A 50,425-nucleotide genomic window follows, 5' to 3' on the forward strand; every position below is an offset into this window, starting at 1 on the left:
GACCAGTTGCAATAAAAACCACTTTTGCTTTTGTCCAATACAAACAGGATTACTTCCCTGCCTAATCAGTCGTTTAGGTAGTTTGTAACGCAGCCAATTTTTGGTTACTGCCAAAATTTTTACATGTTCTGGTCGTAAACCTACTTCTTCATGGAGTTCGCGATACATTGTTTGTTCGGCAGTTTCACCTTCATCGATTCCGCCTTGCGGAAACTGCCAAGAATGTTGCCCATAGCGTCGGGCCCAAAAAACTTGACCTAACTCGTTGCAAATCACTATACCAACATTGGGGCGGAATCCTTCGGCATCAATCACTTAGACTCCCGAGAACTCTTAACTTTTAATATGCTTCATTCTTCCATAAACTACTGCTCATTCAAAGAAATAAAAAATATATCGCGCAAATCAAATACGCCAATGAAAATATTTAGCATACCTAATGCCGAACCTCAATCTATCCATGAATTAATGCTAAGAGCGGAGGCTTTAGCAGGTTTAACTTTAGGTGAACTAGCAGCCATGGCGGAGGTAAAGGTGCCCATAAATTTCAAGCGAGAAAAAGGCTGGACCGGGCAACTGATTGAACATTGTTTAGGGGCCAGTGCCGGCTCTAAGACACAACAGGACTTTGCAACGTTAGGGGTTGAATTAAAAACCATTCCCATAAACGAACTAGGTAAACCTTTAGAAACGACCTACGTATGTTATGCGCCGTTGACCAATATCGCAGGTATCGAATGGCACAGCAGCAGTGTTAAAAACAAGATCCAAAAAGTGCTGTGGGTTCCAATTGATGGCAGAAGAGAAATTTCCCCGCAAAACAGGTGTATTGCCACCCCTTTTTTGTGGACCCCTAATACACTTCAAGACATGCAATTACGCAACGATTGGGAAGAATTAATGGAATTAATCGCTCTAGGCGAGGTAGAAAATATTACTGCCAAACATGGTCAATATCTGCAGTTACGCCCTAAGGCTGCTAACGGCAGCGCACTAACCCAAGGCATTGGAAAAAATGGCCAAGTTATTCAAACTCGACCAAGAGGCTTTTATTTGAAGAAAGAGTTTACCCACATCATCCTAGAAAATGCTTTTAGTTAATCCTAACTCTAGATAAGCAGCGTACAAAAAATCCCGTTTATCTCTGATTATTCCCGTGTCAGCACTTCTAACAGTTCAATTTCAAAGGTGAGATTAGCGTTAGGTGGGATCATATTACCAATTTGACGCTCGCCATAGGCTAAATGAGCCGGCACCTGTAAACGACGCTTCCCCCCTACCCTCATATCCTTTAACCCTAAGATCCAACCTTGAATAACCCTTTTGTTACTAAGTACAGTTTGAAAAGGGGTGTCCTTTTTGTAAGACGAATCAAACTCAGTGCCATCTTCTAGCCAGCCTCTATAGTGCGCCGTTATCAAGGCGCCCCGTTCGGCTTTTTTACCTGTGCCTGCTACCAAATCTTCGATTTTTAGTTGTTGTTGCATATTTATTTATTCATGGTCAATTAGAGTGAAAGTATACCTTGTAACTCGCTCAGTAGGTAAACTGCTAGGATTAGTCACTGAAAAATTTAAGGGCTCACAAAATGGTTATGAGCACTTCAAAGCTGAATGGGTCATGACTAAGGTTAGTATTATTAGCCGTGACTTCTGTTAACCCTTAACCAATAGGTAACACACATTAAGCCAACACCTATCAATGTTGCTATTGCACTCACTTTTGATGATATAAGCGAAAATACGATAAATTTAGGCGACTCAATATCGGCAAAATCATGGGGCAACATACTTTCACTAAATGAAAAATAATCGTGCAACAGAGTTGAGATAAAACGTCCATCAAGGTGCAAGTATTCTACGATAAACGATTCCACCAGTATGATGGCCACTAAGGGTAACACTGCCCATAAAAACGGTGCTTTATAAGCAAACATAGACGCCAGCATTAACCAAGCAAATACGGGAAACATCCATAACGCATAGGGCAATAAATTTAACCAAATAGCCGCTAAATTAGTGAAAATTTCGGCATTTACCCATATCCCCCACAAGGATACATCGTATCCAACCGACAATACCGTGCATGCAATTAATCCTAAAACTAGAAATACAAACACCACAAATGTGGCGGCTAACATAAATATTGCCGGTACCACTAATGCTCCAGTCATCAGTTTAACTGTTACGGTTAACGCATCAGACACCGGCAACGAGCGCCAAAAATATACCGATAAATCACGCCTTTCGTCGAATAAACAAGTAGTAAAGTAATAAAGCTGGAAAACCAAAGCTACCATAACAAACGGGATAAACACGCCCATAAGAGCCCCAAGAAAAAAGCGTGCTACGCCCTCTATATTCTCTAAATTTTCCACATTGGCTGCGCTCTCTAACACTCGAGAAAAGGGCGAATCATCTAGCAATAACAAGTTAATAAAAGGTATCGCTATTATAAATGTAGCAATGATCACAGGCACCCAAAACAAGGTTTTTTTGAACTCCCATATTTCCTTTCTAAAGCTGGTGGTGATTTGTGCATAATTCATAGCTTGGTCTCCTGTGTCATCACCCCAACAAAAATATCTGCCAAAGTTGCTGAACTAACGTTACCTAGAGTATTGAGTTTTACTGGATCAGCACTATCAAATAACATACTAGTTATGCCCATCATGCTATTTGTCATTATGGGATTTAGCGAACTAGCCTGATCCAAATGTTCATTGTCTACAGCAAGTAATTTAAACCGATTTCGCATGTCGTCTACGCTCTGAGTCAAGACAATCTGTCCTTCGCGTATAAATGCCACATCTGTCAATATATGCTCTATTTCTTCAATTTGATGGGTGGTGACTATGATGCATTTATCGTCAGCATAAAAATCTTCCAATAAATGAGTGTAGAACTGCCGGCGTGTCAAAATGTCCAAGCCAAGTGTCGGTTCATCCAATATCAATATCTTTGCATCCACGGCCAAGATGATCGCAAGGTGGAGTTGAGTAACCATACCCTTGGATAAGGTTTTAACCTTAGCGGTTGCAGGTATATTGGTTTTAGCCAAAAACATTTCGGCCTTATGTCGATCAAAATTGGGATGTACACCTTGCATATAGGTCAATACTTGATTGACTTTTATCCATTTAGGTAAAACCGCCACATCTGCAATATAGGCCACCTCTTCAAGCATTTTTTTCCTGTTTTTTCTGGGGTTGAAACCCAAAACATCCACATCGCCTTCATACATGGTTAACCCTAACAATGCCTGTAAACAGGTGGTTTTACCTGCGCCATTTGGTCCAACCACCCCTAAAATTTGCCCCGCTTTTAGAGTCAAATTAACATCTTTAAGTACCTGCTTATTTCTATAGGACTTGTACAATCCTGAAATCGATAACATGGCAGTCATTATTGAGCCTCCTTAGTTGTGCGCGGCAGCTCATCAATTGAAAGCTGTAATCGTGAAATCTTTTGCAAAATCAAAGGCCATTCGCTGCTTAAGAAAGAAGAGCGTTGTTTTATCAATATGCTCTTTGGAGCACCAAATTTTACAAATAATCCTTTGCCTCTTTGTTTTTCAACATAATGTTCATCCTGAAGCATTTGATATGCTTTAGAAATTGTCAGTGGATTGAGTTGATACTCTGCGGCCACCTTCCTAACAGAAGGCAGCGCCTCCCCTTCTTTGATGTGACCATCCAGAATGCGTGTTATCACTTGTTGATAAAGCTGAATATAAATTGGGGAGTCCCCATTCCAATTTACGGTCATTTATTACTCCAACGAATAGCTTTCCAGTAGTGTTATACATCACCAACACACCAAAAGCGATTGTTTTTCATTCGTTATTTGTAAGTATTCATGAGATTTACCTAGTTCTAAAACCAACCTGTATAATTAGAATGTTAGGATTATACCTAAGATGTAAGTTTCCATGTTGGAAACCACCTTTTCTGGAATTGAAAAGCAATCAAGCCAGCTAGCACTAAAGCACTTCCTTGATATATGCGTCCCATCATATCTGAGTGCTCGCCATGGGATAATTGTAGTTCCCAGTCAAAGTATTGAAACAAAAAGTCTAGCGCTAACCCAGCCACAACCGCGCTACACACTATTGATAGCAAATACAAACCGAGTTCGCGTTTACCGAGTTCGTTTTTAATTACCATCAAAGTAGCAATATTAGTGGCGGGCCCAGTCAACATAAATACTAAAGCGGCACCAGGTGTGATACCAGATAACAGCAGACCTACAGCAATAGGTGTGGATGCGGTAGCACAGACGTACATAGGAATAGATATCAAAACTACCACTAACATAGCCACTATTCCCTGAGCGTACTGATTTAAAAAATCTTCTGGCACTAATGTAGTAACAACAGCAGCAAAAAAAATACCAATCAAAAACCACGACATAAAGTCTCGCAGCAATTGACCATAACCAAAGACCAAGGCGGCTTTAAATTTAGCTGGTATGGAAGTGGGTGCATTGCTGGCTTTATGACAACAGCTATTGGCTGGCTGGGTTGGTTGTTCTGGTTCGGTTACCACCTCATCTTTACCAAATAACAGAACTAACATACCTGTGACTATGGCAGAACTAATAGCAGCAATGGGTCTAGCCACCGCCATAATCGGCCCCATCAATGCGTAAGTAATCCCAATAGAATCTACGCCCGTTTCAGGCGTGGCCACCAAAAAACTCGCAGTGCTAGCTTTGCTGGCACCACTTCGTCTAATACCCATAGCCACGGGAATAACTGAACATGAACACAAAGGTAAAGGTGCGCCTATAAGCGCAGCATTTACCACTGAGTTTTTACTACCGAGTGTTTTCTCGACCCAAGTCCTTGGGATCCATTGGTTTATCATGCCCGCAATAAACATTCCTAGTAGTAAAAAGGGAGCCGACTCAGTAAAAAGCAGCACAAAATTTGAGAAAAGTTCCATATAGATTAGTCCTGCTCCAAACGAGAAATAATTGAACAAAACTCAGCACTTTGTTCACCTCCACAACAAAAACTCTCTAGTTGTTGCAAGGTTGCTTGCATCAGTTTTAGCTGTGCAATTTGCTGAGTGATATTGGCTATTTTGGTACTTGTTATAAGCTTAGCTTCTGCGCAAACATGCTGGCTCTTATCATGCTTAATAGCTAATAGAGTGGCCGTTTCAGCCAAACTAAAACCGCATTCTTTACAACGCTTAATAAACATGGCGGTTGTTAAATCATCTTGAGAATAAACCCGATAATTGCTTGCGCTACGCATAGAAGCACTGAGCAAACCAGTTTTTTCATAATAACGCAATGTATGGGCGCTGATACCAGAGCGCTTGGCTAACTCGCTTATTTTCATACTTTTTAGATCTTCATTCCATTTCATATGCTGATTATAATCCTTAGAGTCACATCTAAGGTCAAGCGGTTATTTGTTCCCATTGATTTAGGACAAGTTATGCCAACAAATTATTCGTCGCCTAGTAAAATACCAATAGTAAATTACACTTAGGAAGAATTAATAACTGGCAGAAGACTATGAAAATGAACCCTTTATTTTTGATTGTGCTTTTATTTTTTGTTGTTAGTGCATGTAAACCCAACTCATCCCCCCAAGACCCTGCATCTACAAAGGTTGCAGTTGATACCAAAGAAACACTCACCAACCAAGAGAAGCAGGCGGCTAACAACTGCCAATTTGTTCTTGGATTTGACGCCTGGGAGCCATACCAATATGTGGATGTCGGCGATCGTGTTGCTGGCCTTGATATTGAATTGGTTGCAGCAGTAATTGCCGGAATGGGATGTCAATTAACATATCAGCAAGGCACCTGGGTGGACTTGCTCGCCTCTCTCAAAAAAGGTGAAGTCGATATTTTACTCGGTGCATCCAAAACAGAGGCCAGAGAGCAATTCGCCTATTTTAGCGATGCTTATCGAATGGAAGAGTTCTCCTTGTATATTCGAAAAGATGATAACACACACAGCGATTATCAAACCTTATCGGAATTTGTCGACAATGGTAGCCGCATTGGCATAGTTGAAGATTATGTCTATGGCCCAGAAATCACAGCCCTGCTAGATGATCCTGATACATCTCAGTTTTTCGTTAGCGCTATAATGGGCGAAATCAATGTGGCGAGATTACTAGATTCAGACATAGATGGATATCTTGAAGATAGCTTTGTGGGTGCTTCAATACTAAGGCGAAAAGCACTATCAAACCTCATAGTCGCTCAAGGCATCACTATACAAACCGGTAATGCTTACGTCATGTTCAGTCAAAAGAGTGTGACGCCAAAACAACTAGCAGCCTTTAATGTACAACTGAAAAATGTAAAAAACGCCACAATCTATCAAGATATTTTGGAGAAGTATTCATACTAAATGCCGACACTGTGATTTCTACACTTAAAAGACTTATTTTATTTGACCAATAAAATAAGTGCCCGAACAACAAGAGCTCTAAGCTGTACTCTTATGTTTTTCGGGTTTCACCGTTATTTTATTAGCCCCGTGCATGACATGGGTTTATGCTCAGCTTGCACATTGAAGGCACACATAAAGCCCTTGATGACATTTAGCTTTCAATATTTAAAAAAAAGCTCCAATCCAAAAATTTAAATCAATATGTACAACCACTTTTATAGGACGCGTAATGGACAAGTTCATGCAAGCAGCAATCGAAGAAGCACAACTAGGACTAAGCGAAGGCGGGATCCCCATAGGTTCTGTTATTGTGCACAACAATAAAATAATTGGTCGTGGGCACAATCGTCGGGTGCAAAATGGTAGCCCTATTTTACACGGCGAAATGGATGCTTTTGAAAATGCAGGGCGGCAATCAGCTCAGACCTACCGAGAGTCAACTATATACACCACCTTGTCGCCCTGCGCTATGTGCTCAGGTGCCATCATCTTATATGGGATCAATCGGGTAGTAGTTGGCGAGAACCAAACATTTTTAGGCGAAGAAGCCTTGCTTGAATCTAAAAGTATTGCAGTAGAAGTGTTACAAAGCCAAGAATGCATTGACTTAATGAAGCGATTTATTAAGGCTAATCCAACACTTTGGAATGAAGATATTGGTGAGTAAAGACAAAATAACAAGACTAGAGGAGTAAAATAACAAACTCAATGTTAAAAATACTATACATTGAGTAAAATTAGGTTTACTCTTCACCTTTAATTACTAAGAAGGTGATTTATGCCTATGTCCTTTCGAGAAAAAAGTATTTGGATTTCTTTACTCAGCTCTGTGGTTATTTTTGGCAACTATTTTTTTAATATCATTACATTACCAAGTCTACCTGTAGAGGTTGCGAAGTTAACAGTGCTAGGGTTTTCTATTCGAGCAATTATATTCATCATTATTGTAGAAACATTTTTTCAGGTAACCCTTGCCATATGCAATCGCAAAGAAGCAGAACTCGATGCAGATGAAAGAGATAAACTGTTCCAATATAAAAGTAATAGCGTAAGTTATTCAATATTAATTATTGGTGTATTTATGACATTAGGATTAATTGTTTTAATGGAAATAAATCCAGCAATAGTGGACCAATTTAGTGCTCTCAAAGTACCGCTTTTAACGATGCAAGTTTTACTTTTTAGCTTCATCTTTTCTGAAGTAATTCGATTTTCAACTCAACTCTATTTTTACAGAAGTAGTGAATAAATTGGCAACACTTCCAATCAAAAATAAAATCCGAGAATTGCGCTTTTTTGCTGATGAAATGACGCAACAGGAGCTTGCAGAATTAGTCGGCGTAACTCGACAGACTATTATGGCAATTGAAAAGTGTAAGTACTCACCAACTTTAGAAGTATCCTTCCGAATTGCTGAAGTGTTTGGCCAATCTCTTGAAGAGGTGTTTCAATATCAGTCGTTGTAATTCTATCCTGAAATTTAATCAAGGATGATTTGCTTTAGCCCGTAGAAAAATGCAATTTCTATACATGTAAACACAAAGATGTAATTACTCACTTCTTGTTTGAAGCAGGAAAATATTGATAAGTTAGCGTTCGCTACTTTATATTGCAATTAGCTAGTTAGATTTAAGGTCATTAAAATGGTCAGTCAAGAACAAAGAGAAAGTGCCTTTTTATGGCTACTTGAACACCTTAAAAAAGGTCAAGTGGCGGTGCCTATTATTGCCAAAGAATTCACCGCTGAAGACTGGGCTTTTGTGCTTGAAGGGCTGCCAAAAGACTTACGATTTGAACTATGGAAAACCCTTAGTGATGACAAGATGTCACCTGTATTGGCTACCATGCGAGATGATTCTCGAGAGCAACTTCTATCCTTACTTTCTAATCAAAATATAGAAGATGTTGCCCTTGCAAGTAGTACTGAAGATCTTGTAGAAATACTCGATGTGTTACCGAACCGCGTAGCAAAAGGTCTAATCAAAAAGCTCAGTGCTCAAGAATCGGACCTAATAGAAGAAGCATTAAATTACTCAGATGAACAGCTAGGACGTTACGTTAATCACGATCTTTATACAGTTAATAAAAGTGTGTCTGTTGAGAGTCTATTAGAAGCACTCAAAGCAGATGTCTTACCCGCCTATACCGATAGTATTTTAGTTGTAGATGATACAGATCATTACTTAGGTCAAGTCGATATTAATCAGCTTTTTACCAGTGCTCCTGATACAGATCTTATACAACTTGCTGAATTTTCAGACAGAGTTTTAACGGCCGACATGGAATTGTTTCAAGCGTCAGAGGCCGTAAAAAGCAGTGGCCGTTCAATGCTACCTGTTATCACAAAAGACGGACGGCTACTCGGTCGCTTTTCGGTCAAAGATGCCATCGATGTATACCAAGAATATTACGAAACTCAGTTGTCACATATGGGCCGTGTCAGTGATGAGGATCTATTTGCACCAGTATTCACTAGCTCCAGGCGCAGAGCGGTGTGGCTAGGTATTAATCTCATCACCGCTTTTGTTGCATCCATGGTCATTGGCATATTCGATGAAGTGGTGGCCGAGGTCGTGGCGTTGGCGGTACTCATGCCGATTGTAGCGAGCATGGGCGGCATTACAGGTAGCCAGACTCTAACCTTAACGATACGCGGCTTGGCAACAGGTCAATTGGCCACATCTAACCTACGAGCATTAGGGAATAAGGAGGTGTTAGTGGCTTTTTCTAATGGCCTTGTTTGGGCCTTGGTAGTTTCAGCTATTACCTCAATGTGGTTTGACAACCCATGGTTATCCGCCATTATTGCGGTGGCTTTAATTATTAATATGCTTATTGCCGCTATTTCGGGGATATGTATCCCGGTGTTACTCGATAAAATGGGGGTCGATCCTGCCATTGCTGGCTCAGTAATATTAACTACAGTGACCGATGTAGTCGGTTTCTTTGTGTTTTTAGGATCAGCATCTTTATTGCTGGTTTAGTTAATCATGCTAGCCTAGGCAAATATTGTTCATTATAATCCGCCCGTTTAAACCCTATTGACAGACTGAAAAATACCATGCCAAAAACAAAAAAATGGACCCTTGAAGACTCGGAACATATCTACCGCGTAAAGCGCTGGGGCGCCGGTTATTTTGAGATTGGTCAAAATGGAAATTTACAGGTTACTCCCGACCCATTAAATAAAGATATGCGAATTGATTTCAAAGCCGTAGTAGAAGAAATCAAGCAAGAAGGTATTCAGTTTCCTGTGGTAGTGAGATTTCACGATATTCTTCGCTCCCAAGTAGCCTTGCTCAATCAAACATTTCAACAAACCTTAAAAGATGCCGAATATCAGGGTCACTATATGGGTGTATACCCAATAAAAGTTAATCAGATGCGCGAAGTAGTTGAAGAAATAGTTGATGCCGGTGCGCCCTTTAACTATGGATTAGAAGCAGGCTCAAAAGCCGAACTATTAACCGCTATGGCGCTGAATACCAATACGGACTCTTTAACGATCCTCAATGGTTATAAAGACCAAGAGTTTATGCAGTTAGCGTTGCTAAGTCGCAAGCTAGGTCGAAAAACCATAGTGGTTATCGAGAAATTCTCAGAGCTAACATTACTGGTAAAAATTGCCAAAGAATTGGATATAGAACCTTTAATCGGTATTCGTTCCAAAATGACAGTAAAAGGCCGTGGTAAATGGGAAAGCTCAGGTGGAGACCGCGCAAAATTTGGCTTAACCATCAGCGAAATGATCAATGCCGCCCGCTACCTTGAAGAACAAGGAATGGCAGATAGCTTAAAGCTATTACACTTTCATATTGGCAGCCAGTTAACCGATATTCGTGCCGTTAAAGAATCTATTAGTGAAGGCGCAATGATTTATTCTGAATTGTACAGAATGGGCTTCAAATTAGAATACGTAGATGTGGGTGGGGGGTTAGGCATTGATTACGATGGTAGCCAATCCACCAACGATTCATCCCGTAACTACAGCATGCAAGAATATGTCTCGGATATTGTATACGGCATGAAACAAGTCTGCGATTTAGAAGAAGTTCCTCACCCTACTTTAATCAGCGAAAGTGGCCGCGCCATCACCGCACATCATAGCTGCGTAATCACCCAAGTTGTTGGTGAGATAAAGGCCCATAGTGCCGGCATAGCCACACTACCAGCAGCAGGCGAACATGTACTCGTAAGTGATATGCGTGAGCTAACCGAGATGGTAGAGCAACAAGAAAATCTCCAAGAGATATTTAACGACGCCTCGCAATTTAAAGAACAAGCATTAAGTGCCTTTAAATTGCGGGTCATATCCCTCGAAGAACTAGCCAAAATTGAAACCCTGTACTGGAAAGTCATGGAGAGTGTGCAGCTACGCCTTAAAGATGCTGAGTTTGTTCCCGAAGAAATGCAAGAATTAGATTTTGCATTATCATCCCAGTACCTCTGCAACTTCTCAGTGTTTCAATCCGCAGCCGATACTTGGGCGATTGATCAGGTTCTCCCTGTGGTACCACTCACTCGTATGAATGAAAAACCCAGTATTAACTGCTCTTTAGTGGATATTACTTGTGATAGCGATGGCAAGTTAGATCAGTTTATCAGTGAGCATGGTATTTCAAACGTGGTGCCTATGCATAAACTTAAACAAAATGAAGATTATTATTTGGGCTTGTTTTTAACAGGGGCCTATCAAGATGTGATGGGGGATATGCACAACCTATTTGGGCGTTTGAACGAAGTCCATATATTTAGCCATGACGATGATCCCCAAGACTTTTATATTGAAGAAGTAGTGAGTGGGTCTTCGGTAGAAGATGTGTTATCTATCATGCAATATCATCCCAGCTCCATGGCCAAAAGTGTGAAGAAAATGATAGATAGCCATATTTCTAAAGGCGAAATGAAACCCAGAGAAGGGGTAAAATGGACCGACTTTTATGAAAACTGCCTTAAAGGGTACACCTACCTCAAAACTTAACTAGCTGGTTTACCCGCAAGCATGGCTCTTTGTTCTAGATGTTTAAAACAACGGGCCCAAAAGTCTGGAGTAAATTCGTTAATTAAGTTGGACTCTGCGTTCATCAACATCACATAACCCACCCCAAATTCTGGAGAAAATGCGATATCGGCGCGGTAACCTTGAACCCAACCACCGTGATAATTAAGAGTATGGCCCGCAAAATCATAGATCCGCCAGCCAAGTCCATAGTGGGCATTTAACAAAAACTTACGCCACTGGCGTCGATACACTTCTTTTTTGCTTTTGGTTAGGGCAGTAGTGACTTCTGATATTAACTCATTGGAAACGATATCTGGGGTTTCTCCAAGCAATGCGCGCATCCATATCACCATATCTCGCATACTGGCGTTTACACCTGCCGCTGGCGAATATCGATAATAGTCGTCCCGTACTTTAGTGGTGCGCCAGCGGTTCTTGGAAATAGCCACATGGGGTTTCGCCCACTTGTTTGATGCTTGCAAGCCTGCCTTACCCACGCTGGCATGGGGCATTTTTAAAGGTTCGATTATGGTTTGGGTTAAGGCCTGTGAGTAAGAAGAATGATGTTGTTTAAAATACCCATCAACCACGGCAAATAGTGTATTTTGATAGGTATAACACTGGCCAGGTTTACACAATGGTTTTAAATCAGACAACATACTTAATACACGGCTTACAGAATAATTCGCTTCGATTAGGTTATCGTAAGCATTGGGGATATACCCGCTAGATTGCCCTATAACGTGTTGCAACTCTAAGTTGCCGGTTTGTCCGGTTGCACTGGCAAATTCTGGTACCAATTGCGCCACAGGCATCTGCCAGTTTAATTGATTTTGCCCCACATATTTGGCCATTAGCATAGAAGTAAAAGTTTTAGACACAGATGCCAATCTAAAAACTGTATCAATCTCAATTGGATTGCCTGATTTACTTTCTTTTCCATACGTAAATACCGACGCCGCTTTACCTTTTTCAATGTAGGCAAAGGTATAACCAGGTAGGTTCTTTTTTCGGGCTTTTCGCTGCACGTCTTTAGAGAAGCTATCCAACCATTTATCAGCCGCATTAAGATGCTGACTAAACAAACTTAAAAACAGCAACGCCCAAATAACCGCTTTAAGCATACTGAAATTGACGCTGTATAGCTTGAATGGAAAATATTGATAAAGATATGTACAAAAAAGAAATCACGGTATTCCTATTGTTAAATAAAATCTGTTAATTTTAGCTTATTCAGTTCTGTCTATTATCCTATTTGTTAGAACTTGGAACAACACCCATTATCAATGCTATCACCTCCGTTTTCGTCGCACTAATTTTAAAAAAATCGTTAGAATAGTCTTATTCATAAAGTAAAGTACCCAATAATGAACACAGACTTTCAACAAGCGCGGTTATCCAGAGATCCAAGATTTGACGGTACGTTTTTTACTGCCGTTAAGACCACCAATATTTTCTGTCGTTCAATTTGCCCTGCCAACGCCCCTCTTGAAAAAAATGTTGAATACTTTCAGTTTGCACAACAAGCTATGTCGGCAGGTTACCGTCCGTGTTTGCGTTGTCGCCCCGACAGCGCGCCCCACTCTTTTGCATGGCAAGGTGTCAACACAACAGTGCAACGTGCCATGCAACTACTAAGGCAATATCGAGAACTCAGTATCGAAGATATAGCCGTGAAGCTAGGTGTAACCAGTCGCTATTTTAGGCAACTATTTCAGCAACATTTAGGCTTAAGCCCAAAGCAATTTCAACTTTTTGACAAGGTGTTGTTTGCCAAACAATTGCTTCATCAAAGTAGTTTAACGATAGAAGATATTGCCCATGCCAGTGGTTTTTCCAGTGCTAGACGTTTACAGCATAACTTTAAAAAAGTAACAGGGTTAACCCCGCAACAAATAAAGCAGGGTCAGGGTAAACATGGGCAAATGCTAACCCTCAAACTCGCCTATCGACCACATTATAATTGGCAACATATACAAAGGTTTATGGCGCTTAGGGCAATTGCTGGGGTCGAAACCGTTACAGAAAATAGTTACGCCCGCAGCTTCGACATAGAAAATGCCAGAGGTTGGTTTAAGTTAATTCCAGTGCCAAATAAGCATCAATTTAAGGTTGAGATAACCCTTTCAAATATCGAAAAACTGACTGCAGTAATCAATAATATTGAAACAATGTTTGACCTCAACGCAGATACCCACACCATTTATACCCAACTATTAAAAAGCGGGGTTCCAGAAAACGCATTAGTAACTGGGTTACGGTTACCCGGGGTGTGGAATACGTTTGAAGCAGGATGCAGAGCCATACTCGGCCAGCAAATATCAGTCAAAGCGGCTATCGGGTTATTATCTCAACTAACTAACGAACTAGGCCAAACCGATGGGACCTATTTGTATTTTCCAACGGCGCAAGCTGTAGCTGAAAGTGATCTTAGGTTTCTAAAAATGCCAAATAGCCGCAGACAAACCTTACGGCTGCTCGCGCAACATTGCCTTGATGAGGCTCATACCTCAGTGGATCTATGGTTGAGCATAAAAGGTATAGGCCCTTGGACGGTCGCCTATGCAAAAATGCGCGGACAGTCTAATCCCGATATTTGGTTAGACAGCGATTTAGTTATCAAAAAGCAACTCGAAAAACGCCCCATAGATGCCGAACTTGCACGTCCTTGGCGGAGTTATTTAACATTACAACTTTGGAGTATGGCGTGAGCAGTAAACATCAATTTATAGAATATTTAGGATCGCAGTTTGGCACCCTAGAAATTTGTGCGGATAACAACGGCATCACCTCAATAGCTTTTGTTAGTGATAGATCAAAATTAACTAATAGTAGCTTTAACACTCAACAAGCCGCGGCGCAGTTACGAGAATATTTTGCCGGTAATAGAACCCAATTTGAATTGCAGTTAGCGCCTCAAGGCACGCCTTTTCAACAGCTTGTGTGGCAGCAACTGACCACAATTGCATACGGGCAAACCTGTAGCTATGGTGATATTGCAAAAGCTATCAACAATCCTAAAGCCGTAAGAGCAGTTGGCGCGGCAAATGGCCGTAACCCACTGACCATAGTAGTGCCTTGCCACCGCGTTATTGGTAGTAATGGTTCCTTAACAGGTTATGCGTGGGGAACCGCTATTAAAGCGGGTCTATTAGCGCTAGAGAATACCTTAACTTTGGATCATTAACCTGAGTTAGGGTTAACTACTCCGATTCAATTAATTGCTTTCTGACCATGTTTCGACCATCACGCTTTGCTGAAAATAGCGCATCATCTGCCGCCGAGATAACTTCTGACATAGTCCGTGGCGTCGCAGTATAAGAAACACCAAAACTTGCCGTCACTTGAATCGATGTGGTGCCTGTAGTGATGGTCATCGCCGCCAATTTCTCGCACAGCGTTTTACATAACTCAACCGCTTCATGAGGACCGGTATCGGGCATTAATAAGATAAATTCTTCACCACCCCAACGGCCTAATATATCCCTGCCGCGAATATCGTGTTGCAGCATTTTTGCCACCTGGCGCAAAACAATATCGCCGGCTTTTCTGCCATGAGTCTCATTTATTGGCCTAAAGTTATCGATATCAATTAGTACTAAACTCACAGACTGCTTGTCATACATCAGTTCTTCAAACTTCAAAGTGATATTACTGCGATTCGCTAGCTCGGTTAAGATGTCAATTTGCTTAATTTTTTGTATGTCTTTTTTAAAGTAATATAACAAGTTATAAATCAACAAAAACAACCCAAAAATCACCACAAGTAAGGTTACTACGCTAATAATAAAGCCTTGGCTAATTTCGGTTTGTCGAGATTGCAGGGGGGTAATAATGTACAAAGTCCAGTCAAAAGGCGCGATCTTTAATTCTGCAATAAGCGCCTCTTGACCTTTAATTTGCAATAGCAAGTTATTCAATGACCCTTGCTGCTGTTCAGGCTCTAATGATTGAAACCACGGAAGGTCGGTAAGGTTTTTGAAGGTGACCCCCTTAATGAGCAACTCAGGATCCGAAGTAAGGGTAATATTCTTGTCCTGATCCACAAATATAAAATCATAACCATAGGTCTTTTTGTATTCGTTAAACACTTGCGTAAACGCATTAAGGCTTTTACCTACACCAAATACTCCTAGAAAGTTACCCGCATCATCATAAATCTTTAAATCAATATAAAACTGAGGATTTTGCCATTGTCCAATATCCGCCATCGCAATTTCAGGTTGCGCCTTGTATCTAAAGTACCAATCAACCTTTTCTTCAGTTAGTTCAATTTTATCCCCCTGTGAATCATATTGGATGCGACTAATTTCGCTAGCGATAAAAAAATTTAAAGAAAACTCTTGGTTTAAGCGTTTTAAAGTAGCAAATATTTGCTCTTCACTATGTACAGGATCCTGCATCAAATCCTTAAGTTCTTTTGCTTTGGCCAATGTTTGGGAAATATGCAGAGGCTGCATAAGTTGCTCAACAATCAATTGCAACGCGGGAGAATGAGACTGTTGCTGTGCCCTACTTTGCTGTGCAACGATATTAGAAACGTTGATATGCACTAAAGTGACAATAGATACCACCACTACAGCAAACAAAAACAAAATACTGCTGTGTAACGTCCGAAAAATATTCACTGAAAACCCTGTCGTTATTATTATTTGGCCTGCTTTATGACTTTTAACGCCATAACGTTTACATCCTTATGATAACTGACAAATTGCCACAGAGTAATTAGTCTTATGGTTTATATATACATATTAACTTTAGAGTTTAAGCAACTTATGATGTTAAAATTACTTTTTTGAACGCTAATGGCTGTTGCTGATATATAACAACAGTGGTTACATTAGTGCATGATATAGAAACGTAAAAATGGTCAATGTATTGCAGTCATACGCGGTAGATAACTCTCATTAAAGGAAATCACATGAATTTTTCAGTAGTAATTTTGGCGGCGGGTAAAGGGACAAGGATGAAATCCTCTTTGCCTAAGGTATTGCACCCAATTGGTGGCAAGCCTATGGTGCAGCATATTATTGATACCGTAAATAAACTAGGAGCCAGCAATATTCATTTAGTATACGGACATGGACGAGACCAGTTACAAACCACTCTTAATCACAACGCCTTGTCTTGGTGCTTGCAAGATCAACAACTGGGCACAGGTCATGCAGTACAACAAGCGGCGCCGCATATTCAAGACGACGAAGATGTACTGATATTAGTTGGCGATGCGCCACTGATTAAAGAATCTACCCTGCAGCAATTAATTGCAGTGAAGAAAAATGCCGATCTTGCGTTGTTAACAGTAGAACTGAATGATCCCACTGGTATGGGCCGTATCATCCGCCAAGGTGAACAAGTCACTGCCATAGTTGAACACAAAGACGCCACCACAGAGCAACATCAAATAAAAGAAACCAACACCGGCATGATGATCATGGGCGGTAAAGACCTAAAACGCTGGTTAGCGGCTCTTAACAACCATAATGCCCAAGGTGAATTTTATTTAACCGATGTGATTGAAATGGCCGCCAACGAGGGGAAATCCATTCATGCTTCACAGCCCTCATCTGCCATCGAAGTAGAAGGGATCAACAACAGAATTCAGTTAGCATCAATCGAACGCGCATATCAAACGCAACAAGCCAATGATTTAATGCTTAAAGGAGTGTCATTACTTGATCCCTCACGTTTCGATTTAAGAGGTGAACTAGAAGTAGGGCAAGATATCACCATAGACACGAACGTGATCATTCAAGGTAAAGTTAAAATTGGCTCAAATACCTCAATTGGCGCGAATTGTACCCTAATTGATTGTGAGATTGCCGACCACGCCGTTATCCACCCTAACTCCATCATTGAACAAGCCTGCGTGGGTGAAAACTGCAGCGTAGGGCCATTTGCCCGCTTACGCCCAGGCGCGATAATGAAACAAAAATCTCGCGTCGGTAACTTTGTAGAAATGAAAAAAACCACTTTAGGTGAAGGCTCCAAAGCCAATCATCTAACTTATTTAGGTGATACAGAAGTAGGCGCAGGTGCCAACATAGGCGCGGGTACCATTACCTGCAATTACGATGGGGTCAATAAATTTAAAACTCAAATTAAAGATGGCGCTTTTATTGGATCAAATAGCGCCATAGTGGCTCCTGCAGTTATTGGGGTAAATGCCACAGTGGGCGCAGGATCAGTGATAACCAAAGAAGTCAGCGACAATGGGTTAGCCATTGCTCGCTCTAAACAAAGAAACATGGACAACTGGCAGCGCCCTGAAAAAAAATAGGTTGCTTTACTGTGTAATTCAACAAAAAATGAAACAAATTTTCGCAAATGATTTCTGCGATTGAACAACAAAGATTGGAGCTTGTATGTGTGGGATAGTAGGGGCAATTGCCGAACGTAATGTAGTTGAAATTCTGTTAGAAGGATTACGACGATTAGAGTATCGCGGATACGACTCGGCTGGTGTTGCCTTAATGGATAGCCAAGGCACTTTCATTCGCACCAGACGCATTGGTAAAGTAAAGGAACTGGCCGATGCCATACAACAACAACCCATCAAAGGTACAACGGGTATTGCCCACACGCGCTGGGCAACTCATGGTGGCGTAACTGAAGCCAACGCCCATCCACACTTTTCATCCGAGCGAATTGCCGTGGTGCACAACGGTATCATAGAAAATTATCAAGCATTACGCGAAGAGCTCAAACAAAGCGGTTACGCCTTTAATTCAGACACTGATACCGAAACCATTGCCCATCAAGTTCACGCTGAATTAGACAAATGCGGGGATTTACTTAAAGCTGTGCAAATTTCCGTGACAAAATTTCACGGCGCTTATGGCACAGTAATAATGGACAAACAAGATCCAGAGCGCATCATTGTGGCCCGTTCTGGCAGCCCATTGGTAATTGGTTTAGGTATAGGTGAAAACTTTATCGCCTCAGATCAAATGGCATTATTACCCGTTACCCGCCGCTTTATGTTTCTAGAAGAAGGCGACGTAGCCGAGATTTCCCGCACTAGCATTAATATTTTCGATCACAGCGGCGCACCGGTAAAACGCGAAGTGATTGAGTCCAGTGTTGATCACGATGCCGGTGACAAAGGTGGTTATCGCCATTACATGTTGAAAGAAATTCACGAACAACCACAAGTTATTCGCAACACCTTACAAGGTCGACTAAGTGATACTGGTATAAGCGACAACATATTTGGCCCAGGCGCCGATAAAATACTCGCCGATATCAAGCACGTACAAATTATCGCATGTGGTACCAGCTACCATTCTGGCATGACGGCACGATACTGGTTAGAACAATACGCCAATGTATCTTGTAATGTCGAAATAGCCTCTGAGTTTCGCTACCGCAAATCTTTTGTGCACCCCAACAGCCTAATTGTCACCATTTCTCAATCCGGTGAAACTGCCGACACCCTCGCTGCCCTTAGGCTTGCAAAAGAACAAGGTTATGCCGCCAGTTTAACCATCTGCAACGTGCCTGGTTCGTCATTAGTACGAGAATCAGACTTAGCCTTTATGACACTGGCAGGGGCAGAAATAGGCGTAGCATCCACTAAAGCCTTCACCACCCAATTAACAGGCTTTTTAATGTTAACCCTAGCCCTTGGGCAACATAACAACATGGCTGCAACTGACCACGACCATATTGTAAAAGCCCTCCACAGCCTACCGTCAAAGCTGGAAGAAACCCTAACCTTAACCTCGGGCATAAAAGCCTTAGCAAAAGAATTTGCCGACAAAAACCACAGCCTATTCTTAGGCCGAGGTGACCAATACCCTATAGCAATGGAAGGCGCTCTCAAACTTAAAGAAATCTCCTACATCCACGCCGAAGCCTACGCATCAGGCGAACTCAAACACGGCCCGCTGGCCCTGATTGACGACGAAATGCCGGTGATAGTAGTAGCGCCAAACAACGAATTACTAGAGAAACTCAAATCCAACGTCGAAGAAGTCCGCGCCCGAGGCGGCATCATGTACGTCTTCGCCGACAAACAAGCCAACTTCAAAAGCGACGACACCATGCGCGTGATTAACGTCCCGCACTGCGAAGCGGCAGTGGCACCTATTGTGTATACCCTGCCCCTACAATTGTTGTCGTACTACGTTGCAGTGATTAAGGGTACAGACGTTGATCAACCACGCAATTTGGCAAAAAGTGTCACAGTAGAATAATGAGTTCTATTATTTAATGTAAACAGTAACCAACTAATCTTATAATTTTAGTTGGTTACTTATCTCTTCTCTAAAGAATAGTAACCAATAAAAGTTCTATCTAAGTGGCATTTAACAAAGTCATTTCACAATGACGAGTTGTTATCTATTGTTACCTTCCCATCATCATCTTTAGCGGTGTAATTGATAAAACGGCTAAAGTGCTGTTGGTGGTCTAATTGAATTAGCAGTTTATCTAACTGCGTTTTTAGCTTTATTCCTTGCTGGGTATTTGCCACTGCGAGGCTGGCGGGCACAATACCCATATTTTTATAATAAATGTTCTCTACAGCTAGCTTTTTGATAGTACTCATAATGGAAACACGCTCAAATAAAATGACGTTCAAGCGCCCTAAGGCCAGCATCTTAACCAGTTGTTCAATACTACTCACTTCAACAAATTTGATTGCAGGTACATCAATTATTTCTGAGAAAAAATCGGCATTACCTATTAACGTACCTATGCTCCCATCTGGTAATTCATCAATATCAAAGAAGGATTTATTCAAAGAAAAAAAGTCAACATAAGTATTTATATGCCAATTCAATTCGGTGGCATATTCATAAAATTGCTGAGTTTCGAGTTGATAGGGAGTCAATCCAATGAGTTGTAGTCGTTTACTTTCGAGCTCTCGCTTAGCTCTTCCGTAAGTCATAATATGAAAATTAAAATATAAGTTGTTGTTGGTCGAAATAGTATTAAGCATGTCTATCACTAAACCACTGCCATCTTCGTTAACTAATGGCGGAAACGGCTCCAAGCCGACTTCAATTTCTTTTGCGTCACTCAATTGGCTTAATGTAAAAAAGCAGCAAAGTGTTACAACTAAGAATAAGCGTATTAATGTATTCAAAAAATCACCTAAAACTAATTCCGTTGCTACAACAATATGTTTACTAATTGCAGCGCACAAGCATTTTGTCACTTTAGTGAGTTAAATTATGCAACAACAACTCATAGTAGCGACATCTAAAATAGCCTATATTGCCACAGTGCTAATTTCACTAGTAGACACGAGAATGGAGATTTGATGGTTTTAAGTACAAAGGTTTTTTTCATCTATATCGGCATTTGCATGTTAAGTGCCTGCTCTATGTTGCTCCTTGAAGAAGAACTTGACCAAGCAAAGAACAATCAATACATCATAAAAGCCAATATCAGTGCCGACTCTATAGATGCCAGCAATAATTCAATTCTATCGCTTTTTAAGAAAGATACTGATGGCAAACCACAGTTTTTTGCTTATCGATTAGTCGAGCGTGACCAAAATGTATATTTTGTTGTTCCCAAGGGAGATTACCAGTTAGTGGCCTTTGAGGATAAGAACCAAGACTACAAATATCAACTAGGCGAACGCACCGCGCTTCAGAAAGATGTAGCCTTAGAACTGTTTCCTGATGGAAATGCCGCCGACAGTGACTATGCCTTATTATTAAAAGGCATACAGCTTGATTTAACCGATCAAAATTTAGCCAGCTCTTATAAGTTAGATTTAGCAATCGAAGCCGTGGCAGCGACTAGCTCATTACCCAAACGAAATTATTTAGAAGTTATTTCTTTAGCTGATCTACGTTTTAACGCAGCAAACAGCCATAAAGGCATGTGGGAGCCTTATAGTTTTTCAAAAGAAATTGGTTACGGTTTTTATCTGTTGAGTGAGTGGGATAGCAATAAAGCACCGCTATTTTTGGTGCATGGTATTAATAGCAGTCCTGCTATTTGGGGTGATTTTATAAAGAATATCGATCAAGAAAAATACCAGATCATTCTTTATCACTACCCTAGTGCCGAATCATTATCTATGACCGCCTATTATTTAGGTGAGGCCTTTATAGACATCAGCCAAAGAAACAGAAAACATAAGTTTACAATCATTGCCCACAGTATGGGTGGCTTAGTATCGCGAGGAGCGATACAGTTTTTGGTATATAAAAACCGCCCGAATATGATTGAAAAATTTATTACGCTATCTACTCCATGGGGAGGAGATGAGGCGGCACAATTTGCTGTCGATACCTCCCCAGTTATTGCCCCTGTATGGAAAGACTTAACACCCAACAGTCATTACTTAAAGCGGATTTACGAGCAACCTTTACCTCAAGACATAGAACATATTCTTTTATCTAGTTTCGCTGGAAACACGTTAATCATCCCTGAAAAAAATGACGGTGCCGTCACCTTAAAAAGTCAATTAAGGTATGAAGCACAATCTGATGCCGATAAAGTTTACTTAATTGATGCAACCCATGTGGGGATATTAACCGACCCTTTTACCCAACAAGTCATTCGAGGGCTCCTAGACTAGCAATATATCCAAATACCCCTATTTGTGTGGCAGTAGTGCTAATGTGATTGCGCGTCGCCTGCGCCTTTTGGGTAACGAATATCTTCTACCAATTGTTGGATTTGTTGTGGCGCATCGTCGCTAAAGCGATGAACCGTAAAAGCCACCGCAAAATTCACTAACATGCCTATGGTTCCAATTCCTTCAGGAGATACCCCCCACCACCAATTCTCGGGGATATTGCCAGCAGGGTTAATAAACTTGAAATAAATGATATAGCCAGCGGTAAACACAATGCCTGATAACATCCCTGCAATAGCACCTTGGCTATTCATTTGTTTATAAAAAATCCCCAGAATAATAGCTGGGAAAAACGATGCCGCCGCCAAACCAAACGCAAATGCTACAACCTGGGCGACAAAACCAGGTGGATTGATCCCAAACCACCCAGCCACACAAATGGCCACAGCCGCCGCAAAACGAGCATAGAATAACTCAGCTCTATCGCTAATATTCGGCGCTAAATTACGTTTCAGTAAATCATGGGAGATCGAGGTAGAAATCACTAACAATAAACCAGCAGACGTAGACAGCGCTGCAGCCACACCACCCGCCGCCACTAAAGCAATCACCCAAGCCGGCAAATCGGCAATCTCGGGATTCGCCAAAACCATAATATCCCTGTCTACTGTCATTTCGTTACGTTCATCACCCGAGTAAAACATTTTTCCATCGGCATTTTTATCTTCCCAACTGATTAAGCCTGTTCTTTCCCAGTTAGCGATCCAGCTTGGGGCTTTAGCATATTCTGTGCCTGTTGCTAGTTGTTCTGGCGTACTTGGGCCATTAATGGTTTCAATCATATTGACTCGGGCGAATGAGGCGATAGAAGGTGCAGTGGTATATAAAATGGCGATAAACAATAAGGCCCAACCCGCACTTTTACGGGCGTCACGCACCTTAGGCACAGTAAAGAAGCGCACAATAACATGTGGTAAACCTGCCGTACCTACCATTAGCGCAGCTGTGATACAAAATACGTCAAACACAGTCTTGGTACCGCTGGTATATTCGTTAAAACCGAGCTCGAGTGATAACCCATCTAATTTTTCGAGTAAGTAAATACCCGAGCCATCGGCTAAAGTGCTGCCAAAGCCCGTTTGCGGTAATACATGACCTGTCATCATAATAGAGATAAACACAGCGGGAACTAAATAAGCAAAAATCAGCACACAATACTGCGCCACTTGGGTATAGGTAATGCCTTTCATGCCACCTAACACCGTATAGAAAAACACAACCCCCATACCTATCAGCACACCAGAGGTAATGTCTACTTCTAAGAAACGACTAAACACCACCCCTACCCCACGCATTTGCCCTGCTACGTAGGTAAAACAGATAAAAATAGCGCACAACACTGCAACAGTGCGCGCCGTTTGTGAATAATAGCGGTCACCGATAAAATCTGGCACAGTGAACTTGCCAAATTTACGTAAATAGGGGGCTAGGCACAGCGCCAACAACACATAACCACCAGTCCAGCCCAACAAATACACCGCTCCGTCGTAACCCATAAAGGAAATCAATCCAGCCATAGAGATAAAAGACGCCGCCGACATCCAATCAGCTGCTGTGGCCATGCCATTGGCTATAGGGTTAACGCCGCCACCAGCTACGTAAAACTCTTTAGTCGAGCCCGCTCGTGCCCATATTGCAATGGCGATATACAATACAAATGACGCACCAACAATCAAAAACGTGAGGGTTTTAACATCCATATCTATTGCTACTCCTCTGCTACACCAAATTGTTTATCGAGCTTATTCATCTTATGTATATAGACAAATATCAAGGCAACAAAGATGTAAATAGCGCCTTGCTGGGCAAACCAAAAACCCAATTTAAAGCCAAAAAACTGGATTGCGTTTAGTGCTTCAGCAAACAAGATCCCGCAGCCAAAAGAAACCATAAACCAAATAGCCAATAATTTAAGTAGCAAGTGAATATTGGCTCGCCAATATGCTTTTTTGTCGTCGTCAGATTTGAAAGCCACGGATTTTCCCTATAAAAGATCACACAATGCGCCGCCCAATTCATCTATGAATAGTTAAAACTGTATAACAAAAGCAGCACGCCGAATTTATCTTAGATTAGAATGCCACCAATGAGCTAGCACAATTAACATAAATTTAACCTTTATGTGGAAATCAAGCTAGAGGGCATCATTTTAAGAATTGGTTGCCGCTTAGAACTAGCAAAGCATGGGCTAGAACATTACCCCTTTTTTCTAAGAAGTAAGCGTTTTATAGTGTTTTTTGCAGGGCCCCAAATCGTCACTGGGTGTCTGGGAGCCACGGTTAAGATATGTTGATAGTCTTTTTCGGTTAACTGTACTTCGCCACCGTGTGCCAACATAATCGACGCAGGTTGTAACTCTTTAACTTTTAAAACCGACGCTAAATATTGATCTGGAAAATACACGGGAATAGGTGGGATAAAGCGGCCTTTTACATTAACCAATAAGTCAGCCACGTATAAACGTTTGCTTGGCAAGTGCAACACAGATAAATCTCTGTCTGTATGACCGCGAGTTTCTAACACACACCAATCACCAAAACCGGGCAAAATGTCGTTATCAACCAAGGCATGGTCCACTGTTAAGTGAGGTGAATACCATAAATTTTTCAACGGTTTAGCTATTCTATTTGCTACCCATAGGGCTAACATCATGTCGACTAGATGCATCACCCTCCCACCTAGCCCTGCATACCATTGTTTTGGTAAGTTAGCGCTGGCAATTTTACAACCTGTTAGTTTTCGTAACTTATGAGCGGCGCCCGCATGGTCGGCATGCATATGCGTTACAACAATCAGCTTCAAATCGGTTAGGGGGCGGCGAAGTTCATCCACGATATATTGTTTTAAGGTTGGAATATCGGCACGACAACAGCCATCAAGTAACAGCAGTTTGTCTGGATACTCAACCAAATAAATCGACTGGATATACCCTTTTAAATGATGAATTTTCAAATAGGTTAGTCTTTATTTCTTTTCGCTTAGATCAACTTGCTGCTCAATATATTGAATTGCCTTTTGTAAACTCCCAAATGCATTGATCAGGTTTTTGCGGCCTTTATTCATCAGTTCAGGATCGTTGTTTTCTGACATCATCCACACCCAAGTGCGAATTAAAGATTCTGGGGGTACATTTTTCATTGCTGTCTAAGTATCTCTTTTTATTGTTATTATACAAACAGATGGGATTATACCCTGTGATCTCAAGGTTTTCGAGCAATCATTGCCAAAAATTTGACACTGATAGTGTTGCTATTTTGCGACAAACAACTGATTAATTTGCTGTAATGGTTTTTGTTGTGTTTAATGCTGTTCAATTAATCGTAATTTAGGACCTGCTGGCCTTAGTACCCAATGATAAAAATAATTGTAGGTTCAAACAATCCTGTAAAAATTAGCGCCGCCAAACACGCCATATGCGATATGTTTTCCGCAGATGAAGTCGAATGTATTGGATTAGATGCGCCTTCTGGTGTGGCACAACAACCTATGACCACTGCTGAAACCCAACAAGGCGCCATTAATCGAGTAAAATACTGCCAAACTCGTCATCAAGCTGACTTTTATGTGGCGATTGAAGGTGGTGTAGACCAATTTGATTATGGGCCAGCCACCTTTGCTTTTGTTGCCATAGCTAAGGGTGAGCAAATCTCGGTCGGTCGTAGTTGTAACTTACCTCTTCCTCAAGTTATTTTTAAAAGCCTTACCGAAGGTGAAGAACTGGGTGATGTAATGGACAGGTTTTTTAATACCAAGAACGTAAAGCAAAAAGGCGGCGCCATTGGCCTGTTGACCAAAGGTTTAGCCACCAGAGAAAGTGTGTATCGCCAAGCGACTCTTCTTGCTTTAGCGCCTTTTGTGCATGGTGCTTTATACCAAAGCGAGTAGTTTTAAGCCAAATAACAAGGAATGTAGTGATGCCTAATTCACCTAAAAAAACGACATTTTCTCTGACTAAATATTTAAGCAAAGTTGAATTAGTGGCATGGACATTGTGTATTTTTTCGATGCTAACCATTATCTTTGCCAAACAGATATTTCCTGCAGCCTTACCTTTTGCATGGCTTGGTGCCATCCTTGGAGCAGGTATGATTGGCTGGGGCATGGCGCGAAAACACAAAGGTCACTAAACCTTAAACTCCAAGGTAACAACCACACCAGATTTATCCTTTAGGTTATCGATCCTTATTTCACCATGATGATATTGGGCGATGATCTTTGCAATATATAAACCTAAGCCTAAGTGAGGTTGTTCGGTGTTTTGCTGCTTACGTACCGACACCATAGAATCGAGCAATTGATGCTGCATGTTTTCTGGTAACACACTACCTTGGTTACTGATGGTGAGCACATAGCCTTGGTCACTATTTACCATTTGCAGATTAATCACCGAATTTAGCTCGCTAAATTCCACTCCGTTGGCAATGATTTTGTCTAACATTTGGGCGAATAGTTCTGGGGCACCGTGAAAAGTAGAGTTTGAAACTGAGACTTGCACCTCAAAATCTCTTGAGGCGTAAGCTAGGCGATAACCTGCCACACAACCATTGATTAACTCTACTAAATCAAAGGTTTCTGGCTCACTGCTTTGAATAGCTTGCTCTAATCGTGTGGCTTCGCTCATATTCGAGAGTATCTTGCTTAGCCGCGTAATCCCTTGCTTTGCTCGATCGACATATTGTTTACTCTCTGGCTTTTGATCTTCTAGTAACAAGTTGTCTAAAGATGAATTAACAATAGCCACGGGCGTACGTAATTCATGTGACAAACGGGATGCCATATTTTCTAAATAGGTGTTGTATTGACTAAGTCGGCTAAGTACATGGGTAAAGGTACGAGATAAATCGCCAATTTCGTCTCGAGTCTTTGAAGGCACTATATCTCCAATGATTTTGCCTTGTTGATCGATGGCGTTTTCGGTGTCATTTCTTAAGCTACGAATACGCCATGAAATACGGGATGCAATAATAAATAACGCTAAGGTACTGATTAAAATTACCAGTAAAATATAGTGAAACTGCTGCTCTAGGGCTTTGTTTCTTAAAGTGCGGATCCCATTAGTGGTTTGCTCAACGACTACCGCCCCCATCACAGTTTCATCGATGTAAATAGGATGAGCTGCCGACATAATCACTGCCTTATTATCTGAACTCAATCGCCACAGTGAGCTAGGTGTACCAGCCAGCGCTTGACTGATATCTTGACCCTGCAAGGCAAAGGCATCCCGTAAATCATCCACAAAATCAGCCGGAGGCTTAGTTAATATTTGATAATAGAGGGGCAGCAACCAGTTGTTTTCGAGGTATTTCCACCAGCTGTTGGCACTCGCTGATTGCCCATTATTTGCTACACCTACAGTAGGTTTATTTTGTACCCCAGATGCGCTGTGAATTTCGCCAGAACGTGCCAACACTCGTCTGTGTTTGTCCACTACCCATACTCTGGCATTGGAATACTTAAGACCCTTGAGAATTTTTTCAATATCGGGTGAAGGCACCAATACTGTGCCCAGTGAGTCCACTTGCGATGGATTAGCTGTGCCTATGATGTGCTCTGTTGCTCGGGATTGTGGATTATCCACATCCACAATCGCAAAGGCAATTTTGCTCGACATCATAGCCAAGGGAAAACGTAATTCGAGGTGATATCCCTTTGCAGTATTACGCCATTGCCCCTGTATTTGGGTTTCTAATCTAGCGGGTTGCAACGAGTCTAAGCTATCTTTTAATAAATAGGCGTTTACCCACCCCGCTTGGGACGGCGCAATAATATAACGCTGAAACAAGCCGCTTTGGTCGGTCATGGCTATTTGCAGATGGTCGTTTTTATCAATACGCAAACTGTTACTTGGCCTGAGCAGCACAGTGTTGTCGGTTACCGCAAACATAGCGTACAAATATTTGTCGTACTGCCCCACCATATGGGTGAAGTGTAAACTTTCAGGTTGATATTCTTGAATAGCGTCAATTAGATTCTGTTGGCCATAAGCAATAGCTAAATGCTGGTAGTCTTGCCAATCATCTAGCTTGCCGTCTAATTGTATTGGGTATGCAATTTTATGAGCGTATAAATCGGTACCCGGCTTAACATCGGCTAAATACGCGGACTGGCTGTCAAATAACAATGGGCGCTCGTGTAAGGCGGTGGCTACTGCCCGAGCGGTACCCACCATAGTTTGCTCTTGACCGATACGCAGGTAAGTTTCCATTTCCCACACGTACTGGTAACCCAACCAGGGAATAGCCAATAAAAACGACGAAAAAAACAGTAGCTTTAAGCGCAATCCAAAACGAAATTTACTCATCTAGATGTAACTCATCAGTTCACGTATTACTGGGGTTTTATTCACTGAATTTTCCATCTGTAACCCATGCCATACACTGTTTCTACACAATCGAAGGCGCTATCGAATTGCATAAATTTTTTGCGAATACGTTTAATGTGTGAAGTGATAGTTGTGTCATCCACCACCATCTTAGACTCATCCATAAGTTGTTGGCGACTCTTAACATGGCCAGAATATTTGGCAATGGCGTGCAACATCCAAAACTCGGTAACAGTCAGTTCGATGCTTTGGCCTTTCCAGCTTACAGTCATACGTTTACTGTCCATCAGCAAGTCGCCTGTTTGAATTAGGTCGGTTTGGATTTGCGGTCTATTTAGTAACTCGGTACGCCTAAACAAAGCCGCTATGCGAGCCAGTAAATGGGGCAAACTGATATCTTTAGTTAAATAATCATCGGCGCCCATACGTAAACCACAAATGGTGTCGTAATCATTATCTCGCGCGGTAAAAAAGATAATAGGCAAGGTTTTAGATAAACCTCTTAATTGCTGGCAAACCGCAAAGCCTCCGTCAATTTCATCCTCAAGGCCAATATCAATAATCGCTAAATCCGGTAGTTGATGAGAAAACGCCTGCTCGGCGCTTTGTCGATTTGCGAAGGCTTGCACCTCATAGCCTTGCTTGCTAAGGGCTGCAATATAATTTTCTCTCAGTGCTTGGTCATCTTCTACCAAGGCGATACGTTTCGACATACTGGCCGCCTGTTCAATTGTTAATGGCACTATATCGCAAAACTTCTATTGGTTTAGTTGATAAATGGCCGAATCAATCAATTTCCATTTTTTCGCCACAATTGACCTCAAGTTTGCCATTTTTCCTCCCCGAAACAGCCACACACTCTTTGTTTACTAGAGAGGAATTCATCAATCACCTTTAGGAAAAATAATGAACATCAACAAACATAAATTCACTACCTCAATCGCTTTCACTTGTTTGCTATCAAGTAGCGCCTTAGCCGAGCCAAACAAGCAGCAAGAAAAAACCAATGAATTAATAGGTTTCAGTTCGGGCGCCATCATAGGGACCGCAATCGGCGGCCCCTTTGGCGGGGTTATCGCTGCCATATTTGGCGGAATGGTTGCCAACGACATTAATTCTGACAATAAGCTGGAAAAGGCCAGCCAATCGTTGCAACAAAAAGAGCAACAATTAGTAGTATTACAACAAGATATTGAAGCTCAAAAACAACAGGCATTGGCGCAAATAGCCTCTATGGATAATGCCTTAGAACAGGCCAGATTGCTGCAAAACACCTCAGAAATACAAGCTAACATTCAATTTAAAACTGCTTCCTACGTTTTAGAACAGCACTATAAATCACAACTTGATCTGCTGGCCCAAAGACTACAACAAAATCCTAAACTGACTATTACCTTGTCGGGCTTTGCAGACCAACGTGGTGACAGCAGTTTTAACCAAGTCTTGTCTGAGCAACGTGCCTTATCCGTTAGATCATACCTGATATCTAAAGGCGTTAAAAAAGAGCAAGTAATTACTTACTCCTTTGGAGAGTCTGAATTAGTAAGCGCAGGTGTAAATTTTGAAGACGACTTTTTCGACCGCCGCGTGATGCTGAAAGTATCCAATAAACAAAGCGCCATGACAGCCGCAAACCAATAAGGAAACTTTTATGTCATCACTCCCCAAGCTTGCGGTGGTTAGTTTGGCGATTATTGCAATAGGGGCATTACAATTTGTGATGCCTGCTTTTAGCAACAATCCAAACACTGCGCTCAATGCAAGCACCAAAGTTTTAGCCCCTGACAGCAGCCTAAGTAACCTCCCTGTTAAGGACTTTCACTCAGCCCAAAGTGGCACCTTGTACTTTATCAATGAGCAGGTTATTCAGGACGAAACAGTGCAGCAACACTCACTCAGCCCTGTCCTTAAAACCAAAGTGGACATTAAAGTAACAGGTATTGTAGCCCGTACCAAGCTCACTCAAACCTTTAGAAATGCAGGTACAGAGTGGGTGAGTGCACTTTACGTATTCCCTTTACCGGAAAATGCCGCAGTCGATCATTTATTGATGACAATAGGTGACCGCAAAATAGAAGGGGTAATTACAGAAAAAGATGAGGCAAAAAAGCGTTATCTTCAAGCCAAAGCCGAGGGCAAGAAAGTCAGTTTAATCGCACAGCAGCGACCCAATATATTTTCTAATCGTATTGCTAATATCGGCCCGGGCGAAACCATCGAAGTGAGCATTGAATATCAACAGCGCATCCCTTTTGAACAACAGCAATATAGCTTACGTTTTCCTTTGACTATCACGCCGCGATATCAGCCCAAAGGCACCACTGAAGCCTCACAAATTCAGCCTAACTTTTCTCAAAATCACAGCCCTGAAACTAACAATATTGAATTGCAGGTGCACTTGCAGGCAGGTTTTTCGGTGCAAAATATCAGTAGCGAGTTTCACCCCATTAAGATTAACCCGCTACCTGATGGTAGTCAGCATATTCAACTGGTAAAAAACAGCCAGGCCAATCAAGATTTTGTCTTGAACTGGCAACCAGAGCTGGGTGCGGCCCCCCAGTCAGCGCATTTTACTCAGTTGGTTAATGGCGACAAATATGGCTTGATCATGTTACTGCCACCACACAAAAAACAACACTCTCAATTAAGCCAAAACCGCGAGGTTATTTTTGTATTAGATACATCAGGTTCCATGGAAGGCGACTCTATTCAACAAGCAAAGCAGGCACTTTTGCTAGCCATTGATGAACTAAAACCAAAGGATCGCTTTAATATCATTGAATTTAATAACTACGCTCAACACATCTGGAAGTCACCAAAACCAGCCGACCTAAATAATAAACAACAAGCCAAACACTTTGTTAATAGCTTATCGGCCAATGGAGGCACCGAAATGCAAAGTGCATTACAACTGGCCTTTGCTCAGCCCAAGGGACAGCTATCGACTGGCTTGCGCCAAATAATATTTATTACTGATGGCAGTGTGGCTAACGAAGCTTCTTTAATGACGTTGATCAACAAAAAATTAGGTGATTCGCGGTTATTTACTGTGGGCATTGGCAGCGCACCCAACAGCTATTTTATGACTGAAGCAGCCAAAATGGGGCGAGGCACCTTTACTTATATTGGCTCGGTGGAACAGGTGCAACAAAAAATGCTTGGCTTGTTAAGCAAATTACAACACCCCGCTGTTACCGATATCGAATTACAGCTAAATGACTACCCGTTGCAATCTGATCCGCAGCTAGAGTTTTATCCCAACATTATTAGCGATTTATACAAAGGCGAACCTTTAGTACTTAGCTATAAAATATCTGGTAGTAATCTTGCAGACAATTTTTCTAACGTAAATATAAAAGCACAATTCCAACAAAAACCTTGGGGGTCGCCTTTAGTTATAAACGGGGAAACGAGGCAATCTGGCCTCAATGTTTTATGGGCAAGACAGAAAATAGGCCAGCTTACCAGAGATAAGCGTCGAGCCGGTCATGCAGTAAACAGCTCTGATGCCGAACAACAAACATACAAACATCTAATCACAGAGACGGCGTTGGCTCATCACATGGTGAGCCAATACACCAGTTTAGTGGCAGTAGATGTTACGCCAACTCGCCCTCTTGCATTACCAGTTAAAGAGCAAAAGCTGCTAAACCCAATGCCAAAAGGCGCTTTATATCGCTCCGCTAGCATACAGGGTCAACTACCACAAACGTCCACAACTGCTCAGCTAAGAATAACAATAGGTTTAATTTTAATGGGATTAGCACTATGTATGCACTTACTTACAAGAAAAATAATTTTGTCTCAAAACTAATATTTTCAGTCAGTCGACATAAATGGCTATTGCTATCTTTGTTGTTGGGGATTTATCAATTTTCAGGTGGACTATATATATTTGCCAAGGCACAGTTGGCTCAATACTTAATCGCCGACGCTTGGCACAAAAGTCTGCAATCAGGAGAGCAACACCAACCTTGGCCTTGGGCAGATACTCACCCTATTGCTGAACTAACCATCAATGACCGCAATTGGTATGTGTTGGCAGGAGCTAGTGGTAGAAACTTAGCTTTTGCACCCAGTCATGTAAGTGCAACTCCTTTGCCTGGGGAAGCAGGCAACAGCGTGATAGCGGGCCATCGCGACACCCAATTTAATAGCCTAAAAAAGCTACAAATAGGAGCAACAATTAACGTAAAAACCAGAGACTCTGAACAACAGTTTAAGGTCACTATGTTGCGTATCGCCCATCAATCACAGGTTGAATATATGCAAACTAACACCAGTGACCCATTTGAATCTGAGCCTTCCAGCTTAACGCTGATCACTTGCTATCCTTTCGACAGTATGTTGCCTGATCCAACACATAGATATGTAGTCACAGCCATCGCCATATAAGCATAGGCTTGGTTTATTGCATACTAAGTGCTGTATCCAATGACAGACAAAAAATATCAGTAACTGACATAACCTGTCTGGCAACTCTGATTATTAACATATTTATCAATGAGTTATAGATGTGGAACAGAAATTGCCATGTGTGTAAGCAACCTAAGCTTCATGCTTTTCAATTTAAATATAACTAGGAATAATACTAATGGCTTTATCAAAATTCACCCTTGCAATAACACTGACTACATTTAGCCTTGGATTAAGCGCTTGCACTGAACCAACCCAACAATCCACCCAAAAAGCTGATCCAGACATGGTCACCCAAGCTAAGGAAAAATCTGCCGACTTGTATAACAAAACCAAAAAAGGCGCGTCTGAACTTGCCGACAACGCAGCGGATATGGCCAGTGATTTAAAGGAAAGTACCTCTGAAGCATATGACAATGTTAAAGATAAAACCAAAGAGGCCTATGATGCAACGGCTGAAACAGCGTCTGATGCCCTAGATGCTACCAAAGACGTAGCAAGCGATTTAACAGAAAGCGCAACTGAGACTTATGAAGAAGTCAAAGATAAGGCTAGCGACGCATACGATGCCACAGCTGAAAAAACCTCAGATGCAATGGATGTAGCAAAAGAAAAAGCTGCCGGAGTAAAGGCTGATTCAGCTGAAAAACTCAAAGAAGCCTGTATTGCCAGCAAAGAAAAGCTAGGCAAAGACCCCAAAGACTGCTAATCAACTGTCTTTTATTTGCGACAAAAGGGCCTCTGCCCTTTTGTTTGTTTATTATTCATATAATAAAGTTGTAGCGCCTCATCTCACGCCCACCCTTTATTATTCATAGGTTTCCCCGCGTAATTGTTATATCACATATAATTTTTGTCATTTTGCTAACTGAAAAAAAGATACAATACCCAAAATGCTGAGCTGCTTTGCAGCCTTAAGGCAATTCTATTAATCACATCAGCTGGCAGTCGACATGAACGCATTGAGTATCAAAGGATTAACTAAAACCTATAAGGGTGGCACCCAAGCTCTAAAGGGTATTGATTTGGAAGTAAAACAAGGCGATTTTTTTGCTTTGCTTGGACCAAATGGTGCGGGCAAATCAACCACTATAGGTATCATTAGCTCATTAGTGAATAAGACCCAAGGGCAAGTTGATGTGTTTGAGTATTCCCTAGCCAGTCAACCTATTGAGGCAAAATCTTGTATTGGGTTAGTGCCGCAGGAGTTTAACTTTAATCAGTTCGAGCCTTTAATTCAGATCATGCTTAATCAGGCCGGCTACTATGGTGTACCTAAAAGTGTCGCTAAACCCAGAGCCGAAAAATATCTTAAGCAACTCGATCTTTGGGACAAACGCAATGCCCCTGCTAGGCAGCTCTCCGGTGGCATGAAAAGACGTTTGATGATCGCCAGAGCCCTGATGCACCAACCTAGAATGTTAATTCTTGACGAGCCAACCGCAGGTGTAGATATAGAAATCCGCCGCTCTATGTGGTCATTCTTACAAGAGATCAACCAGCAGGGGGTCACTATTATATTAACCACCCATTATCTTGAAGAAGCCGAAATGTTATGTCGCAATATTGCCATTATCGACAAGGGTATTATTGTTAGAAATACCAGTATGAAAGCGTTACTTGCCACTTTAAATATTGAAACTTTTGTGCTGGATTTATCTAAAAATGTCAACGCGCTAACCTTAGAGGGTTTTACAAGCCGCTTAGTTGACGAGCACACCTTAGAGGTTGATGTACCTAAAGAGGCTGGCCTTAATGGGGTATTTGAACAACTCACACAACAACAGATCCAAGTGTTAAGCATGCGCAATAAATCCAATCGATTAGAAGAGCTATTCGTTAGAATGCTCGAATCAGGACGTACATCAGAAGAAACAAGCTCAACCCAGGCACAAGTTGTAGGAGGCAGCCATGAATAGTCTAAACATGGTGGCCCTTAGAACTATATGGCGCAAAGAATGTTTACGGTTTTTGAGAATTTGGGTGCAAACACTGTTACCACCGGCCATTACTATGACACTGTACTTTGTCATTTTTGGTAGCCTGATAGGCAGTAGAATAGGCAATATGGGCGGCTTTAGTTATATGGAATTTATTGTACCTGGGCTCATTATGATGGCGGTTATCACTAATGCCTATGCCAATGTTTCCTCGTCATTTTACAGTGCAAAATATCAACGTAACGTTGAAGAGATGCTAGTGGCCCCGGTTTCTAATTGGATTATCATCGCTGGCTTTGTGGGGGGAGGTGCCATTCGGGGCATACTAGTAGGTGTAATAGTGACCTTTGTTTCAATGTTTTTTGTGGATATACACATTCACAATATTCTCATCATTTTAGTCACTTTAGTGTTAACTGCGGTGTTATTTGCAACAGCTGGATTAATTAACGGTATTTACGCTAATTCATTTGATGATGTGAGCATAGTTCCAACCTTTATCCTAACGCCTTTAACTTATTTGGGCGGAGTATTTTACTCCTTAACCTTGTTACCTGAATTCTGGCAGTGGGTCAGTAAGATCAATCCTATCGTATATATGGTCAGTGGCTTTAGGTATGGTTTTCTCGGAGTTTCTGAGATTAGCTACTTAACTTCTTTAAGTATCTTAGTGATATTTAACATCGTCTTGTTTGCTTGGGCATATTCTCTTATTAGTCGTGGCGTAGGCATTAGAAGCTAACATTATGAAACAACAAGCGCGCTCCATTACGACCAATCAATTAGGGGTTCACAAAAACCTACAAAAGGTAGTGACACGTCAACTTGGCAATGACAGCCAACGACCTTTGACTGACCACACAAAGCAAGCCTACCAAGAAGCGGTAACATGGCTTGGAAATTGGCAAGGCGACCTTATCTTAGATTCTTGCTGCGGCGTCGGTGAAAGCACAGTAAATATTGCAAAAGCCCATCCAAATGCCCGAATCATTGGGATTGATAAGTCTGCTTTACGTACTAATAAGCATCAAGCCTATGCTAGCGATGAACAAAATTACTTGGTGTTACGAGCCGATCTCAACGATTTTTTAAGGCTACTGATCTTAGATGGTAAAAAGCTTAGCAAGCACTTTTTATTGTATCCCAACCCCTATCCTAAATCGGCACACTTGCAACGTCGTTGGTATGCAACCTCAGCGCTAAAAGATATCTTAAAACTGGGTGGAATACTTGAAGTAAGAAGCAATTGGCAATTGTACATACAGGAATTTGCCGCCGCTTTAGATATTGCTCTTGTTAATAATCATATCAAGCTTTATAAGAGTGCATATGCCATTACACCCTTTGAACGTAAATACTGGGAAAGTGGCCAAGATAGCTGGCAACTGCTGGCCGATTTAAATCAAAAATAAATTAATCAACACTAGGCATAGGATGGCGAAAGTAAAACCCCTGTGCATATTTAACCCCTAATTGCTTAACAAGTTGTAGGGTATCTTGGCGTTCAATCCTTTCGGCAATCACTTCGATTTTATTATTAGTGGCAGAACAAATTAGCCCCTTAATAAAATCTTCTTGTGTGGGTTCCTTTGCCACTTTATCAAACAGATCCGCAGATACCTTAATCGCAGAAATAGGTAAACAAAGAATGGCCTGTAGATCACTTTCCTGCTGATCAAAATTGTCGATAACTATATTAATACCTAACAGCTTACAAATTTCACAAAACTGCGCAAATTTTGCCGTTTCTGCCAAAGCATTTTGTGCGGTAATTTCAATGGAAATACGCTGTGGGTTGGGGTAATGCTCAAGTTGCGCCTGAAGGAATTTAAGGGTGCTCGAGTCGGTCATGTCAGCCAAGCTTAGGTTGATATTCCAAGCCATATTGATGTCTCTAAAATAACTGGCGCTGCGACCAAATAGAGATTGAGTTAATTGCGCCACGGATTGTTGTCTGTCGACCAAAAATAACAATTCACTTGGCAAATAATTGTTTTGCTCAGGGGTTAAAACTCTGGCCAAACATTCGTAGCTCCAAACTGCATTATTCTTCAGATCCATAATTGGTTGGAAAAATGGAACAACGTAGTCTAAGTTAAATCGATCTGTTACTTCAGTAACTTGCATAAAAAAGTATTTTTTATCTCGAATATTCTTGACAATATAACAACAATTTAACAATTGCCAGATAATACCTATCTCTGTGGTAATTTGGAGTGAGTAAGGGTATTGGTCTCTTCAAAGAATTAGGGTAAAGTGCGCGACTTGAAAATTTTCAGACAAGGTATTAGTAGTGGGCACAGCTGAGGTTAGCTTAGAGTATTTGTTTAAGGTGTTTACCTTACCTGAAAGCAAAGATTCTAAACTTGCACAGATTGAACAACACCTATCAGACAATCTCGCCGATTTTCTGTCGCAGCATGTTGTCACTAAAGTCAATTCTCTTTCTCAAATTGAGAAAAGTTTTGCGGAATATTCAGTACCTGAATCTCCCGAATTTGTATCAAAGCACGCTGAAGATTTACTCGATAAATTAGTGGCCAATTCCGTTAATACCTATTCCCCTAGCTTTATTGGCCATATGACCTCGGCCCTTCCCTACTTTCACTTGCCTTTAGCCAAGCTTTTAGTTGGACTAAATCAGAACTTAGTAAAAATTGAAACCTCCAAAGCCTTTACACCACTAGAACGACAAATGCTGGGCATGATGCATGAATTGGTTTACAAGCAACCTGCCGATTTTTATCAAAGCTACTTGCACAGCGCCAACCATGCTTTAGGGGCGTTTTGCTCTGGAGGTACCATAGCCAATATTACGGCCTTGTGGGTTGCACGAAATAAAGCAATGCCCGCTACCACGCAATTTAGAGGGGTAGCGCAAGAAGGCTTAGCAGCCGGAATGCTGCACTACGGCTATAAAAAAATGGGGATTATCTCTTCAAAACGCGGGCATTATTCCTTATCTAAAGCCGTTGATTTATTAGGACTAGGTAGGCAACAGATGATGACTATTGACTGCCCTTCTCAGCGCTTATCTGCTGAGAAAGCCTTAGCTTTAGGCAAGCAATTTCAAGCTGAAGGAAATAAAGTTTTATCAATAGTAGGCATAGCAGGCACTACAGAAACAGGGCATATAGATCCGCTCGATGAACTGGCAGATGTGGCCGAAGAATTAGGGTGTCATTTTCATGTGGATGCCGCATGGGGCGGAGCGACCTTGTTTTCTAAGGAACACAATCGTTTACTTAAAGGCATTGAGAGAGCAGATTCGGTCACTATGGACGCCCATAAACAAATGTACGTACCTATGGGCGCAGGCATGGTGTTATTTAAAAACCCTAATGACAGTAACGCTGTGCGCCATCACGCACAATATATATTACGTGAAGGCTCGAAAGACTTAGGCGCCACCACACTAGAAGGCTCAAGAAACGGTATGGCCATGATGGTTTATGCCTCATTGCACATCTTTGGGCGCCAAGGTTATGAGCTGCTAATTAATCAAAGCATCGAAAAAGCCAAAATTTTTGCACGGATGATCCAATCTCACCCAGACTTTGAGTTAGTCACCTCTCCAACTTTATCGTTGTTGACCTACAGATTAAATCCACAAAATGTACAAACCAAGATGAAGAGTCAGGCTACTATTGATGAGGCACTCAATAAAAAATTAGACGATCTAACTGTGATAGTTCAAAAACAACAACGTGAGGCGGGTAAATCATTTGTTTCACGAACTCGCTTGCAAACAAAAACCTACCCAGAACAAGCCATTACTGTATTCAGAGTGGTACTGGCTAATCCGTTAACCACTGAAACAGACCTTCAAAATATATTAGACGAGCAAATTGCTCTTGCGGGTAACACTCATATTTGGCAAAAGCTCTGTCAACAACCGAGTTAACCGAGCTAATCTAGTTTTTTTGCGCTACTAACTCAAACGCTAAGTTGTCAATTAATCGGGTTTTTCCTAGAAATGATGCCGCTAACAGTACTAAGCGATTATCTTCGTGACTAGGAGGTAGCAAAGTACCTGTATCTCGAATTTCTAAATAATCAGGATGAAACCCTAACTCGGACAATTGTAATTTGTACTCTTGGGTTAGCTTGGAAAAATCCCTACGGCCATTATGTATTTCAGCGACTAATTGTTGCATTTTTTTATATAAAGTGGGCGCTAACTTACGCTCCTGCTCTTTTAAATAGTGATTTCTAGAGCTCATTGCTAAGCCATCAGCTTCTCTTGTTGTGGGCACACCATATATTTGCAGGTTCATTGATAAGTCAGTGACCATGGCTTTGATCACCTGTAATTGTTGAAAATCCTTTTCGCCAAAAAACGCAAGATTTGGCTGCACCATATTAAATAACTTGCACACTATAGTGGCTACGCCGCGAAAATGTCCCGGTCGGCTAGCCCCGCATATCATATAAGACAAACCGGGTACCTCAACAAAGGTCTGCTGCTCTAAACCTCTGGCGTAAATATCACTGGCTTTAGGCCTAAATAGTAGATCAACACCTATCTCTTGCAACATATGGCTGTCGCTTTCTAGGGTTCGTGGGTAGGCATCTAAATCTTCATCTGGACCAAACTGCATAGGATTTACGAAGATTGAAACGACTACTATATCAGCCTTAAGTTTGGCCTCACGTACCAGATTAAGATGACCTTGGTGTAAATTGCCCATAGTGGGAACAAAGGCAATCACTTTGGCACTTTTTTGCCAACTACGCCTGATTTCACGCAGTTCTGAAATTTCACTAATAATTTGCATAATGTCGTACTTTACTTATGTATGTTTAGCTCACGGCTTTGCTGCGTACTAATTGAAACTGTGCTCAGTTGATGGAAAACTGCCATCTTGCACTTCTTGAATATATTGGCCTACTGCTTCGCGCATATTGCTGCACTGTTGCAAGTAGTTTTTAGAAAACTTAGGCATATAGTTAGCGCTGATACCAAACATGTCGTGCATCACTAAAATCTGTCCATCGGTTTGCGCTCCCGCACCAATACCAATAACCGGAATATTCACATTTTGCGATATTTTGGCTGCTAAATCTGTAGGAATACACTCCAGCACTAGTAGCTGAATACCGGCTTGTTCCAATTGCTTGGCTTGCTCTAGGATATTTTCGGCCTGTAAATCATCCCTGCCTTGCACTTTAAAACCACCAAACACATGTACCGACTGCGGCGTAAGACCCAAATGCCCACACACTGGTACGCTACGCTCGTTAAGGCCTTTGATCGTTTCTAGTAGCCATGTACCACCTTCCACTTTGACCATACTAGCTCCAGCTCGCATCAGCTCTGCTGCGCTAAGGTAAGCTTGTTCAGGGGTGGAGTAAGACATAAATGGCATATCAGCCACTACAAATGCACGCTCTACACCTTTGCGTACTGCACGCGTATGGTAGGCAATATCTGCTACTGTGACACTCAAAGTATCTTCATCGCCTTTGAGCACCATGCCAAGCGAATCCCCTATCAACAAAACATCTACGCCTTGTTCATCGAACAATTTAGCAAAACTAGCATCGTAAGCGGTTAAAGCAGTGATCTTAGTTTGCTGTTGCTTCATGCTAAGCAAGCTTGAAGTCGTTACTTTTTTCATTAGATATACTCCAATTTTTGAATCATCAAACAATACTTTTAACTGCTTAGGCACCATACCTATGGTATGCGCACTATACGGGATTTTTTGTGAATTTCTAGACTAGCAAATTCGTCATTTTTTGTAAGCCATTTAACGGACAAGCATCAACCAAATCGGATAATTTTTCTCCCGATGGCAAGACCAAGTTGGGGGCGATGTCATACAAGGGGTAAAGTACAAACTCCCTTTGCTGCAAGCCTGAATGAGGAATAGTTAAATGCGGGCTATCAAGCTGCATGTGACCAAACAGCAAGATATCTAGATCTAAAGTTCGTGGCCCCCACCTATTGGCTTTACGAACACGACCTTGGTTATTCTCTATGGACTGGGTGTGTTGCAGCAGGCTATCTGGTGCAAGCCTAGTATTTAGCAGTGCCACCGCGTTCACATAATTTGGTTGATCTTGCGGCCCCATTGGCCGGCTTTGAAACAAGCTCGAACATTTAATCAGTTCCGAGCCTGGTATGGCAGCCAAGCTCTCACAGGCCTTTTGTATTTGCTGTTCAGGCTGCGACAAATTGCTACCTAAGCCAATGTATACTGGGATCATGCTTTAGGTTTAGGCTTTTTGCGGTTGCGTCTTGGTCGCCTTGCTGGCCCACCTTCTTGCTTGCGTAGCTCTTCTAACATTGTCTTGCGCTGGCTGTCGTCTACTTCTTGGAAATCCGTCCACCACTGGGCAAGCTCTAGTAACTGTCCTCCTTCAATTTGGCCCCGTAACAACAGGAAATCGTAAGCGGCCCTAAACTTGGGATGCTCTAACATTTGATACGCTCTACGGCCATAACGTCTAGGCAGTCGATTTTGCAATTGCCAAATTTCTCGAATAGTAGAACTAAAGCGCTTAGGGATCATAATACGTTGAATTTGACGATGCATCACATCGTTAAGGGCAAGGTTAAATCCATCGAAATGATTCAGGCCCCCTTCTACCATTAACTGCTGGCAGCGTTCTTCTAACGGATACCACATAAATGCGGCAAATATAAATGCAGGTGTAACTCGTTGCCCAGTATTAATGCGATTATCAGTGTTAGTAAGCACTTGCTCTACAAATTGATTCTCACGGCTTCCGGCTTGTAAAAGCAATGGCGCCAGTTGCGGAAAAAGCTGCTCAAACAAATGAAACTCAGTCAGTAACTTGTAAGTTGCTAGTCCTTGCCCTGATAACAATAACTTAAGGATTTCTTCAAACAACCGTGCCGGCGGAATATTGGCCATTAGTGGTGCCAAACGCTTAATAGGCTCGGCGCTAGTTGCGCTAATATGCATATCCAATTTGGCAGCAAATCTCACGGCTCTGAGCATTCTTACAGGATCTTCACGATAGCGCGTTTCAGGGTCGCCTATCAGTGCAATTTCTTTATTTTTAATGGCTTGCATGCCACCAGCAAAATCGCTAATGGAATAGTCTGCAATATTGTAATACATAGCGTTAATGGTGAAATCGCGGCGCTGCGCATCTTCTTCGATGCTGCCAAACACATTGTCACGCATTAATTGACCATGATCGCTGTGTTTACTGTCTTTAGACTCAGTTTTATCACTATTTTCATGATGACCACGAAAAGTGGCAACTTCGATAATTTCTCGACCAAACACAATATGTGCCAGCCTAAAGCGACGGCCAATCAATCGGCAATTGCGAAAAAGCCCTTTGATTTGTTCGGGGGTAGCATCAGTTGTTACGTCAAAATCTTTTGGATCTTTACCCAGCAGGGCATCGCGCACACATCCACCCACTAAATAGGCTTGATAGCCATTGTTGTGTAGGCGATACAGTACTTTCAGTGCGTTTTCACTCATTGATTCACGAGAAACGCTATGCTCTGCACGGGGTATGACAGTAGCTACAAGCCCTTCTGGTTTATCTACAGTCTTAGTGCGCAGAGCGCTCCTGACTTTGTCAATTACGCGAGAAATAATATGCTGTGCTCCTTATTTTGGGCATTTTATGCTGTAAATAGCGCCGCTTTGTGCGGAAAAATTCGGCGCTTATCATATACTGTCTGACTGACCAATTCTATTGTCAATGCACTCTGTTTTTGCAGCAACGGCATTCACATTCCAAACTTGGATAGCCCATTCTAAGATATCTGCCACCGATCCCTTTTTTAGTTGTATAGATGGTGATAAACCAAGAAATTCGATGGCGTTTATAAGATTTTCCCGCGCTTCTAGATTATTTACTGGGACTGCGTGATTTTGTTTACTGAGTTTTTTACCTGGCGCGGTGACAACCACTGGAAAATGCAGAAATTGCGGAGCAGGCGTATCAAAAGCCTGGTACAAAGCCAGTTGAAAAAGTGTCGCATCTATTAGGTCGGCGCCTCGTGCCACTTCTGTGATACCTTGTTGAATATCGTCTACTACTACAGCTAGTTGATAGGCAAATAACTGATCTTTACGCTTAATGGCGAACTGTGCGGGTATGTGCTGGGTGTTAAAATTCACTCGGCCTAATAAGTTATCATTAAAACCTTTTTGAACATCATGATGCTTAAATCGTATGGCGCTGTTTGCAATGCTTAGATTTTGATCCGCGCAGTCACACAATTGATTTTGCGGCACAATTGCAAGTTGCTTTCGGGTACAACGGCAATGATAGGTTAAACCTTGGGAAGCTAAATATTGAATTTTTTGGTTATATAACTCGCTTCTGTCACTTTGATAAATCACCTCGCCGTCCCAAAATAAGTGATGAGCCTCAAGGCAGTTCAAGATGGAATCAGTTGCCCCGGCCACTTCTCGTGGTGGATCAATGTCTTCAATTCTGAGCAACCATTGTCCATTTTGGCTTTTAGCTTGTAAAAAACTACCTAAGGCTGTGACAAGAGAGCCAAAATGTAAGTGCCCTGAAGGAGATGGAGCAAAACGTCCCACATAACCTTTGTTAGGTGTTAGGCGATTCGTAGATGGAGAGTGAAGTGCTGTGGCCATAAACCAAGTTGATTATCCCAAGCAGCCAATCGAACCATCAATTGCCACTTGGGACTATAGGTAACATTAACCTTGAAGTTGTTTTTCTTTGATTTCTGCCATGGTTTTGCAATCAATACACATATCGGCAGTAGGTCTTGCTTCTAAGCGACGTACACCAATTTCGATGCCGCAGGCGTCACAAAAACCAAAATCGTCTTCATCGATGCGCTTCAGAGTTTTTTCGATTTTTTTGATTAATTTGCGTTCTCTGTCACGAGTACGTAACTCAAGACTAAATTCTTCTTCTTGGGCTGCACGGTCAACAGGATCAGGAAAATTAGCCGCTTCATCTTGCATATGATGCACAGTGCGGTCTACCTCTTGACGAAGTTGGTCACGCCACGCTTTTAACAATAAACGAAAATGCTCCATTTGATCTTCGTTCATGTACTCTTCGCCTTTTTTCTCCTCGTAAGGAGTCAAACCGGCTAAAGCTAATAATCCAAGTGTTTTGTTCGTTTTTGCTGTTGGCATATGCCAATTCTCCTAAACTACGGCATGAGCTGTTCTGTATTGACGGCGCTCTTAATTCTGAAAGCCATCACACCGGCAATTACTTGCTCTTAACATCTTCCGTTACAGTGAAAACAATTTTCTAGCAAGGCAATATGGAGGTCTTGTAGAAAAAATCAATATCTATTTTAAGAAAAAAACCGCAAGGCTTGATTTATATAGATTTTTTTTGAATTGATGTGGCAACCGTAACATAAAACTTGCACACCATTTAGCATAGCTTGTTTCAGTTCTTTAGCGTAATCAGGGTCAATATGATTTGCTACTTGTACCGATTGAATACCTGAGTGTTGCACACAAAAAAATAGGACGGCACGCATACCTTGGCTAGCAATCAAACTTAACTCCCGTAAATGCTTTTGGCCCCGTTGGGTTTTTGCATCTGGAAAATAGCCTTTTTGATCCGCTAATAGAGTGACTGATTTCACTTCAACATAACAGTCAGCTTTTTGTTTATCCGTTAGCAAAAAATCAATTCGGCTATTTTCTTCACCAAATTTCACTTCTGCCTTTAAGTCAGCATAACCTGTAAGTTCAGCTATCTTATTGTTTTGTATAGCTTCTTTAACCAGTGCATTGGCTCTGTGGGTATTGATACCAATCCAATGTTCTTGGTCTGTTAACACCACTTCCCATGTATACATTAACTTTCGCTTAGGATTGTTACTGGGCGACAGCCACACCTTCCAGCCAGGCTCGGCGCACCCTGTCATCGCACCTGTGTTAGGGCAATGGGCAGTAACAATTGAGCCGTCAGCCAGCTTTACATCAGCCAGAAACCGTTTATATCGTTTGATGAGAGTGCCTTGAATTAAGGAGGAACAAAACTGCATAGTTGTTTGGGCGAGTCCGTATAAAATGCTGTGAGCTGAATGACGTCATGGTAGTCTACCTGTCTTTGTATAAATGGAGTAGTTATGTCTGGTTTAAGTGTTTTTATTACTAATAAAGCAGCAGCCGATTTTTATGGCGCTGGAACTGTCTTATCAATGTCGGATCAAAAGGCCTATGTGCATTTAACGGATCCTGAAAACCAGTTGTGGGACATCAAAAAGGCAGCGCGTAGTCTTGATAATTTAGGGATAACTCAGGTCAAACTTGAAGGAAATTGGCAAATTGAACAGCAGTGGGCATTCGCGCAAAGCTTTACTACAACCAAGAAACAAAATCATATCCAATGGTGTGATGACAACAACGCACAAGAGTTATCCTACCGTAATCAGGCTATGATATTTACTCGCAATATCACCAATGCCACGCCCGAAGACATATCACCGGAAATACTCGCCGATACTTGTAATCAATGGCTCTCATCAATCAATAGCCAACACATCAGCAGTAAAAGATGGGTAGGTGAAGAACTAAAACAACAAGGTTGGATGGGGATTTATCATGTAGGACGAGGCAGTACTCGCCCCCCAGTTTTAATTGAAATTGACTATAACCCAACAGGAAACGACTCAGCGCCTGTTGCCGCTTGCTTAGTGGGCAAAGGCATCACCTTTGATTCTGGCGGCTACAGCATTAAGAGTAGTGAAGGCATGCTTAGTATGAAATGTGACATGGGCGGCGCAGCTACGGTCACTGGTGCCTTAGGATTAGCTATATTGCGAGGCCTAAATAAACGGGTTAAGTTGTTTTTATGCTGCGCCGAAAATTTAATTAGTGGTCACGCATATAAATTAGGTGATGTGATCACTTACAAAAATGGTACGACTGTAGAAGTAGTGAATACAGACGCCGAAGGCCGATTAGTGTTAGCCGATGGTTTAATGGCCGCAACAGCAACGGGAGCAGATCTCATTATTGATGCCGCTACTTTAACGGGTGCTGCTATGGTGGCTTTGGGTGAAGACTACAATGCATTTTTTGCATTAGACAAGGCATTACAGCAACGTATTTTAGACTATTCAGCCCAAGAATTTGAACCGTCATGGGGGTTGCCCTTAGAAAAATGGCATCAAAACAAATGCCCTTCTGCCTTTGCTGATACAGCAAATAGTAAACCGATGAAAGGCGGCGGCGGGGGTGGCGCATCTAATGCGGCGGGTTTCCTATCACGATTTGTTGCCGAGCAAGGTAAAGGCTGGCTGCATATTGACTTAGCCGCAGCGTACAACGCTAGTAGCACTGCATATATGCCTGCCGGAGCCACCGCACAAGGAATTAGAACTATCGCTAGAGCACTGTTAGACGAATAACAAACCTCGACCTAACACATTGCTTTTAGTCAGTCTTGTCTTCTTGTTTAAAGAATAAGACTGACTTTAGCAGCGGTGTTTAAGCCTAACGTTTATAAAGACCAAACAAGCTTTTAAAAGGCAAGAAGCTAGCCGCTATATACCGCCTAAGCGCTCCGCTAACACTTTATATTTTTCTACCGCGTCTTTCTCAAATAGTGGATTTCCGTTAGCATCTTTATCTGCTGCTGGTAACAGACTTTCTCTTTCAAGCCTTTCGACCCTTGCACTCTGAACACCAAGATATTCCGACACTTGTTCTACTGTCATCAAACTCATTCGACAATCCTCTTATTTTCCATTGTATTTTGATGAGCTAATAGTAAAGCGCAAAGCTAAAGAATAGCTAGTACCAATTGCCATCGATTCTAAATGAACACAAAATAATTCATCCCACATTCGGGAAGGTTAGTTTTGTACCTAATGATTAAATCATCAAGCCTTTGAAAATAAAACTATTTTTAGGGCATAACAAGGAAATGTAATAAACTATCTGAAAAGCGAAGCATTTTAGAGAAAAACATGGACACTTGGTCAGCCGCTATCACCTTATTTTTAATCATGGATCCTCTGGGTAATTTGCCGGTGTTTATGTCTGTTTTAAAAACCATAGAACCTAAACGAAGAAAAATAGTATTAGCAAGAGAACTACTATTCTCACTTGTCATCATGTTCACCTTTTTATTTAGCGGCCAAGTGGTATTAAATTTCTTAAATGTGCGCCAAGAGAGTGTCAGTATAGCAGGCGGGATTATTTTATTTCTGATTGGCTTAAAAATGATATTTCCACAACCTGGTGGCGTAACTGGATTAACCTCAGGTGAAGAGCCCTTTATTGTACCCTTAGCCATCCCCATGGTTGCGGGTCCATCGGTGTTGGCTGCATTGATATTATTGGCCAATCAAGATCATAGCCGTATGTTAGATTGGTCTATGGCATTAGGTGCAGCATGGTTGGCAACGGCAGCTATTCTTATGCTCTCTAGTCGTTTCCACAGACTTTTAGGTGAAAGAGGTTTAACCGCCATAGAAAGACTAATGGGTATGATCTTGATTATGATTTCTATCCAAATGCTATTAGATGGAATAGGGCAATATTATTCACTTAGTTAATCTTAGCTGAAAAACACTTTCTTTTGAGCTCGTAGCTCGTAGCTCGTAGCTCGTAGCTCGTAGCTCGTAGCTCGTAGCTCGTAGCTCGTAAAAACAATGAGAACAAATTTGAATAACAAACTAAATATATTTCAACAAGTTAGAGAACTAGAAGGCTGGTATGCAGTGGCTTTCTCAGCCACACTTCTAGAGCGCATGTTACCCAATTATGTGCTGTTTTGTGAAGCTACCGAATTTGCCGATCCCGCGCAATATCGCAACAGTCTAAATGCAATATGGGAATGGTTAATGGTACCTAAGGCTAAGATAAATTTTGCTGCCCAACTTGAGAAAGTTGAAGAAGCGGTGCCTGACGCCAGTGATTTCGATATGTATGGCGTATATCCAGCGATTGATATGGCCATGTCTATGTCGGCAACCATTTTATTGATCCAAGGGGAAGATCCTCAAGGTGCTGTAGTCGTTAGTAAACTCTCACAAGGTGGAGTAGAAGCTTTTATCGAAGCCAGTGCCGAACAGGCTGTTGATATACAAACAATTAAACAACACCCCTTGATGCAATGGGAGATTGAAACGCAACAAGAACTCTTAATCTTGTTAAAAGAAAGCAATAAAAGCGCCGAAACCTGCAAAAAGCTTAAAAAACTAGCCACAGCAGAGGGCATCAGCAATATTGGTATTGAATTTTAGTCACCAAAAGTTTGCATCAGAGTTTTTACCAAAGTGGCTTTTTGGCCAAAAAGAAGTCAATAAAGGCTCGTACTTTAGGCTGGTCAAACTTTACCCTTTGATAATAAATGAAGATTTCGGCACTTGCATACCAGTATGGCTCTAGTATCGGCACTAATTGCCCACTTTTTACATAACCTTTGATATCTTGATTGTCCTCCAGAGCATTAATGATACCTAAACCCTGAGCACACATTAAAGATTGGCGGTTTACTGATTTAATTGGAGCGTTTAACTCAACCGTCTGTATTTCGTTACTCACCGATTGTTCGGTTTTATTCACCACCAGAGCGTTACTAGGACTCCCATGGGGATGACCTATCATACGATGATGATTCAAATCATCTGGATGGTTAGGTCTACCATATTTTGCCAAATACTCTGGTGATGCAAAGATCCCCAACTTGGCTTTCCAAAGAGATCGTCGCTTTAGACTTGGAAACTGGGTTCCCAAATACTCTGATACCCCCCAGTAGATATCATAAGGAGCGAGATTAATATCGATAATGCTTTCTTGCACGTCAAACGTTAGCTCAATGTCTGGGTACAGTTTGTGGAATTCCGACAGCCAGGGAAATATCGTTTCGTCAAATGTTTGTCCATCTTGCGCTACAATTTTTAGAACACCTGAGTACCTGCCAGTTCGTGATTCAAGCCACTGCTGTAAGGCATCATGATCTGCCATGATATGCCTTGTGCGCACTAAAAACGCTTCACCAAACTCTGTAAGCCTGATCCTTCGTGTACTCCTCTCGAACAATGATTCGCCGAGTAACTGCTCTAATTGCGAAATTTGTTTACTTATCGCCATGGGCGTTTTATCTAACGCTTTAGCAGTTTGAGTAAAACTTCGATAATCCGCCACCAGCGCGAAGACAGCTAATGATTCAGTCTTTAACATAAGGCACCATTATAAACTTTTTATTTGCTGCCATTATACTTGAATACTATTTTTTTATAATGATGTTTTTTCTATGCTTTGCACTGTGAATAATTAACTAAGCAGGCGAAGTATGATTGTTTTTGAATTTTTACTAATCAGTTATTTTATTGGATACCCCGTTTATGTGTATTTTACTCATGACAATTTAAAGCAAAGAATGCTGGCTAACCCAGCAATGCGTATTAAATTATACAAAGAGACTATGGTGTTTTTATGGGTACCTGCCTTAGTTGTACTCTTCTTAATCTTTCAAGACAGGGTGTCAGCTACGACTGTTGGTCTAAACTTACACTGGAATTTAGCAAATCAACTTATGCTTGGAGGACTAGTGATTTTGAGTGGCTATTTGTTATTTTCACTCAAGCAGATTGCCAACAATCAAGCTAGGCACCAAGAAATAGCCGACAAATTTTCTTATGTTCAGTGGTTAATGCCTACAACACTCAGGGAGTTAAAATATTATGCCGGTGGTGTTTCAGTATCAGCCGGTGTATGCGAAGAGTTGCTATTTAGAGGCTATTTACTTGGGTTAATAACTGAATATTCTTCTACTCCAATAGCTGTCATTGTCTCTAGCCTTGCATTTGGCTTACCTCACATTTATCAAGGTATTCCTCATGTTATAAGAACTACAGTATTTGGTGTCTTTATGGCACTTATCACTGTCCTAACCGACTCCATCATTGCTGCTATCTTATTACACATTATCATGGATATTTTTAGTGGTTGTATGGCATACATAGTGGCTAAACAACCCAAATAAAGCTTGGGTTGTAGTCTACAGCCCTTTCTTTGCAGGCTTAACTTAAAGATCACTCACTTATTCGTTTATACAACTTAGCGGATACTTGTGCACTTAGCTTTTCTTTAATTAACTGCCAACTATCAGGTACTTGATAACTTTCCGAGCCTGCACATTCGATATAAATGACACCACCTGGAGCCAGTAAATTCTGTTGAGAAATAGTATTGATCACCTCAGGTAACAAATTTTTATTGAAAGGGGGATCTAAAAATATCAAATCGAACACTTGCTGTTGTTTAGCTAATAAGGAGGCCGCCGCCCCTTGCAACACAGTAGCCTGTTCGCAAGAGATACTTAATAGTTGAATATTTTGAGTTAGTTTATTCACCACCTTTTTATCTAGTTCAACAAATAAAGTTGATTGCGCTTGTCGTGACAAGGCTTCAAACCCCAAGCCGCCACTACCCGCAAAGGCGTCTAAACACCTTGCGTTATGAACGTAGGGCATCAACCAGTTGAATAACATTTCTTTATTCTTGTCGGTAGTCGGTCGTAATCCTTGCACGTCTAGTACAGGTAGTTTACGCCCTCGAAAACGACCACTGATGATCCGAATGGAACCACTGGATTTTGAGCTTCTTGCAGAGTGGCTCTTTGATGTACGTTTTTCGCCTCGCTTCATTTGGGGTAGAAATGCTATTATTATGAACTGATGTAAATAGTTTACCCAATTAGCTAGGATTTCTCACCGGTATGTCAAAGTTTTTCAAATGGCTCAAAAAAGATAAGCAGCAA

At 41.6% G+C, this 50,425-nt stretch carries 53 protein-coding genes; 26 read left to right on the top strand and 27 right to left on the bottom strand.

What is annotated here, in order from left to right:
- Nucleotides 1-315 (bottom strand): RNA pyrophosphohydrolase (locus tag Q0688_RS10870; RefSeq protein WP_299076014.1); only part of this gene is annotated, 315 nt, incomplete at its 3' end.
- 102 nt (nucleotides 316-417) lie between these two features.
- Here Q0688_RS10870 and mutH point away from each other — a divergent pair.
- Nucleotides 418-1,101, top strand: coding sequence for a DNA mismatch repair endonuclease MutH (gene mutH, locus Q0688_RS10875; RefSeq protein WP_299076017.1), 684 nt, complete (start codon nucleotides 418-420; stop codon nucleotides 1,099-1,101).
- Nucleotides 1,102-1,148: 47 nt separating this feature from the next.
- Here the strand turns inward: mutH and Q0688_RS10880 are convergent, their stop codons facing one another.
- The 6 genes from Q0688_RS10880 to zntR all read right to left on the bottom strand — a co-directional run bounded on the left by Q0688_RS10880 (nucleotide 1,149) and on the right by zntR (nucleotide 5,376).
- On the bottom strand, nucleotides 1,149-1,487 hold the full coding sequence (locus tag Q0688_RS10880) for an FKBP-type peptidyl-prolyl cis-trans isomerase (RefSeq protein WP_299076020.1): 339 nt from the start codon (nucleotides 1,485-1,487) through the stop codon (nucleotides 1,149-1,151).
- A 152-nt stretch (nucleotides 1,488-1,639) separates the two neighbouring features.
- Entirely contained in the window at nucleotides 1,640-2,548 is a 909-nt protein-coding gene (locus Q0688_RS10885) for a hypothetical protein (RefSeq protein WP_299076023.1), read from the bottom strand.
- On the bottom strand, nucleotides 2,545-3,405 hold the full coding sequence (locus Q0688_RS10890; RefSeq protein ID WP_299076026.1) for an ABC transporter ATP-binding protein: 861 nt from the start codon (nucleotides 3,403-3,405) through the stop codon (nucleotides 2,545-2,547). The genes Q0688_RS10885 and Q0688_RS10890 overlap by 4 nt, the downstream gene beginning before the upstream one ends.
- Nucleotides 3,405-3,767: a GntR family transcriptional regulator gene (locus Q0688_RS10895; protein ID WP_299076029.1), complete on the bottom strand. Its 363-nt coding sequence runs from the start codon at nucleotides 3,765-3,767 to the stop codon at nucleotides 3,405-3,407. Before Q0688_RS10895 ends, Q0688_RS10890 begins: the two co-directional genes overlap by 1 nt.
- 146 nt (nucleotides 3,768-3,913) lie before the next feature.
- Nucleotides 3,914-4,945: an SO_0444 family Cu/Zn efflux transporter gene (locus tag Q0688_RS10900; RefSeq protein WP_299076032.1), complete on the bottom strand. Its 1,032-nt coding sequence runs from the start codon at nucleotides 4,943-4,945 to the stop codon at nucleotides 3,914-3,916.
- A 5-nt stretch (nucleotides 4,946-4,950) separates the two neighbouring features.
- Nucleotides 4,951-5,376 carry a Zn(2+)-responsive transcriptional regulator gene (gene zntR, locus Q0688_RS10905; RefSeq protein WP_299076034.1) on the bottom strand — a complete coding sequence of 142 codons (426 nt, stop codon included), beginning with the start codon at nucleotides 5,374-5,376 and terminating at the stop codon, nucleotides 4,951-4,953.
- A gap of 158 nt (nucleotides 5,377-5,534) precedes the next feature.
- Here zntR and Q0688_RS10910 point away from each other — a divergent pair, with 158 nt between their 5' ends.
- The 6 genes from Q0688_RS10910 (at nucleotide 5,535) to speA (ending at nucleotide 11,400) form a co-directional block, all read left to right on the top strand.
- Nucleotides 5,535-6,377: an ABC transporter substrate-binding protein gene (locus Q0688_RS10910; RefSeq protein WP_299076037.1), complete on the top strand. Its 843-nt coding sequence runs from the start codon at nucleotides 5,535-5,537 to the stop codon at nucleotides 6,375-6,377.
- A gap of 271 nt (nucleotides 6,378-6,648) precedes the next feature.
- On the top strand, nucleotides 6,649-7,086 hold the full coding sequence (locus Q0688_RS10915; RefSeq protein WP_299076041.1) for a nucleoside deaminase: 438 nt from the start codon (nucleotides 6,649-6,651) through the stop codon (nucleotides 7,084-7,086).
- Nucleotides 7,087-7,203: 117 nt separating this feature from the next.
- The gene (locus Q0688_RS10920; protein ID WP_299076044.1) at nucleotides 7,204-7,668 is read left to right on the top strand and encodes a hypothetical protein; all 465 of its coding nucleotides are present in this window, start codon (nucleotides 7,204-7,206) and stop codon (nucleotides 7,666-7,668) included.
- Nucleotide 7,669: 1 nt separating this feature from the next.
- On the top strand, nucleotides 7,670-7,885 hold the full coding sequence (locus Q0688_RS10925) for a helix-turn-helix transcriptional regulator (protein ID WP_299076047.1): 216 nt from the start codon (nucleotides 7,670-7,672) through the stop codon (nucleotides 7,883-7,885).
- 177 nt (nucleotides 7,886-8,062) lie between these two features.
- Complete coding sequence (locus Q0688_RS10930; RefSeq protein WP_299076050.1) at nucleotides 8,063-9,403, top strand: magnesium transporter; 1,341 nt, start codon at nucleotides 8,063-8,065, stop codon at nucleotides 9,401-9,403.
- A 77-nt stretch (nucleotides 9,404-9,480) separates the two neighbouring features.
- Nucleotides 9,481-11,400 (top strand): biosynthetic arginine decarboxylase, encoded by a 1,920-nt coding sequence (gene speA, locus Q0688_RS10935; RefSeq protein WP_299076052.1) that lies wholly within the window; start codon nucleotides 9,481-9,483, stop codon nucleotides 11,398-11,400.
- Here the strand turns inward: speA and Q0688_RS10940 are convergent.
- The gene (locus tag Q0688_RS10940; protein ID WP_299076054.1) at nucleotides 11,397-12,545 is read right to left on the bottom strand and encodes a serine hydrolase; all 1,149 of its coding nucleotides are present in this window, start codon (nucleotides 12,543-12,545) and stop codon (nucleotides 11,397-11,399) included. The two genes, speA and Q0688_RS10940, sit on opposite strands and share 4 nt — an antisense overlap.
- Nucleotides 12,546-12,788: 243 nt before the next feature.
- On the opposite strand from Q0688_RS10940, the gene Q0688_RS10945 reads away from it, so the two are divergent.
- Nucleotides 12,789-14,132: a DNA-3-methyladenine glycosylase 2 family protein gene (locus Q0688_RS10945; protein WP_299076056.1), complete on the top strand. Its 1,344-nt coding sequence runs from the start codon at nucleotides 12,789-12,791 to the stop codon at nucleotides 14,130-14,132.
- Entirely contained in the window at nucleotides 14,129-14,608 is a 480-nt protein-coding gene (locus Q0688_RS10950) for a methylated-DNA--[protein]-cysteine S-methyltransferase (RefSeq protein WP_299076059.1), read from the top strand. The genes Q0688_RS10945 and Q0688_RS10950 overlap by 4 nt, the downstream gene beginning before the upstream one ends.
- A gap of 16 nt (nucleotides 14,609-14,624) precedes the next feature.
- On the opposite strand, the gene Q0688_RS10955 is transcribed toward Q0688_RS10950, so the two are convergent.
- Nucleotides 14,625-16,049 (bottom strand): sensor domain-containing diguanylate cyclase, encoded by a 1,425-nt coding sequence (locus tag Q0688_RS10955; RefSeq protein WP_299076062.1) that lies wholly within the window; start codon nucleotides 16,047-16,049, stop codon nucleotides 14,625-14,627.
- Between the two features lie 293 nt (nucleotides 16,050-16,342).
- Here Q0688_RS10955 and glmU point away from each other — a divergent pair, with 293 nt between their 5' ends.
- Both glmU and glmS read left to right on the top strand, forming a co-directional pair.
- Nucleotides 16,343-17,701 (top strand): bifunctional UDP-N-acetylglucosamine diphosphorylase/glucosamine-1-phosphate N-acetyltransferase GlmU, encoded by a 1,359-nt coding sequence (glmU, locus tag Q0688_RS10960; RefSeq protein WP_299076065.1) that lies wholly within the window; start codon nucleotides 16,343-16,345, stop codon nucleotides 17,699-17,701.
- Between the two features lie 85 nt (nucleotides 17,702-17,786).
- Entirely contained in the window at nucleotides 17,787-19,619 is a 1,833-nt protein-coding gene (gene glmS / locus Q0688_RS10965; RefSeq protein ID WP_299076068.1) for a glutamine--fructose-6-phosphate transaminase (isomerizing), read from the top strand.
- A 125-nt stretch (nucleotides 19,620-19,744) separates the two neighbouring features.
- Here glmS and Q0688_RS10970 read toward each other — a convergent pair whose 3' ends face one another.
- Nucleotides 19,745-20,512 (bottom strand): hypothetical protein, encoded by a 768-nt coding sequence (locus tag Q0688_RS10970; protein WP_299076071.1) that lies wholly within the window; start codon nucleotides 20,510-20,512, stop codon nucleotides 19,745-19,747.
- Between the two features lie 177 nt (nucleotides 20,513-20,689).
- On the opposite strand from Q0688_RS10970, the gene Q0688_RS10975 reads away from it, so the two are divergent.
- The gene (locus Q0688_RS10975) at nucleotides 20,690-21,964 is read left to right on the top strand and encodes an alpha/beta hydrolase (protein ID WP_299076074.1); all 1,275 of its coding nucleotides are present in this window, start codon (nucleotides 20,690-20,692) and stop codon (nucleotides 21,962-21,964) included.
- Between the two features lie 38 nt (nucleotides 21,965-22,002).
- Here Q0688_RS10975 and Q0688_RS10980 read toward each other — a convergent pair whose 3' ends face one another.
- From Q0688_RS10980 to Q0688_RS10995, 4 genes are all read right to left on the bottom strand, one after another.
- Nucleotides 22,003-23,724, bottom strand: coding sequence for a sodium:solute symporter family protein (locus Q0688_RS10980; RefSeq protein ID WP_299076077.1), 1,722 nt, complete (start codon nucleotides 23,722-23,724; stop codon nucleotides 22,003-22,005).
- Between the two features lie 8 nt (nucleotides 23,725-23,732).
- Nucleotides 23,733-23,999 (bottom strand): DUF4212 domain-containing protein, encoded by a 267-nt coding sequence (locus tag Q0688_RS10985; protein ID WP_299076080.1) that lies wholly within the window; start codon nucleotides 23,997-23,999, stop codon nucleotides 23,733-23,735.
- Nucleotides 24,000-24,220: 221 nt separating this feature from the next.
- The gene (locus tag Q0688_RS10990) at nucleotides 24,221-24,976 is read right to left on the bottom strand and encodes an MBL fold metallo-hydrolase (protein ID WP_299076083.1); all 756 of its coding nucleotides are present in this window, start codon (nucleotides 24,974-24,976) and stop codon (nucleotides 24,221-24,223) included.
- 12 nt (nucleotides 24,977-24,988) lie between these two features.
- Nucleotides 24,989-25,162, bottom strand: coding sequence for a hypothetical protein (locus Q0688_RS10995; protein WP_299076086.1), 174 nt, complete (start codon nucleotides 25,160-25,162; stop codon nucleotides 24,989-24,991).
- Nucleotides 25,163-25,375: 213 nt separating this feature from the next.
- Here Q0688_RS10995 and yjjX point away from each other — a divergent pair, with 213 nt between their 5' ends.
- Together yjjX and Q0688_RS11005 are read left to right on the top strand one after the other, a co-directional pair.
- Complete coding sequence (yjjX, locus tag Q0688_RS11000) at nucleotides 25,376-25,909, top strand: inosine/xanthosine triphosphatase (RefSeq protein WP_299076089.1); 534 nt, start codon at nucleotides 25,376-25,378, stop codon at nucleotides 25,907-25,909.
- Between the two features lie 29 nt (nucleotides 25,910-25,938).
- Complete coding sequence (locus Q0688_RS11005; RefSeq protein WP_299076092.1) at nucleotides 25,939-26,151, top strand: hypothetical protein; 213 nt, start codon at nucleotides 25,939-25,941, stop codon at nucleotides 26,149-26,151.
- On the opposite strand, the gene pdsS is transcribed toward Q0688_RS11005, so the two are convergent.
- Both pdsS and pdsR read right to left on the bottom strand, forming a co-directional pair.
- Nucleotides 26,148-28,325 (bottom strand): proteobacterial dedicated sortase system histidine kinase, encoded by a 2,178-nt coding sequence (pdsS, locus tag Q0688_RS11010; RefSeq protein WP_299076095.1) that lies wholly within the window; start codon nucleotides 28,323-28,325, stop codon nucleotides 26,148-26,150. The two genes, Q0688_RS11005 and pdsS, sit on opposite strands and share 4 nt — an antisense overlap.
- A 41-nt stretch (nucleotides 28,326-28,366) precedes the next feature.
- Nucleotides 28,367-29,059: a proteobacterial dedicated sortase system response regulator gene (pdsR, locus tag Q0688_RS11015; RefSeq protein ID WP_299076098.1), complete on the bottom strand. Its 693-nt coding sequence runs from the start codon at nucleotides 29,057-29,059 to the stop codon at nucleotides 28,367-28,369.
- Nucleotides 29,060-29,252: 193 nt separating this feature from the next.
- Between pdsR and pdsO the strand changes: the two genes are divergently transcribed.
- The 7 genes from pdsO to Q0688_RS11050 all read left to right on the top strand — a co-directional run bounded on the left by pdsO (nucleotide 29,253) and on the right by Q0688_RS11050 (nucleotide 36,114).
- Nucleotides 29,253-29,987: a sortase-associated OmpA-like protein PdsO gene (gene pdsO / locus Q0688_RS11020; protein ID WP_299076101.1), complete on the top strand. Its 735-nt coding sequence runs from the start codon at nucleotides 29,253-29,255 to the stop codon at nucleotides 29,985-29,987.
- Nucleotides 29,988-29,997: 10 nt separating this feature from the next.
- Nucleotides 29,998-32,160 (top strand): marine proteobacterial sortase target protein, encoded by a 2,163-nt coding sequence (locus tag Q0688_RS11025; protein ID WP_299076104.1) that lies wholly within the window; start codon nucleotides 29,998-30,000, stop codon nucleotides 32,158-32,160.
- Complete coding sequence (locus Q0688_RS11030; protein WP_299076107.1) at nucleotides 32,115-32,741, top strand: class GN sortase; 627 nt, start codon at nucleotides 32,115-32,117, stop codon at nucleotides 32,739-32,741. The genes Q0688_RS11025 and Q0688_RS11030 overlap by 46 nt, the downstream gene beginning before the upstream one ends.
- Nucleotides 32,742-32,940: 199 nt before the next feature.
- The gene (locus Q0688_RS11035) at nucleotides 32,941-33,471 is read left to right on the top strand and encodes a hypothetical protein (RefSeq protein WP_299076110.1); all 531 of its coding nucleotides are present in this window, start codon (nucleotides 32,941-32,943) and stop codon (nucleotides 33,469-33,471) included.
- A 244-nt stretch (nucleotides 33,472-33,715) separates the two neighbouring features.
- Nucleotides 33,716-34,681, top strand: coding sequence for an ABC transporter ATP-binding protein (locus Q0688_RS11040; RefSeq protein WP_299076113.1), 966 nt, complete (start codon nucleotides 33,716-33,718; stop codon nucleotides 34,679-34,681).
- Nucleotides 34,674-35,444, top strand: coding sequence for an ABC transporter permease (locus Q0688_RS11045; protein ID WP_299076116.1), 771 nt, complete (start codon nucleotides 34,674-34,676; stop codon nucleotides 35,442-35,444). The genes Q0688_RS11040 and Q0688_RS11045 overlap by 8 nt, the downstream gene beginning before the upstream one ends.
- A 4-nt stretch (nucleotides 35,445-35,448) precedes the next feature.
- Nucleotides 35,449-36,114 carry an SAM-dependent methyltransferase gene (locus Q0688_RS11050; RefSeq protein ID WP_299076118.1) on the top strand — a complete coding sequence of 222 codons (666 nt, stop codon included), beginning with the start codon at nucleotides 35,449-35,451 and terminating at the stop codon, nucleotides 36,112-36,114.
- 1 nt (nucleotide 36,115) lies between these two features.
- On the opposite strand, the gene Q0688_RS11055 is transcribed toward Q0688_RS11050, so the two are convergent.
- Nucleotides 36,116-36,829 (bottom strand): EAL domain-containing protein, encoded by a 714-nt coding sequence (locus Q0688_RS11055; RefSeq protein ID WP_299076121.1) that lies wholly within the window; start codon nucleotides 36,827-36,829, stop codon nucleotides 36,116-36,118.
- Nucleotides 36,830-36,995: 166 nt separating this feature from the next.
- Between Q0688_RS11055 and panP the strand changes: the two genes are divergently transcribed.
- The gene (gene panP, locus Q0688_RS11060) at nucleotides 36,996-38,606 is read left to right on the top strand and encodes a pyridoxal-dependent aspartate 1-decarboxylase PanP (protein ID WP_299076123.1); all 1,611 of its coding nucleotides are present in this window, start codon (nucleotides 36,996-36,998) and stop codon (nucleotides 38,604-38,606) included.
- Between the two features lie 10 nt (nucleotides 38,607-38,616).
- On the opposite strand, the gene panC is transcribed toward panP, so the two are convergent.
- From panC to sfsA, 7 genes are all read right to left on the bottom strand, one after another.
- On the bottom strand, nucleotides 38,617-39,480 hold the full coding sequence (panC, locus tag Q0688_RS11065; RefSeq protein ID WP_299076126.1) for a pantoate--beta-alanine ligase: 864 nt from the start codon (nucleotides 39,478-39,480) through the stop codon (nucleotides 38,617-38,619).
- 48 nt (nucleotides 39,481-39,528) lie between these two features.
- Nucleotides 39,529-40,323: a 3-methyl-2-oxobutanoate hydroxymethyltransferase gene (gene panB / locus Q0688_RS11070; protein ID WP_299076129.1), complete on the bottom strand. Its 795-nt coding sequence runs from the start codon at nucleotides 40,321-40,323 to the stop codon at nucleotides 39,529-39,531.
- A 97-nt stretch (nucleotides 40,324-40,420) separates the two neighbouring features.
- Nucleotides 40,421-40,915, bottom strand: a complete 495-nt coding sequence (gene folK, locus Q0688_RS11075) for a 2-amino-4-hydroxy-6-hydroxymethyldihydropteridine diphosphokinase (RefSeq protein ID WP_299076132.1) — start codon at nucleotides 40,913-40,915, stop codon at nucleotides 40,421-40,423.
- On the bottom strand, nucleotides 40,912-42,207 hold the full coding sequence (pcnB, locus tag Q0688_RS11080) for a polynucleotide adenylyltransferase PcnB (protein WP_299076169.1): 1,296 nt from the start codon (nucleotides 42,205-42,207) through the stop codon (nucleotides 40,912-40,914). Before pcnB ends, folK begins: the two co-directional genes overlap by 4 nt.
- A 156-nt stretch (nucleotides 42,208-42,363) precedes the next feature.
- The gene (gluQRS, locus tag Q0688_RS11085) at nucleotides 42,364-43,305 is read right to left on the bottom strand and encodes a tRNA glutamyl-Q(34) synthetase GluQRS (protein WP_299076135.1); all 942 of its coding nucleotides are present in this window, start codon (nucleotides 43,303-43,305) and stop codon (nucleotides 42,364-42,366) included.
- Nucleotides 43,306-43,371: 66 nt separating this feature from the next.
- Nucleotides 43,372-43,821: an RNA polymerase-binding protein DksA gene (gene dksA / locus Q0688_RS11090; protein WP_299076138.1), complete on the bottom strand. Its 450-nt coding sequence runs from the start codon at nucleotides 43,819-43,821 to the stop codon at nucleotides 43,372-43,374.
- Nucleotides 43,822-43,988: 167 nt separating this feature from the next.
- Entirely contained in the window at nucleotides 43,989-44,693 is a 705-nt protein-coding gene (gene sfsA, locus Q0688_RS11095) for a DNA/RNA nuclease SfsA (protein WP_299076141.1), read from the bottom strand.
- Between the two features lie 84 nt (nucleotides 44,694-44,777).
- On the opposite strand from sfsA, the gene pepB reads away from it, so the two are divergent.
- Nucleotides 44,778-46,061: an aminopeptidase PepB gene (pepB, locus tag Q0688_RS11100; RefSeq protein WP_299076144.1), complete on the top strand. Its 1,284-nt coding sequence runs from the start codon at nucleotides 44,778-44,780 to the stop codon at nucleotides 46,059-46,061.
- A gap of 135 nt (nucleotides 46,062-46,196) precedes the next feature.
- Here pepB and Q0688_RS11105 read toward each other — a convergent pair whose 3' ends face one another.
- Nucleotides 46,197-46,379 (bottom strand): helix-turn-helix domain-containing protein, encoded by a 183-nt coding sequence (locus Q0688_RS11105; RefSeq protein ID WP_299076147.1) that lies wholly within the window; start codon nucleotides 46,377-46,379, stop codon nucleotides 46,197-46,199.
- A gap of 243 nt (nucleotides 46,380-46,622) precedes the next feature.
- On the opposite strand from Q0688_RS11105, the gene Q0688_RS11110 reads away from it, so the two are divergent.
- Complete coding sequence (locus Q0688_RS11110; RefSeq protein WP_299076153.1) at nucleotides 46,623-47,213, top strand: YhgN family NAAT transporter; 591 nt, start codon at nucleotides 46,623-46,625, stop codon at nucleotides 47,211-47,213.
- Nucleotides 47,214-47,309: 96 nt separating this feature from the next.
- Nucleotides 47,310-47,903 carry a YjaG family protein gene (locus Q0688_RS11115; RefSeq protein ID WP_299076156.1) on the top strand — a complete coding sequence of 198 codons (594 nt, stop codon included), beginning with the start codon at nucleotides 47,310-47,312 and terminating at the stop codon, nucleotides 47,901-47,903.
- Nucleotides 47,904-47,928: 25 nt separating this feature from the next.
- Here the strand turns inward: Q0688_RS11115 and Q0688_RS11120 are convergent, their stop codons facing one another.
- Entirely contained in the window at nucleotides 47,929-48,843 is a 915-nt protein-coding gene (locus Q0688_RS11120; protein WP_299076159.1) for a LysR family transcriptional regulator, read from the bottom strand.
- Between the two features lie 112 nt (nucleotides 48,844-48,955).
- Here Q0688_RS11120 and Q0688_RS11125 point away from each other — a divergent pair, with 112 nt between their 5' ends.
- On the top strand, nucleotides 48,956-49,648 hold the full coding sequence (locus tag Q0688_RS11125; protein WP_299076162.1) for a CPBP family intramembrane glutamic endopeptidase: 693 nt from the start codon (nucleotides 48,956-48,958) through the stop codon (nucleotides 49,646-49,648).
- A 49-nt stretch (nucleotides 49,649-49,697) separates the two neighbouring features.
- On the opposite strand, the gene rsmD is transcribed toward Q0688_RS11125, so the two are convergent.
- Nucleotides 49,698-50,312, bottom strand: a complete 615-nt coding sequence (gene rsmD / locus Q0688_RS11130; protein WP_299076166.1) for a 16S rRNA (guanine(966)-N(2))-methyltransferase RsmD — start codon at nucleotides 50,310-50,312, stop codon at nucleotides 49,698-49,700.
- Nucleotides 50,313-50,425: the final 113 nt, after the last annotated feature.

Origin of the sequence: uncultured Paraglaciecola sp., from assembly GCF_937123705.1 — a bacterium.
In the GTDB taxonomy this organism is placed as follows: domain Bacteria; phylum Pseudomonadota; class Gammaproteobacteria; order Enterobacterales; family Alteromonadaceae; genus Paraglaciecola.

Bases quoted from the DNA above. Each gene is read 5' to 3' on its own strand.
- mutH (WP_299076017.1), top strand. From the start codon at position 418: ATGAAAATATTTAGCATACCTAATGCCGAACCTCAATCTATCCATGAA.
- Q0688_RS10880 (WP_299076020.1), bottom strand. From the start codon at position 1,487: ATGCAACAACAACTAAAAATCGAAGATTTGGTAGCAGGCACAGGTAAA.
- Q0688_RS10885 (WP_299076023.1), bottom strand. From the start codon at position 2,548: ATGAATTATGCACAAATCACCACCAGCTTTAGAAAGGAAATATGGGAG.
- Q0688_RS10890 (WP_299076026.1), bottom strand. From the start codon at position 3,405: ATGACTGCCATGTTATCGATTTCAGGATTGTACAAGTCCTATAGAAAT.
- Q0688_RS10895 (WP_299076029.1), bottom strand. From the start codon at position 3,767: ATGACCGTAAATTGGAATGGGGACTCCCCAATTTATATTCAGCTTTAT.
- Q0688_RS10900 (WP_299076032.1), bottom strand. From the start codon at position 4,945: ATGGAACTTTTCTCAAATTTTGTGCTGCTTTTTACTGAGTCGGCTCCC.
- zntR (WP_299076034.1), bottom strand. From the start codon at position 5,376: ATGAAATGGAATGAAGATCTAAAAAGTATGAAAATAAGCGAGTTAGCC.
- Q0688_RS10910 (WP_299076037.1), top strand. From the start codon at position 5,535: ATGAACCCTTTATTTTTGATTGTGCTTTTATTTTTTGTTGTTAGTGCA.
- Q0688_RS10915 (WP_299076041.1), top strand. From the start codon at position 6,649: ATGGACAAGTTCATGCAAGCAGCAATCGAAGAAGCACAACTAGGACTA.
- Q0688_RS10920 (WP_299076044.1), top strand. From the start codon at position 7,204: ATGTCCTTTCGAGAAAAAAGTATTTGGATTTCTTTACTCAGCTCTGTG.
- Q0688_RS10930 (WP_299076050.1), top strand. From the start codon at position 8,063: ATGGTCAGTCAAGAACAAAGAGAAAGTGCCTTTTTATGGCTACTTGAA.
- speA (WP_299076052.1), top strand. From the start codon at position 9,481: ATGCCAAAAACAAAAAAATGGACCCTTGAAGACTCGGAACATATCTAC.
- Q0688_RS10940 (WP_299076054.1), bottom strand. From the start codon at position 12,545: ATGCTTAAAGCGGTTATTTGGGCGTTGCTGTTTTTAAGTTTGTTTAGT.
- Q0688_RS10945 (WP_299076056.1), top strand. From the start codon at position 12,789: ATGAACACAGACTTTCAACAAGCGCGGTTATCCAGAGATCCAAGATTT.
- glmU (WP_299076065.1), top strand. From the start codon at position 16,343: ATGAATTTTTCAGTAGTAATTTTGGCGGCGGGTAAAGGGACAAGGATG.
- glmS (WP_299076068.1), top strand. From the start codon at position 17,787: ATGTGTGGGATAGTAGGGGCAATTGCCGAACGTAATGTAGTTGAAATT.
- Q0688_RS10975 (WP_299076074.1), top strand. From the start codon at position 20,690: ATGGTTTTAAGTACAAAGGTTTTTTTCATCTATATCGGCATTTGCATG.
- Q0688_RS10980 (WP_299076077.1), bottom strand. From the start codon at position 23,724: ATGGATGTTAAAACCCTCACGTTTTTGATTGTTGGTGCGTCATTTGTA.
- Q0688_RS10995 (WP_299076086.1), bottom strand. From the start codon at position 25,162: ATGAAAAATGTACCCCCAGAATCTTTAATTCGCACTTGGGTGTGGATG.
- yjjX (WP_299076089.1), top strand. From the start codon at position 25,376: ATGATAAAAATAATTGTAGGTTCAAACAATCCTGTAAAAATTAGCGCC.
- Q0688_RS11005 (WP_299076092.1), top strand. From the start codon at position 25,939: ATGCCTAATTCACCTAAAAAAACGACATTTTCTCTGACTAAATATTTA.
- pdsS (WP_299076095.1), bottom strand. From the start codon at position 28,325: ATGAGTAAATTTCGTTTTGGATTGCGCTTAAAGCTACTGTTTTTTTCG.
- pdsR (WP_299076098.1), bottom strand. From the start codon at position 29,059: ATGTCGAAACGTATCGCCTTGGTAGAAGATGACCAAGCACTGAGAGAA.
- pdsO (WP_299076101.1), top strand. From the start codon at position 29,253: ATGAACATCAACAAACATAAATTCACTACCTCAATCGCTTTCACTTGT.
- Q0688_RS11025 (WP_299076104.1), top strand. From the start codon at position 29,998: ATGTCATCACTCCCCAAGCTTGCGGTGGTTAGTTTGGCGATTATTGCA.
- Q0688_RS11030 (WP_299076107.1), top strand. From the start codon at position 32,115: ATGTATGCACTTACTTACAAGAAAAATAATTTTGTCTCAAAACTAATA.
- Q0688_RS11035 (WP_299076110.1), top strand. From the start codon at position 32,941: ATGGCTTTATCAAAATTCACCCTTGCAATAACACTGACTACATTTAGC.
- Q0688_RS11040 (WP_299076113.1), top strand. From the start codon at position 33,716: ATGAACGCATTGAGTATCAAAGGATTAACTAAAACCTATAAGGGTGGC.
- Q0688_RS11045 (WP_299076116.1), top strand. From the start codon at position 34,674: ATGAATAGTCTAAACATGGTGGCCCTTAGAACTATATGGCGCAAAGAA.
- Q0688_RS11050 (WP_299076118.1), top strand. From the start codon at position 35,449: ATGAAACAACAAGCGCGCTCCATTACGACCAATCAATTAGGGGTTCAC.
- Q0688_RS11055 (WP_299076121.1), bottom strand. From the start codon at position 36,829: ATGCAAGTTACTGAAGTAACAGATCGATTTAACTTAGACTACGTTGTT.
- panC (WP_299076126.1), bottom strand. From the start codon at position 39,480: ATGCAAATTATTAGTGAAATTTCAGAACTGCGTGAAATCAGGCGTAGT.
- panB (WP_299076129.1), bottom strand. From the start codon at position 40,323: ATGAAAAAAGTAACGACTTCAAGCTTGCTTAGCATGAAGCAACAGCAA.
- folK (WP_299076132.1), bottom strand. From the start codon at position 40,915: ATGATCCCAGTATACATTGGCTTAGGTAGCAATTTGTCGCAGCCTGAA.
- gluQRS (WP_299076135.1), bottom strand. From the start codon at position 43,305: ATGGCCACAGCACTTCACTCTCCATCTACGAATCGCCTAACACCTAAC.
- dksA (WP_299076138.1), bottom strand. From the start codon at position 43,821: ATGCCAACAGCAAAAACGAACAAAACACTTGGATTATTAGCTTTAGCC.
- sfsA (WP_299076141.1), bottom strand. From the start codon at position 44,693: ATGCAGTTTTGTTCCTCCTTAATTCAAGGCACTCTCATCAAACGATAT.
- pepB (WP_299076144.1), top strand. From the start codon at position 44,778: ATGTCTGGTTTAAGTGTTTTTATTACTAATAAAGCAGCAGCCGATTTT.
- Q0688_RS11105 (WP_299076147.1), bottom strand. From the start codon at position 46,379: ATGAGTTTGATGACAGTAGAACAAGTGTCGGAATATCTTGGTGTTCAG.
- Q0688_RS11110 (WP_299076153.1), top strand. From the start codon at position 46,623: ATGGACACTTGGTCAGCCGCTATCACCTTATTTTTAATCATGGATCCT.
- Q0688_RS11115 (WP_299076156.1), top strand. From the start codon at position 47,310: ATGAGAACAAATTTGAATAACAAACTAAATATATTTCAACAAGTTAGA.
- Q0688_RS11120 (WP_299076159.1), bottom strand. From the start codon at position 48,843: ATGTTAAAGACTGAATCATTAGCTGTCTTCGCGCTGGTGGCGGATTAT.
- Q0688_RS11125 (WP_299076162.1), top strand. From the start codon at position 48,956: ATGATTGTTTTTGAATTTTTACTAATCAGTTATTTTATTGGATACCCC.
- rsmD (WP_299076166.1), bottom strand. From the start codon at position 50,312: ATGAAGCGAGGCGAAAAACGTACATCAAAGAGCCACTCTGCAAGAAGC.